Origin of the sequence: Reinekea marina (assembly GCF_030409715.1) — a bacterium.
Taxonomy (GTDB): Bacteria; Pseudomonadota; Gammaproteobacteria; order Pseudomonadales; family Natronospirillaceae; genus Reinekea; species Reinekea marina.
In genome coordinates, this window is sequence record NZ_JAUFQI010000001.1 from 1,537,584 (window position 1) to 1,594,660 (window position 57,077).

The 57,077-nt window shown below is 44.6% G+C and carries 60 protein-coding genes (2 of these 60 cut by a window edge); 44 read left to right on the forward strand and 16 right to left on the reverse strand.

Annotated features, from left to right (window positions below):
- Positions 1–1,006, forward strand: partial view of an ABC transporter substrate-binding protein gene (locus QWZ13_RS08120; RefSeq protein ID WP_215999040.1) — the 3' portion only. 188 nt of this gene lie to the left of the window's left edge; the window shows 1,006 of its 1,194 coding nt (coding positions 189–1,194); the start codon falls outside the window, past its left edge; the stop codon is at positions 1,004–1,006.
- A gap of 52 nt (positions 1,007–1,058) precedes the next feature.
- Here QWZ13_RS08120 and QWZ13_RS08125 read toward each other — a convergent pair whose 3' ends face one another.
- The 6 genes from QWZ13_RS08125 to QWZ13_RS08150 all read right to left on the reverse strand — a co-directional run bounded on the left by QWZ13_RS08125 (position 1,059) and on the right by QWZ13_RS08150 (position 6,178).
- Positions 1,059–1,883 (reverse strand): type 2 periplasmic-binding domain-containing protein, encoded by an 825-nt coding sequence (locus tag QWZ13_RS08125; protein ID WP_290281338.1) that lies wholly within the window; start codon positions 1,881–1,883, stop codon positions 1,059–1,061.
- A gap of 197 nt (positions 1,884–2,080) precedes the next feature.
- Positions 2,081–2,350, reverse strand: a complete 270-nt coding sequence (locus tag QWZ13_RS08130; RefSeq protein WP_290281339.1) for a hypothetical protein — start codon at positions 2,348–2,350, stop codon at positions 2,081–2,083.
- Positions 2,351–2,406: 56 nt separating this feature from the next.
- Entirely contained in the window at positions 2,407–3,675 is a 1,269-nt protein-coding gene (locus QWZ13_RS08135; RefSeq protein WP_290281340.1) for a branched-chain amino acid ABC transporter permease, read from the reverse strand.
- On the reverse strand, positions 3,675–4,673 hold the full coding sequence (locus QWZ13_RS08140) for a branched-chain amino acid ABC transporter permease (RefSeq protein WP_290281341.1): 999 nt from the start codon (positions 4,671–4,673) through the stop codon (positions 3,675–3,677). Before QWZ13_RS08140 ends, QWZ13_RS08135 begins: the two co-directional genes overlap by 1 nt.
- Before the next feature lie 14 nt (positions 4,674–4,687).
- Entirely contained in the window at positions 4,688–5,395 is a 708-nt protein-coding gene (locus tag QWZ13_RS08145; protein ID WP_215999045.1) for an ABC transporter ATP-binding protein, read from the reverse strand.
- A 12-nt stretch (positions 5,396–5,407) separates the two neighbouring features.
- Entirely contained in the window at positions 5,408–6,178 is a 771-nt protein-coding gene (locus QWZ13_RS08150; protein ID WP_215999046.1) for an ABC transporter ATP-binding protein, read from the reverse strand.
- Positions 6,179–6,237: 59 nt separating this feature from the next.
- On the opposite strand from QWZ13_RS08150, the gene QWZ13_RS08155 reads away from it, so the two are divergent.
- Positions 6,238–6,441 carry a hypothetical protein gene (locus QWZ13_RS08155; protein ID WP_290281342.1) on the forward strand — a complete coding sequence of 68 codons (204 nt, stop codon included), beginning with the start codon at positions 6,238–6,240 and terminating at the stop codon, positions 6,439–6,441.
- Between the two features lie 6 nt (positions 6,442–6,447).
- Here QWZ13_RS08155 and lnt read toward each other — a convergent pair whose 3' ends face one another.
- A complete protein-coding gene (gene lnt / locus QWZ13_RS08160) occupies positions 6,448–7,914 on the reverse strand; it encodes an apolipoprotein N-acyltransferase (RefSeq protein ID WP_290281343.1) in 1,467 nt (488 codons plus the stop codon).
- On the reverse strand, positions 7,835–8,077 hold the full coding sequence (locus QWZ13_RS08165) for a hypothetical protein (protein ID WP_290281344.1): 243 nt from the start codon (positions 8,075–8,077) through the stop codon (positions 7,835–7,837). The genes lnt and QWZ13_RS08165 overlap by 80 nt, the downstream gene beginning before the upstream one ends.
- A 32-nt stretch (positions 8,078–8,109) precedes the next feature.
- Here QWZ13_RS08165 and QWZ13_RS08170 point away from each other — a divergent pair, with 32 nt between their 5' ends.
- Complete coding sequence (locus tag QWZ13_RS08170) at positions 8,110–8,502, forward strand: hypothetical protein (protein WP_290281345.1); 393 nt, start codon at positions 8,110–8,112, stop codon at positions 8,500–8,502.
- A gap of 14 nt (positions 8,503–8,516) precedes the next feature.
- Positions 8,517–9,803, forward strand: a complete 1,287-nt coding sequence (locus QWZ13_RS08175; protein ID WP_290281346.1) for an acyltransferase family protein — start codon at positions 8,517–8,519, stop codon at positions 9,801–9,803.
- Here QWZ13_RS08175 and QWZ13_RS08180 read toward each other — a convergent pair whose 3' ends face one another.
- On the reverse strand, positions 9,804–10,985 hold the full coding sequence (locus QWZ13_RS08180; RefSeq protein WP_290281347.1) for a lipid-transfer protein: 1,182 nt from the start codon (positions 10,983–10,985) through the stop codon (positions 9,804–9,806).
- A gap of 187 nt (positions 10,986–11,172) precedes the next feature.
- Between QWZ13_RS08180 and QWZ13_RS08185 the strand changes: the two genes are divergently transcribed.
- Genes QWZ13_RS08185 through QWZ13_RS08205 form a run of 5 tightly spaced genes read left to right on the forward strand, consistent with a single transcriptional unit; the run spans position 11,173 to position 16,279 of the window.
- Positions 11,173–11,958: an outer membrane lipoprotein-sorting protein gene (locus QWZ13_RS08185; protein ID WP_290281348.1), complete on the forward strand. Its 786-nt coding sequence runs from the start codon at positions 11,173–11,175 to the stop codon at positions 11,956–11,958.
- Between the two features lie 13 nt (positions 11,959–11,971).
- Positions 11,972–13,207 carry an ABC transporter permease gene (locus tag QWZ13_RS08190; RefSeq protein WP_290281349.1) on the forward strand — a complete coding sequence of 412 codons (1,236 nt, stop codon included), beginning with the start codon at positions 11,972–11,974 and terminating at the stop codon, positions 13,205–13,207.
- Positions 13,208–14,437 (forward strand): ABC transporter permease, encoded by a 1,230-nt coding sequence (locus QWZ13_RS08195; RefSeq protein WP_290281350.1) that lies wholly within the window; start codon positions 13,208–13,210, stop codon positions 14,435–14,437. It begins immediately after the preceding gene.
- A gap of 11 nt (positions 14,438–14,448) precedes the next feature.
- Positions 14,449–15,135 (forward strand): ABC transporter ATP-binding protein, encoded by a 687-nt coding sequence (locus tag QWZ13_RS08200; RefSeq protein ID WP_290281351.1) that lies wholly within the window; start codon positions 14,449–14,451, stop codon positions 15,133–15,135.
- Positions 15,122–16,279: a hypothetical protein gene (locus QWZ13_RS08205; RefSeq protein ID WP_290281352.1), complete on the forward strand. Its 1,158-nt coding sequence runs from the start codon at positions 15,122–15,124 to the stop codon at positions 16,277–16,279. The genes QWZ13_RS08200 and QWZ13_RS08205 overlap by 14 nt, the downstream gene beginning before the upstream one ends.
- Here the strand turns inward: QWZ13_RS08205 and QWZ13_RS08210 are convergent.
- Positions 16,276–16,632, reverse strand: a complete 357-nt coding sequence (locus QWZ13_RS08210; protein ID WP_290281353.1) for an EscU/YscU/HrcU family type III secretion system export apparatus switch protein — start codon at positions 16,630–16,632, stop codon at positions 16,276–16,278. The genes QWZ13_RS08205 and QWZ13_RS08210 overlap by 4 nt on opposite strands.
- Positions 16,629–18,647 (reverse strand): hypothetical protein, encoded by a 2,019-nt coding sequence (locus QWZ13_RS08215; RefSeq protein WP_290281354.1) that lies wholly within the window; start codon positions 18,645–18,647, stop codon positions 16,629–16,631. Before QWZ13_RS08215 ends, QWZ13_RS08210 begins: the two co-directional genes overlap by 4 nt.
- On the opposite strand from QWZ13_RS08215, the gene ccmA reads away from it, so the two are divergent.
- The 12 genes from ccmA to ligA all read left to right on the forward strand — a co-directional run bounded on the left by ccmA (position 18,636) and on the right by ligA (position 32,539).
- Complete coding sequence (ccmA, locus tag QWZ13_RS08220; RefSeq protein ID WP_290281355.1) at positions 18,636–19,379, forward strand: cytochrome c biogenesis heme-transporting ATPase CcmA; 744 nt, start codon at positions 18,636–18,638, stop codon at positions 19,377–19,379. The two genes, QWZ13_RS08215 and ccmA, sit on opposite strands and share 12 nt — an antisense overlap.
- On the forward strand, positions 19,376–20,047 hold the full coding sequence (ccmB, locus tag QWZ13_RS08225) for a heme exporter protein CcmB (protein ID WP_290281356.1): 672 nt from the start codon (positions 19,376–19,378) through the stop codon (positions 20,045–20,047). Before ccmA ends, ccmB begins: the two co-directional genes overlap by 4 nt.
- 2 nt (positions 20,048–20,049) lie before the next feature.
- Positions 20,050–20,841 (forward strand): heme ABC transporter permease CcmC, encoded by a 792-nt coding sequence (ccmC, locus tag QWZ13_RS08230; protein ID WP_290283314.1) that lies wholly within the window; start codon positions 20,050–20,052, stop codon positions 20,839–20,841.
- Complete coding sequence (ccmD, locus tag QWZ13_RS08235) at positions 20,831–21,004, forward strand: heme exporter protein CcmD (RefSeq protein ID WP_290281357.1); 174 nt, start codon at positions 20,831–20,833, stop codon at positions 21,002–21,004. The genes ccmC and ccmD overlap by 11 nt, the downstream gene beginning before the upstream one ends.
- Positions 21,001–21,447 carry a cytochrome c maturation protein CcmE gene (gene ccmE / locus QWZ13_RS08240; protein ID WP_290281358.1) on the forward strand — a complete coding sequence of 149 codons (447 nt, stop codon included), beginning with the start codon at positions 21,001–21,003 and terminating at the stop codon, positions 21,445–21,447. The genes ccmD and ccmE overlap by 4 nt, the downstream gene beginning before the upstream one ends.
- Positions 21,448–21,458: 11 nt before the next feature.
- On the forward strand, positions 21,459–23,417 hold the full coding sequence (locus QWZ13_RS08245; RefSeq protein WP_290281359.1) for a heme lyase CcmF/NrfE family subunit: 1,959 nt from the start codon (positions 21,459–21,461) through the stop codon (positions 23,415–23,417).
- Positions 23,410–23,940 (forward strand): DsbE family thiol:disulfide interchange protein, encoded by a 531-nt coding sequence (locus tag QWZ13_RS08250; protein ID WP_290281360.1) that lies wholly within the window; start codon positions 23,410–23,412, stop codon positions 23,938–23,940. Before QWZ13_RS08245 ends, QWZ13_RS08250 begins: the two co-directional genes overlap by 8 nt.
- Positions 23,924–24,394: a cytochrome c-type biogenesis protein gene (locus QWZ13_RS08255; protein WP_290281361.1), complete on the forward strand. Its 471-nt coding sequence runs from the start codon at positions 23,924–23,926 to the stop codon at positions 24,392–24,394. The genes QWZ13_RS08250 and QWZ13_RS08255 overlap by 17 nt, the downstream gene beginning before the upstream one ends.
- Positions 24,395–25,606 (forward strand): c-type cytochrome biogenesis protein CcmI, encoded by a 1,212-nt coding sequence (gene ccmI / locus QWZ13_RS08260; protein WP_290281362.1) that lies wholly within the window; start codon positions 24,395–24,397, stop codon positions 25,604–25,606. It abuts the gene before it with no gap.
- A gap of 252 nt (positions 25,607–25,858) precedes the next feature.
- Positions 25,859–29,362, forward strand: coding sequence for a chromosome segregation protein SMC (gene smc, locus QWZ13_RS08265; RefSeq protein WP_290283315.1), 3,504 nt, complete (start codon positions 25,859–25,861; stop codon positions 29,360–29,362).
- 17 nt (positions 29,363–29,379) lie between these two features.
- Entirely contained in the window at positions 29,380–30,501 is a 1,122-nt protein-coding gene (zipA, locus tag QWZ13_RS08270) for a cell division protein ZipA (protein ID WP_290281363.1), read from the forward strand.
- A gap of 13 nt (positions 30,502–30,514) precedes the next feature.
- The gene (ligA, locus tag QWZ13_RS08275; protein WP_290281364.1) at positions 30,515–32,539 is read left to right on the forward strand and encodes an NAD-dependent DNA ligase LigA; all 2,025 of its coding nucleotides are present in this window, start codon (positions 30,515–30,517) and stop codon (positions 32,537–32,539) included.
- Here the strand turns inward: ligA and QWZ13_RS08280 are convergent.
- The gene (locus tag QWZ13_RS08280) at positions 32,510–32,659 is read right to left on the reverse strand and encodes a hypothetical protein (protein ID WP_290281365.1); all 150 of its coding nucleotides are present in this window, start codon (positions 32,657–32,659) and stop codon (positions 32,510–32,512) included. The two genes, ligA and QWZ13_RS08280, sit on opposite strands and share 30 nt — an antisense overlap.
- On the opposite strand from QWZ13_RS08280, the gene QWZ13_RS08285 reads away from it, so the two are divergent.
- The 6 genes from QWZ13_RS08285 to QWZ13_RS08310 all read left to right on the forward strand — a co-directional run bounded on the left by QWZ13_RS08285 (position 32,651) and on the right by QWZ13_RS08310 (position 35,668).
- The gene (locus QWZ13_RS08285) at positions 32,651–33,085 is read left to right on the forward strand and encodes a hypothetical protein (protein WP_215999396.1); all 435 of its coding nucleotides are present in this window, start codon (positions 32,651–32,653) and stop codon (positions 33,083–33,085) included. The two genes, QWZ13_RS08280 and QWZ13_RS08285, sit on opposite strands and share 9 nt — an antisense overlap.
- Positions 33,086–33,088: 3 nt before the next feature.
- Positions 33,089–33,346, forward strand: coding sequence for a YheU family protein (locus QWZ13_RS08290; protein ID WP_290281366.1), 258 nt, complete (start codon positions 33,089–33,091; stop codon positions 33,344–33,346).
- Positions 33,339–33,797 carry a DUF2489 domain-containing protein gene (locus QWZ13_RS08295; RefSeq protein WP_290281367.1) on the forward strand — a complete coding sequence of 153 codons (459 nt, stop codon included), beginning with the start codon at positions 33,339–33,341 and terminating at the stop codon, positions 33,795–33,797. The genes QWZ13_RS08290 and QWZ13_RS08295 overlap by 8 nt, the downstream gene beginning before the upstream one ends.
- Before the next feature lie 86 nt (positions 33,798–33,883).
- Positions 33,884–34,603, forward strand: a complete 720-nt coding sequence (locus tag QWZ13_RS08300; RefSeq protein ID WP_290281368.1) for an SDR family NAD(P)-dependent oxidoreductase — start codon at positions 33,884–33,886, stop codon at positions 34,601–34,603.
- Positions 34,604–34,625: 22 nt separating this feature from the next.
- Positions 34,626–35,138, forward strand: coding sequence for a chalcone isomerase family protein (locus QWZ13_RS08305; protein WP_290281369.1), 513 nt, complete (start codon positions 34,626–34,628; stop codon positions 35,136–35,138).
- Positions 35,135–35,668, forward strand: coding sequence for a DUF3833 domain-containing protein (locus tag QWZ13_RS08310; protein ID WP_290281370.1), 534 nt, complete (start codon positions 35,135–35,137; stop codon positions 35,666–35,668). Before QWZ13_RS08305 ends, QWZ13_RS08310 begins: the two co-directional genes overlap by 4 nt.
- A gap of 11 nt (positions 35,669–35,679) precedes the next feature.
- Here the strand turns inward: QWZ13_RS08310 and QWZ13_RS08315 are convergent, their stop codons facing one another.
- The 3 genes from QWZ13_RS08315 to QWZ13_RS08325 form a co-directional block, all read right to left on the reverse strand.
- Positions 35,680–36,414, reverse strand: coding sequence for a hypothetical protein (locus tag QWZ13_RS08315; protein WP_290281371.1), 735 nt, complete (start codon positions 36,412–36,414; stop codon positions 35,680–35,682).
- A gap of 71 nt (positions 36,415–36,485) precedes the next feature.
- A complete protein-coding gene (locus QWZ13_RS08320; RefSeq protein ID WP_290281372.1) occupies positions 36,486–37,382 on the reverse strand; it encodes a recombination-associated protein RdgC in 897 nt (298 codons plus the stop codon).
- On the reverse strand, positions 37,331–37,486 hold the full coding sequence (locus QWZ13_RS08325; RefSeq protein ID WP_290281373.1) for a hypothetical protein: 156 nt from the start codon (positions 37,484–37,486) through the stop codon (positions 37,331–37,333). Before QWZ13_RS08325 ends, QWZ13_RS08320 begins: the two co-directional genes overlap by 52 nt.
- A gap of 22 nt (positions 37,487–37,508) precedes the next feature.
- Between QWZ13_RS08325 and rrtA the strand changes: the two genes are divergently transcribed.
- Complete coding sequence (gene rrtA, locus QWZ13_RS08330; protein WP_290281374.1) at positions 37,509–38,120, forward strand: rhombosortase; 612 nt, start codon at positions 37,509–37,511, stop codon at positions 38,118–38,120.
- Here rrtA and QWZ13_RS08335 read toward each other — a convergent pair.
- On the reverse strand, positions 38,056–38,946 hold the full coding sequence (locus QWZ13_RS08335; RefSeq protein WP_290281375.1) for a LysR family transcriptional regulator: 891 nt from the start codon (positions 38,944–38,946) through the stop codon (positions 38,056–38,058). The two genes, rrtA and QWZ13_RS08335, sit on opposite strands and share 65 nt — an antisense overlap.
- A 119-nt stretch (positions 38,947–39,065) precedes the next feature.
- Between QWZ13_RS08335 and leuC the strand changes: the two genes are divergently transcribed.
- From leuC to QWZ13_RS08415, 16 genes are all read left to right on the forward strand, one after another.
- On the forward strand, positions 39,066–40,484 hold the full coding sequence (gene leuC, locus QWZ13_RS08340; RefSeq protein WP_290283316.1) for a 3-isopropylmalate dehydratase large subunit: 1,419 nt from the start codon (positions 39,066–39,068) through the stop codon (positions 40,482–40,484).
- 10 nt (positions 40,485–40,494) lie between these two features.
- Positions 40,495–41,142: a 3-isopropylmalate dehydratase small subunit gene (gene leuD / locus QWZ13_RS08345; RefSeq protein ID WP_290281376.1), complete on the forward strand. Its 648-nt coding sequence runs from the start codon at positions 40,495–40,497 to the stop codon at positions 41,140–41,142.
- 10 nt (positions 41,143–41,152) lie between these two features.
- Positions 41,153–42,226 (forward strand): 3-isopropylmalate dehydrogenase, encoded by a 1,074-nt coding sequence (leuB, locus tag QWZ13_RS08350; RefSeq protein ID WP_290281377.1) that lies wholly within the window; start codon positions 41,153–41,155, stop codon positions 42,224–42,226.
- Between the two features lie 21 nt (positions 42,227–42,247).
- Positions 42,248–43,363 (forward strand): aspartate-semialdehyde dehydrogenase, encoded by a 1,116-nt coding sequence (asd, locus tag QWZ13_RS08355; RefSeq protein WP_290281378.1) that lies wholly within the window; start codon positions 42,248–42,250, stop codon positions 43,361–43,363.
- Between the two features lie 378 nt (positions 43,364–43,741).
- Complete coding sequence (locus tag QWZ13_RS08360) at positions 43,742–46,549, forward strand: FimV/HubP family polar landmark protein (protein WP_290281379.1); 2,808 nt, start codon at positions 43,742–43,744, stop codon at positions 46,547–46,549.
- Positions 46,550–46,610: 61 nt separating this feature from the next.
- Complete coding sequence (gene truA / locus QWZ13_RS08365; protein WP_290281380.1) at positions 46,611–47,471, forward strand: tRNA pseudouridine(38-40) synthase TruA; 861 nt, start codon at positions 46,611–46,613, stop codon at positions 47,469–47,471.
- Between the two features lie 14 nt (positions 47,472–47,485).
- Positions 47,486–48,109, forward strand: a complete 624-nt coding sequence (locus QWZ13_RS08370; RefSeq protein ID WP_290281381.1) for a phosphoribosylanthranilate isomerase — start codon at positions 47,486–47,488, stop codon at positions 48,107–48,109.
- Positions 48,110–48,195: 86 nt separating this feature from the next.
- The gene (gene accD, locus QWZ13_RS08375; protein ID WP_215999083.1) at positions 48,196–49,059 is read left to right on the forward strand and encodes an acetyl-CoA carboxylase, carboxyltransferase subunit beta; all 864 of its coding nucleotides are present in this window, start codon (positions 48,196–48,198) and stop codon (positions 49,057–49,059) included.
- Positions 49,043–50,263, forward strand: a complete 1,221-nt coding sequence (locus QWZ13_RS08380; protein ID WP_290281382.1) for a bifunctional folylpolyglutamate synthase/dihydrofolate synthase — start codon at positions 49,043–49,045, stop codon at positions 50,261–50,263. The genes accD and QWZ13_RS08380 overlap by 17 nt, the downstream gene beginning before the upstream one ends.
- On the forward strand, positions 50,264–50,782 hold the full coding sequence (locus QWZ13_RS08385; RefSeq protein WP_290281383.1) for an SPOR domain-containing protein: 519 nt from the start codon (positions 50,264–50,266) through the stop codon (positions 50,780–50,782).
- 95 nt (positions 50,783–50,877) lie between these two features.
- On the forward strand, positions 50,878–51,372 hold the full coding sequence (locus tag QWZ13_RS08390; protein ID WP_215999086.1) for a CvpA family protein: 495 nt from the start codon (positions 50,878–50,880) through the stop codon (positions 51,370–51,372).
- Positions 51,373–52,896 (forward strand): amidophosphoribosyltransferase, encoded by a 1,524-nt coding sequence (purF, locus tag QWZ13_RS08395; RefSeq protein ID WP_290281384.1) that lies wholly within the window; start codon positions 51,373–51,375, stop codon positions 52,894–52,896.
- A gap of 144 nt (positions 52,897–53,040) precedes the next feature.
- On the forward strand, positions 53,041–53,913 hold the full coding sequence (locus tag QWZ13_RS08400; protein WP_290283317.1) for an AAA family ATPase: 873 nt from the start codon (positions 53,041–53,043) through the stop codon (positions 53,911–53,913).
- 2 nt (positions 53,914–53,915) lie between these two features.
- A complete protein-coding gene (locus QWZ13_RS08405; RefSeq protein WP_290281385.1) occupies positions 53,916–54,884 on the forward strand; it encodes a DUF58 domain-containing protein in 969 nt (322 codons plus the stop codon).
- Positions 54,877–56,868 carry a transglutaminase TgpA family protein gene (locus QWZ13_RS08410; protein WP_290281386.1) on the forward strand — a complete coding sequence of 664 codons (1,992 nt, stop codon included), beginning with the start codon at positions 54,877–54,879 and terminating at the stop codon, positions 56,866–56,868. The genes QWZ13_RS08405 and QWZ13_RS08410 overlap by 8 nt, the downstream gene beginning before the upstream one ends.
- A gap of 90 nt (positions 56,869–56,958) precedes the next feature.
- Positions 56,959–57,077: the beginning of a GGDEF domain-containing response regulator gene (locus QWZ13_RS08415; protein WP_290281387.1), read on the forward strand. 1,483 nt of this gene lie beyond the right edge of the window; 119 of the gene's 1,602 nt are visible here — the first part of the coding sequence; it begins with the start codon at positions 56,959–56,961; its stop codon lies beyond the right edge, outside the window.

Consider the following 57,077-nt stretch of genomic DNA (forward strand, 5'->3'; position numbering starts at 1 on the left):
CGGTGAAATTTTAGAAATGCCAAGTGCAGACACAACTTGTGTTGATGCTTCGGCGGCTTCTAACGGTGCCGACCGTCTAATAAACTCTGATGGCGTTATTGCTATTGTTGGTGCGCTTTGCTCAGGCTCAACGATTGCCGCTTCTAACAATGTCGCTGTGCCTGCTGGCGTTCCGATGATTTCACCTGCGTCTACATCGCCTGCTGTAACGGGTCTCGACGATAACGACCTAGTTTTCCGTACGGCACCTTCAGATGCTTACCAAGGTGAAATGCTGGCCAAGCTTCTTGAAGCTAAAGGTATTGACGATATCGCAATCACCTACGTAAACAACGATTATGGTAAAGGCTTAGCCGATGCTCTAGTGGGTGCCTTTAACGGCAACGTAGCAGCAAATGAAGCCCATGAAGATGGTAAAGCCGATTACCGTGCTGAGCTTGGTTCTTTAGCATCAACGGGTGCAGAGACATTAGTTGTACTTGCATACGCAGACGGATCGGGTCAGACGATATTACGCCAAGCTTATGAAAGCGGTGATTTCGGACGCTTTGTGGGTGGTGATGGCATGGTTGGTCAAAACCTAATCGATGCTGTAGGTGCAGACGTGTTAGACGGTATGATCGCGACTAAACCTGGCATACCTGAAATTGCAGGCCAGTCTGTATACGCTGATGCCATGACGTCATTGGGTCAAGATCCAAGTGCTGTATTCGCAGGTCAAGCCTATGATGCAGCATTTATCTTAGCCTTAGCAATAGAGTCTAAAGGCTCAACCGATACGGAAGGTTTATCTGAAGCCATTCGAATGGTATCTACGGCACCAGGTGAAGTTATTCTTCCAGGTGAGTGGGCTAAAGCGAAAGCTGCGCTTGCTGCAGGTAAAGATATCAATTACGAAGGCGCATCAGGTAACCATGAGTTCGATGCCAATGGCGACGTACCAGGTATGATCGTTGAAATGGTCGTTGAAAACGGTGCATTCGTTCAAAAGTCTATACTTAAGTAATTAGATTTTAGAGATAAAAACGCGGCCTAGCCGCGTTTTTTTTTTGCCTCGGTTAAAGTGGCACGGCCACCAGTTTAACGACCGATTGTTTCTTAAGATAGGCATCTAGGGCTTCGGCGAGAGGGTGCTTTTTATTGACATAGAAACTTAGCATTGAAAAAGAAGATAAGGCCGCTGTATCGGCTATAATCTCGTTTTCGATGCCCAGCTCTTTTGCAACCTCGATTATGCTTAGGTCTATGCCAACAATAAAATCAAGACGTTCCGCCATGAGCATTTTTAATCCTGACGTAAAATTCGGAATGATCGTTACATCAGCGCCAGCTTCATTAAATGCGTCTAAATAGGCGCTACCTGAGTTCAAATTTAAGTAACCAATAGACTTCGACTTTAAATCTTTCCAATTAAATTGGGCGGGACTGCGTTGAAACAGTTTGTAGTGCAATGACTTTTCTAGCTCTTCATAACGTACATGATCTGAGTGATTCTCAACGGGTGGTAAAAAGGTAATTAAATGCTGGCCTTCAGATGCGCGAATTTGTGCCCGGGCCGGAGGAGCAATGTAAAAGTGAAAGGGCTGTTGAAAACCAGACAATATTTTTATAATTAAACTAGATGAGTAGCCCTTTTCTGTATTGTCGGCATAGACGAAGGGTGGGTAGGGCATAGCGATGATCTCGAATGCTTTATCATTTGCCGTTTCCTCCGCGGAAGCAAATGACAGCAGGCCTAACAGAAGTACAAAAGCTCCCATATTAGCTTTTTGTTTCAAAAAGGTCGTCGAAAGATAACTTAAAGTATAAAGGTAAATTCTCAATCCGTTCTCCAGGGTTCGCATCTCTACAAAAAGGCATCGGCCTTGTGCATCGTTCGGCACGGTATGTGTCTATTCTTAGAAGAGTGCAGTTAGAAATTGCAATCAGTATAGTTCATATTGATCGGGATACTAGGACGATATGTAAAGAGGTAGGACGTATTAATTGGATACAGTGAGCAGTGTTGAAATTGGCCAACTCGTTGTATGCCAATTTCAACAGAGCAGTAGGGCTAACATTGTTAATGTAGCGAAATCTGTTATTTTGATTTTCCTAATATAACCCAGCCAACAATAAGATCTGCAAGCCCAACTGCGGCTAAAATAAGACCCAGAGTATAACTAGATCGAACTTCAGTTCCGACCATATTGCTAAGGCTACTTACTATGCCCCCTAGAGATTCATCGACATTTTTAACGGACTGATTGTAATCATAAACCTGATACAAGTCGTAACCGCCATAGGCCAAGATGGCTAGCCCAGTTAAACATAAAATACTGCCAATAAGTTTTTTTTGAGCGTTGTTCATAGAATCTCCTGATAAGAAAAAAGCGGCTGACTCGCCGCTTTAACGTGTTAAATGTTTTATTGGTGGTGGGCTATTCGTTCAGGAATAATGCCCTTTGGCGCGTACCTTAGCACCAAGGTAATGGTTAGTCCGATCACAAATACCCGAGCTTGCAAGGCTCGACTGTCTAGATCTGATGGTGCTTCCCAATTGAACCAAAGTTCGCCAAGCTGTCGAATAACATCAAATGCATAGAGTGCAACTGGCTCAGACATCGTCCAAATAATATAAACGAAGACGGCACCAAATAAAGTTCCTAAATTGTTGCCCGCACCCCCTAGTATAACCATCACCCAAATTAAAAAAGTATGGTTAAGCGGTATGTAACCAGAGGGATCGAATATGCCATTAAAAGTGGTCAGTACCGCGCCACCAACACCCATTAAAAATGAGCCAATTACAAAGACTTCCAAGCGACGTTTATTTACATCTTTACCCATCGCAAGAGATGAGGTTTCGTTGTCACGAATCGCTCGTAACATACGTCCCCATGGTGCATTGTAAGCCCGTGTGAGCAAGAAGAAAATGCCAGCAATCATTAAGGCTGTAACCGATAAGTAAGCGGCTCGAGCAAGTTCAAACCCTAAATCAGCCGGACCCGGCACTGGCCACTTCATGGGTGAAACGGTTAAGGTTCCGTGCGTGAGCCAGTCTGCATTCTTTAGAAATGCTTTAATGATTTCAGCAATACCTAAGGTCGCAATTGCCAAGTAGTCACTGCGTAGGCCTAAGCATATATGACCCACGAAATAGGCAATCAAACCTGCGACAGCACCGCCCGCTACCCATCCAAACCAAACCGGTAAACCAAAGCCACCTATAAAGCCATGTTCTTTTTCAATAGCTGAGGCCACTGGATCTAACTGTGCCATGAAAATGATGTACACAATAGCAATTAATAAAATGGTTATAAATCGTTGCCATTTTTGCGTGACGCCGAATTTTCCTAGCTTAACGGAAGCAACAATCAGAGCAATGCCGATCAGCAATTTGAAAAACACAGAGCCTAAATCGCCCGGTAAATCGGATGCCCAAAATTCTTCGTTCGCAGGAAAAGAAAACAGCATGGTCATGAATCCGCCCATGGCTAAAAAACCCATGATTCCGGCGTTAAATAAACCTGCGTAACCCCACTGTATGGTTAAGCCTAATGCAATGATGGCATAGCAAGATGCTTCTACAAGCATACGTAAGCTGTAGGCGGTGCCCATAAATGCCATGATGGTTAAAATAATAACGAGCAGACCTGAAAACAGAACGGCTTCTTTTTTATAATTCGCTAACATTAGATCACCTTCCCTTTCAAGATACCGGTCGGCTTAAGTACCAAAATGGCGATGAGGATAAAAAATGGCACCGTAATTTTATATTCTGTTGGCACTAAGGCTAAGTTATTGGGTAAATCCCAGCCCATCGCGTTTTCTAATGGGCGTAACAAAATCGCCCAATTGAATACGGCCAGCGTTTCCGACATGCCCACTACAAACCCACCAATGACCGCACCATAAGGATGGCCTACACCACCGACGATAGCCGCCGCGAAGATGGGTAATAGCAAAATAAAGCTTAAATCAGGCTTCAAAGAAACATCCAACGATAATAGCGTACCTGCCGCGGTGGCTAATGAACCGGCAATTACCCACGTAACGACGACAACCATATTTACGTTTATGCCTGAAATTCGAGCAAGGTCAGCGTTATCTGACATGGCTCGCATCGCTTTTCCTAAACGTGATTTCGTTAAGAAAAAGTGCAACGCCACAACGGCTGCAATGGTGAAGACAAATAATAGAATTTGAGGTTCTGTAATGACCAATTTGCGTGATGCAAGTTCCCAAGGGAGTTCTAGACGAAAAATTTCTTTGCGATCATCAATAAACATATTGCGTGAATTGGTGCCAAAGAATAATCGGATTACGCCTTGTAACATTAAGGTCACGCCGATAGATGCCATCACAAGTACAATGGGTTTAACGTTGTTTTCACGCAGTGGCTTATAAAACGCTTTATCCATACCTATGGCGAGAACACTGGTGATAACCATAGCCACAGGCAGCATGACAAAGGCTGTTGGTAGTCCAATGGCTTGGCCAGCGGCTGGGAAAAGTGCCGTTAGGAAAAAAGTAATAAATGCCCCTAAGGTCATTAAATCACCGTGTGCGAAATGGGCAAAGCGAAGAATACTGAAAATCAGTGTAATACCGATTGCGCCCATAGCATAAATAGAGCCAATTACCGCTCCAGAAATAACTACTTTATTAATAAAAAAGACGAGTTCGTTCACAATTACACTCCAGTTTAGTGGCCGCCAAGGAAGCTTTTGGCTACTTCCGGATCATTTAACAAATTTTCACCTGTGTCGGTGAAGCTGTTTCGGCCTGCGGCCAGTACAAAACCTTTGTGCGCGATTCGTAGCGCTTGTTTTGCATTTTGTTCAACCATAAGAATGCCAACGCCTTCTTTATTGATTGCTTCGACGCGATCAAAAATTTCATTCATATAAAGAGGGGATAAGCCAGCGGTCGGCTCATCTAACAGTAAAACTTTAGGCTCGATCATCAATGCACGACCCATGGCCACCATTTGACGTTGACCACCTGAAAGTTCGCCCGCAGGTTGGTTGCGTTTGTCTTTCAAATCTGGGAAGTAATGGTAAACCGATTCCAAGGTGTTTCGAAAATTCCCTTTGCGTAAGTAAGCACCCATTTCTAAGTTTTCTTCAACGGTCATGCTTACAAAGACGTTTTTTTCTTGAGGTACAAACGACATTCCGTGGCTGACTAATACATGCGGCTCAGCATTGGTGATATCGACGCCGTTTAACTCAATTGAACCTTCGGTGACATTAAGTAAGCCGAAAATTGCCTTCAGAGAGGTCGATTTTCCGGCACCGTTAGGGCCGATAATGACCCCAATTTCATTAGCATCAACCGACATATTGACACCGTTTAAAATATTCATGCCGCCGTAGCCACCATGAATGTTTTTTGTTTCTAAAATAGCCATGATTTCTCCAAATTAAGCGGCGTCGTTACCAAAGTAAGCTTCGACAACTTTTTGATTGTTACGAATATCTTCAATAGCGCCTTCAACCATGACGCTGCCTTGTGCAAGTACAATTACGGGGTCGCACAGCTTGGCAATCATGTCCATATCGTGTTCGATAACCAAAAAGGTAATGCCTAATTCGCGATTCATGCGCAAAATATTATCTGTTAAATCTTTAAGTAGAGTACGGTTGACACCCGCGGCCACTTCATCGAGAAGAACGACTTTGGCGTCTGTCATCATGGTTCGACCGAGTTCTAATAACTTTTTTTGCCCGCCAGATAAGTTGCCTGCCAGTTCATTCTTTACATGGTCCAAGCCAATGTATTGAATAACCTCTTGTGCTTTTTGGCGAACTTCGAGCTCTTGCGCCATGACCTGCTTAGGTTTTAGCCACGTATTAAAGATGTTTTCACCCAATTGGTTGGGCGGCACCATCATCAAATTCTCTAGAGCCGTCATTTGCGAAAACTCATGCGCAATTTGAAACGTTCTGAGTAAACCTTGATTAAAAAGCTGGTTGGCTGTGAGTGAAGAGACATCTTCACCGTCTAATAGAATTTGTCCAGAATCTAACGGAATGGTACCGGCAATGATATTAAAAATTGTCGATTTACCTGCCCCGTTTGGACCGATCATGCCCGTTATTGACCCTTTTTCGATGTCAAAACTGCAATCATTAATTACTTTCAGGTGCCCGAACGATTTCTCGACGTGCTTAACCTCGATCATGGATGACATTGACTTCTCCAGTGTGGCTTTTAGCCTTTCTCTTTTTATAAGCACATCAGCATCAAGGATTGCCTGTTGTCTGTGTGCTTTTGTTATTGCGTTGTGGACGGGTTAAAAACAATCAAACTGCTAAGAGCGCTAAAAAGTCGATGATTCTTAGTAGCGCGAACTCACTGCTTTCAGGCGTCACACCCGCTTATATTGATAACGGCGTAGTTTACCTATTCTTGGCGGCTAGGTCAGCCGCTATGAGCGATATTCAACACGGATAGGTCGCATTATTGGTATTTTTTTGTATATCTGTAATGCCGCAGCAGTAAAATGACCAATATAATAGTTGCAATAATGGGCAGTGTAGCGCTTGGGTAACGTTGAAACGGCGTTAGCCCAGATCGCAGCGTTAACTCACCTATTAGCTGTGCTTCTGTAAATTGCTCTGAAACTTTTAGAAGCTTACCTTGGGCATTCATTAGCGCAGAAAGACCATTTTGAGTGGCACGTGCCATATCTCGGCCATTTTCAATTGAGCGCATTCGAGTTATTTGTAGATGTTGATGAGGTGCAATGGAATCTCCAAACCATGCATCATTACTAACTGTTGTGAGTAATTGTGATTCTTTGGCTAATTTACGAACAATATCTGGATAAGCGGCTTCATAACAAATTACCGGTGCAAGAAAAATTGGCTCGCCTTTTAAGCTAGTGACCAGTGGTGTTTGCGGTTTTAGCGCGGGTGACATACCCGAAATTGAAATGTTGAAAAAGCCGATTAGATTACGCAGGTGTGGATCAAAAGGAACATACTCTCCAAATGGTACTAAGTGTTGTTTACGGTACTCTTCACCTTGTGCCATACCATGGCCCTGAACGGCATTAAAATAGCGCGGTCCTTCTTTCGTAACCACGCCCGTTAATAACGTCTGGTCTCTTTGACTCATAATAGATTGTACTTGTGCCATGAAATTAGGGATTTGATCAGCACGCCGAGTCATAGCGGCTTCTGGCCACAACATAATATCGACATCGGGTAAGGTTTCTATTTGCTCGCCATAAAACTGTAAAGTTGCTAGCTGTTGAGATGATTTCCATTTGTCTTGTTGAGCAATGTTACTTTGAATTGCGGCAACTTTGACTGTTGATTGCGCTTGCGTCCAATAATCTGCGGGCAACCACAATCCTGCAATGTTTAACGACAGTAGTACAAGCAAAGATCCGGCTAGGGGCCGAACCGCCGATTGGAACCCTGTTTGCTGCCAACGTAAAACAGCCAATAGCAGCAGTGCACTTATAAAGGCTAGAATTAAAGAAAGTCCGTACACCCCTATTATTGCAGCAAGTTGTGCCATGGGTAGATCGATGACAGCATAACCTGTAAATAACCAGGGCATGCCCGTCAAAAACCATTCGCGGAGCCATTCAAAAAATAGCCAGCTCAATGGGCTAGCCAGCAATAAGCTCAGCTTCAGCTTTTGGAGAAAGCGAACATGAAACCACAGCTGTATAGCTGTTAAAAACGCCAGCGCTCCGCAAAATGCGGCCGTGAGTAAGAATGAAAGAGCGACAGGGGTGTCTACCGTGCGCATACTGCCATAGACCCAAGATACCCCGAGTCCAAAAAAGCCAATGCCAACTACCCAGCCTAGCCAAAAGGCGACTTTAGGTTGGTCAATGACTGATTGCAGCCAGAAAAACCCAGCGATACCGACCAACGCCAGTGGCCAAATATTGAAAGGGGCTAAAGACAAAGGGATGCAAAGACCAATAGCAAAGGCAACTACTATTTTTACGGCGAGCGGTTTTGAGGTGAACATATAAATAAGAGGATCCTTCAAGAAGTCTGCTGCACTTTAACCTGTCGCTCATAGGTCGACAAGCATTGGCCTTATTGACTAACGGTGGCAAGCGCATCAGACTAAGTCAAAACCATTGAGTGAAACAGCATGGAAATACAGGAAGATCGTGAATATCAAGCAAAGGCCATTAAGTTACTAGATCAAGAGCTTAAAAATTGTGCTTGGGATTCAAAAATTGATAAAAAACGCATCATGGCACTGTACGCCGAAGCCAGCTTAATTGTCCAAAATAGCAGTAGCCATAAAAAGCTCATGGCTCTAGCTCAAACTTTGATCGATTCGCTGGCGCGTATCGTTCGTTGCGTAGCTATTGAAGAGGAAGCCGCAAAGCGTACCCTTATTAAAGGGCGGGAAGTAGAGTTAGAAGCAGAAGTGCTGTTTTACAACACAGACAATGAAGTTAAGGAAATGCGAAAATTTGCCGGAAAAATGAAACGGCATAACGCCAAACCTCGGGCCGATAATCGGTTTAAGCGTTAAATTAAAGCCTAAACATGACTTTCAAAACAATAACAAAAATAGTACCTGTTCAAAGTCTAAAATCATTGCTTCAACCTCATCCAAAAGAGGACACCTTAGTTGATGGATTACGTGGGCTGTCAGCGATAATGATCGTGATTTTTCACGCCATGTTCGCTGTATACTTTCTGTTTAAAAACCGGCCGGAACTCTTTCAACTCTATATAGAACAATTTGATTTCCCGTTACGATTTCTTTTTGGCTTCGATAAAGCGGTTGATATTTTCTTCATGATCAGCGCTTATTTGCTGGGGAAGCAATTAATTGGGCAAGCTCGGAGTAAGGGCATACAAGCTCGACGCTTTTACCTAAATCGTCTATTTCGCATTTACCCGTTATTTATAATCGCGCTTATCTTATATAGCCTAGGCAGTTGGCATCTATTTGAGCGCGATTTTTGGTTTAATTTAATCTTTATCGATAACTTTATGCACAATACGATCATCCCTGTCGGATGGTCACTTTCGGTAGAGATGCAATGCTATTTAGTGTTGCCGCTCGTTATTTACTTGTCTGAAAAATCGAAATACCCGGTTTGTTTTATAGCCGTGTTGCTATTGCTCTCTGTCGGCTTACGAGGGTGGGTGGCGCTCACGCATCCGGAAGTCTATCAAGTACCTTTTCATTCGATTTTTATGAATCCAAGCATTGATTATCAATATATGGGTCAAATGTACTACGCAACCCCAAGCCGGCTAAGTAGTTTTATCGTTGGCTTGCTGTGGGCTGCAATTGTGATGCATGAGAAGTTTCAACATTATTATAATCGCATTTCTCAAAATAGGTGGTTCGCAAGACCACTCATTCTATTTTGTGCCATGCTGATGTTCGTCAGTTTATTTTTCCCAATTTACGATGCCAAGCTTTGGCAGCATTGGCCTGTTCTCGAATCGATAAATCTTTATTTAGTTGTTTTACACCGTGTTGCGTTTGCAATGGCACTTTTGATTATTATTTTATTGGTTCGAAAGCCCACAAGCCTATTCGTGCGATTGCTATCTTGGCGCGTGCTGCGCGTTTATTCCAAGTTAGCCTTCCCTGTGTACTTGTTTCATTTCCCTGTGCTGGCGATTTCGTGGCTGCTGGTCATGCAAACGACTAACTTAAAATCGATAGAGGTTGTTACGCCGCTGCAAACTGCTGCGGCGGCACTTATAGCCTTAATTTTAGTGGCCTGGGTCGCGCTGCCATTACACTTTTTAATTGAACACAAAGGAATACGATTCGGGCAGCGACTGAACCAAAAGCTGTCCGGTCAATAGTCACGACCGCTTCTGTTTTTGGTAAAGGGTCACCACGGCTGCACCACCTAACCCTAGGTTATGTTGCAAGCCAATCTTTGCATCTTGAACTTGGCGAGCGCCTGCGTTTCCACGTAGCTGTTGAGTGAGCTCAAAACATTGAGCCAACCCAGTAGCGCCCACAGGGTGGCCTTTTGACATAAGCCCGCCGGATGGATTCACGACTGTTTGGCCACCATAGGTGTTGTCTTTGTTTTCTACAAACTCGGTAGCGCCACCGGCAGGGCACAGCCTCAAGCCTTCATAGCTAATTACTTCGTTAGGGACAAAACAATCGTGTAATTCGACAACATCTATATCCAGTGGGTTTACGCCGGTTTGCTGATAAACTTGGTCTGCCGCTCTTTGGGTCATGTCTGCGCCTACAAGATTTCTGGCATTATCCCAAGAGCTTGGCGTATCAGTCGTCATCGCCTGCCCAGTAATGGCGACACTGGCGTCTATACCGTGTTTTTTAGCAAAAGCCTCACTGCAAATAACGGTCGCTGCAGCACCACAGGTGGGCGGGCAGCACATAAAGCGGGTGAGGTAATTCATGTATACGATTGGAGAATCTAAAACATCAGCTTCAGTTAAAGGCGTGTTGAGTAAAGCAAATGAATTGTTTAACGCATGGGTTCTGGTTTTTACCGCCACTTTTGCATACAAAGACGGATCTGCATCATAGGTGCATAGATAATCGTGGCCTGCAGCGCCGAAAGCTCTCAGTGCAATAGGCCCTTCGGGGTAGCCCATTTGATCTAGCTTGGTGTGGAAAATGTCAAAGGGTGATTCGCGGTCTTGCCAGTGTGACCCTAACGCACCTTTCTGCATTTCCTCGAAGCCAAACGCTAAGACACAATCTACAGCACCACTGGCGACGGCTTGTCGTGCTAAGAATATGGCTGTAGAGCCAGAGGAGCAGTTATTGTTTACGTTGATAAACGGGATTCCGGTCATAAAGGCATCGTAAAGTGCGTGCTGACCGCAGGTTGAATCGCCATAGATATAGCTGCCATACGCTTGTTGAATCGCCTTTGGTTCAAGCCCCGCATCGGCGAGAGCGCCCTGAATTGCTTGAGCGGCCATTATGCGAAAGGGCTGTTGTTGGCCAGGCTTGCTAAATTTAATCATGCTAACGCCAGCAACGATAACTTTATTCATATGGACACCCAAAAGTTGTATTTAGGCGATTGAGTTTATCGGCTCTTAATAGCTATGTCATGGTTCAATAGTTGGAGAGCCATTCCATTTATGCACATTTGATTTAAATCAAGGCCGTTATCAAATAATCAAACAGCCACCATTTTGTGACTCTAAGCAGTTTTAAATCACTATTTAAAGGTGTAAAGTGAAGTTAATCCTTCCTGCATATCTGGGTGAAACGATGCGAAAAACACTTCGGTCATTTTTATTCAATACGAGCTTAATAATTACGGTCTCCTTTTCATGGTCAAACGAAGTGCCTTCGGCGACCGAGTTACTTAATAAAGTCGACAAACTTTATCAGCAAGATAACGCCTACGCTAAATTAACGATGGAGATTCAAACCCCCGATTATCAGCGGTCTATGAGTATGGAGTCATGGTCCATTGGGTTGGATTATTCGCTCATGCGTGTATTGACGCCCAAAAAAGAGCAAGGCGTCGCAACACTGAAGCGAGAAAACGAAATGTGGAACTATTTACCTAAAATTCGTAAAACCATCAAAGTACCGCCTTCTATGATGATGGGTAGCTGGATGGGCTCAGACTTTACTAACGATGATTTAATGAGAGAAGGCTCTTGGGTTGAAGAGTTTGAAGTCGATCTAAGGGCCGAGAATGGCCAGTATATTCTTGATCTTGTCTCCAAAGAAAACACCGTCACCGTTTGGGGGGCCATGCAAATTATCATTGATCAAGAGACATTGTTGCCGATTAAACAAATATACCTAGACGAAGACGGTTCCGCCGTCCGAGAGATGGTTTTTAGTGATATAAAAACTTTTGATGGCGTTACCTTACCCTCAGTAATGACATTAACACCCTTAACCAAAGATGGGCATTTAACCCGCGTCACTTACGATGATCTTAGCTTTAATGTTGAGATAGGCAGTGATTTTTTTACTGTGCAAAATTTACAACGACGCCGATAAGTAGGGTGACACAATGTTAATGTTTAAGCTGGCGTTTCGAAATATTTTAAGGAATAAGCGCCGTACCATACTGACGATGCTCAGTATGTTTGGCGGATACACCTTGTTGGTGTTATCGATATCCGTTCAAAGCGGCTCTTACGATCAGGTGATCGACTTTTTTACCCAAGACTCGACAGGCCATGCCCAGGTTATTTCACCGGGGTACTTAGAAAAACCGACGCTCTATAAAACGGTTCCTGCGACAGAAGAATTTTACCTGCAAATTAAGAGCTTAAACCGAGTAACTCACGCCGTGCCCCGAATTGTGAGTGGCGCATTAGCCTATGGTGAAACAAAAAGCTTTCCGGTACAGGTTGTTGGGGTCGATGCGGTCAAAGAGCGTGACATGTCTTTTTTGGAAGACAAGGTTAAGCAAGGGCACTATTTTACGGATCTGCCCACTGAAGACGGCCTATACGATGCCATGATCGGTGCCGCCGTTGCGCGTCAATTATCTTTAGCCGTCGGTGATGAGCTTATTCTCATTTCGCAAGCAAGCGACGGGTCTTTAGCGAACGACATCTACAATGTGGGAGCCATTATTGGTGACCAAAAAGGAGCCGAAGCTCGGACTGTTTATTTGCCAATTGTAGCAGCGCAGTCATTCTACGTTATGGAATCGCAAGCACACTATTGGGCCGTGCTTTCAGACGATGTCGGTTACAGCGATAAACTGGCCGCGGATTTAAATAGCTGGTTGCAGGAAAGTGACTATTCAAATTTACAATCGAAAAGTTGGAAGCTGGTAGCAAAAGACTTTTATGCTGCCATGACGGCTGATATAGAAGGTGGTTACATCTCCTACTATATCATTGTGCTATTAATTGGCATTGGCGTATTGAATACAGTGCTGATGTCAGTATTGGAACGCACTGGAGAATTCGGAGTTCTAAAAGCCATCGGCACGTCACCAAAACGTTTGTTCTCGTTGATTGTGCTTGAAACGCTAATGTTGGCCGTATTGAGTTGCTTGTTTGGGTTTTTAGTGTCCTTGCCTATCAACTATTTTTTAGCGCATGTGGGCATAAGCTTACCCGATCCAGTGGAGTTCTCCGGTGTGACGATGTCGCATATGCAGGGTTTATGGAACGTATCGGTGTTTGCAGAGCCAGCCTTGATAATTATATCCGCTGCGGCGTTAATATCTCTGTTTCCAGCAAGAAGGGCTGCAAGAATAGTCCCTGTTGAGGCTATGAGGAGCTTATGAATGAGTATTAATTGGACGCTCGCCTTACGCAATATTATGCGTAATAAACGACGCACCTTATTAACGTTGTTATTGATCAGCGCCACGCTCAGTGTCCTTATTTTTACGGATGGTTTTATGCGTGGAATGACTGATGTCATGATTCGCTCTGCCACTCGACTGTATCCAGGTGACGGTCAAATTCACCACTCAGAATATCTCGCCGATCGTGATGGGGCAAAATTTATTGTCAATATTTCTGAAACAGTCGAGAGCATCAAAAAGCAGCCGTTGATAGAAAGCTATACGTTGCGCGCGAATGATTTTGGAATGGTTTCAAGTACAGCCAATAATTTACCAGTACAAGTTGCGGGGATAGATGCCGAGCTGGAAGCAACGGTATCTAAACTCAAGCTCAGCATGATACGAGGAAATTATTTAGACAATAACGGTGTGAATTCGCAAATACTGATTGGGGAACCTTTGGCTGAATTACTTGAGGTGGGCCTGGGTGATCGTTTGGTAGTATCTGTGAACAACTATCAAACAGAATCGATAGAGCAGCGATTGTTTCGAGTCAGTGGCGTTTTTAAGATGAACTCAAAATTTTTTGACGAAGGGCTGGTATTTATTCAACTGCCGTTGGCGCAAGAAATGATGGGCATTGGTAGTGGTGTGCATGAGATAGCGTTCAATTTCTACGATGAATCACAGTCCAGTAATACAGAACTTGAACTTTGGAGTGATTTATCATCAAGTTCTATAAAAGCGCAAGGCTGGGTGCAATTGATGCCCGACCTTGCCGCCATAATAGGCATGATGGATTACAGTATGTTTGTTATTGGAAGTATTTTGTTCATGGTTGCAATTTTAGGTGTCGTAAACGCCATGTTCATGTCTATTTATGAACGTACCTATGAGTTTGGTGTTATTTTGGCGATTGGTACTCGCCGCAGCCAAGTATTTCGCTTAATTTTAATTGAAGGCTTGGTGCTCAGTCTTGTCTCAATTGTTGTTGGCTCGCTACTGGGTGCGATCTTAAACTTCACCGTAGGGCGCATCGGAATTGACTACAGTTCGATGGATATTTCTGGAGTGGCTTTGGCCGAAGTTATCAGAACCGATTTGAATTGGAATCAGTTTACGGTATTACCGATGTCGGTATTGGCCATGGTGATCATTGCAAGCCTTTATCCAGCGATACACGCCGCCAGAATTATTCCAGCGAAAGCATTGCATAAAAGTTTATAGGAAAGATTACTATGAAAGCAGTAATAGAAACCCGAGGGCTAAGCCGACATTATGGTGAGGGCGACACCTTAGTGAAAGCCTTAGATTCTGTTGATGTCACTATTGAAGCTGGAGAGTTTACGGCCATTGTCGGCCCGTCGGGTTCTGGTAAGTCTACTTTGTTACAGCTCATGGGTGGTTTAGATAATCCAAGTGAGGGTGAGGTATTTCTTGCACAAAACAATATTTTCAGTATGGCCAGTCAGACGTTATCGGATTTTAGACGCGATCACATCGGTTTTATATTTCAGGCGTACAATTTGATTCCGGTTTTGAATGCTGCAGAAAACTGCGAATACATTATGTTGTTGCAAGGCGTTCCAGAGGCTGAACGAAAAGAGCGCGTATACAATATATTAAAACGTGTTGGCTTAGGTGGAAAAGAAACACGCTTGCCAAGTGAACTTTCTGGTGGACAACAGCAGCGGGTAGCCGTAGCTCGTGCGATGGCCAGTAACCCTGATATCATTTTGGCCGATGAGCCAACGGCGAATTTGGATTCAAAAACAGGCACTGAATTATTGGACATGATGCATGAACTTAATAAAAGTGAAGGCATGACCTTTGTATTTTCCACTCATGATCCAAAGATAATGGAGCGCGCTAGTCGGCTTGTCCACATTGAAGATGGCAGGATAATAAACGATGAACGCCGTTAATTGTTGTTTGTGTTTTGGTTTATTCGCGGTCTGTTCTAATACCGCAATGGCCGATGATTTTGATGCAAATGTCGACTTGAATCTAGCCGCTTCTGTTTTCCAATTGCCAGATACTAACGAGTGGCAACCATTCTCAACTATTTCTACCAAATTGAATGCTTGGCTTTACCCCAGTGAAAATACTGAAGTTTCTATTCGCTATGGACTTTCAGCCAATGGTGCCGAGTCTGAAAGTTTTCTACAACAAATGACGCTCAGCAGCGACAGCCGAGCTGACTATTTAATCGGTGACAACAGTTCAGTACTGTGGCAAAACAGCCGCCAAACACTGTCATTATCGCACCAGCTCGAACAATTGCTAGCAACATTCTGGTTTGAGGATGTCAGTCTTAACGTCGGTCGACAGGCCATCAGCTTGGGCACCTCAAAAGTATTTTCTCCTGCCGATGTGATTGCACCTTCCAGTTTTGATTTTAGCTTTTCAGGGTATCGTATGGGGGTCGATGCAGTTCGACTGACCTGGTACGTTGGCCCGACCAGCGAGCTCGATGCCGGTCTCATTAAAGGTCAAGACAGCGCAGTATTTGCACGATTTAAAACCAATGCCCATGCATTCGATGTGGATGTCACCGCTATACAATTAGATGAGAGTTTAGGGTTGCTTTCAATCGGGCTCATTGGGGGTATGGGTACCATTGGTTTGTGGCAAGAAAGTGCGCTTTACAGCGAAGAGGGTGATTGGTCTGTCAGAAGTTCTCTCGGCGCAGATACGACTGTATTCGCTGATTTGTATGTTATGGCAGAGTATCACTTCAATGGGCTTGGAAAGCCATCGGGTGAATATTACCAGCGATTCGAGTCTCAATTTTACCGCCAAGGGTCGATACAACCTGCAGGTCGCCATTACCTTTCGATGATAGCGACTAAACCGATAAATGCATTGTTGACCGGTCAAGTAAACTGGGTGACTAGTATTGAAGATTTATCGGGTGTAGCACTTTTGGGTGGTAACTTAAGTGTTAGTGATAACGCTACCGCCGCTCTCAACGCATCGATACCCTACAGCAAAAGCAATGATGCCAACACATTTGAATATGGTGCTTTTCCATTAGGAATAAACGCCAGCCTGAATTGGGTGTTTTAAATATCGGTGTAGGCTTTACGCACTTTATCGTAAGCTGTTTTTGTTTCCGTCGGGGAAAAACCTTCAGGCACTTCATTGCGCGCAAAAAAAGCGAAAGCTAACACACTGGCAACCCATTCAAAGAGCTCTGGAGGTACAGCCTGGCCTACATCGAGCTGGGCTAATACATTCACAAGGTTCTCATCTTCATAAACCGGTATTCGGTGTTCTTTTGCGAGTTTTATGATCGCTTCGGCTTGTTCATTATGACCAAATGCGGAAACAATAGGCGTTTGCCGGCCTTTGTATTTTAATGTCGCCGCCTGTGTATTGGTTTGTTGCGACTGTTCATTCGTACGGCTGTGATCGCTCATGTTTTAATGTCCACTAAGTGGTGATTGGTTCGCTGCAATTGTTGTTTGCTGACTCTTTTCGGCATGCCGTGCCGAGTTTGTATCACACTTTCATTACTGAGCCCTTGAGTCCAACTGGTCAATGTGGGTATAAGTTGATTGAGGTGCGATAACGTTGCGGCATCTTCTGACCAAAAAATAAGCTGGGTGTCATTGCTGTGCCAATCAATATCGGCACAAAATTCTGAAAGCGGGTCTATGTTTAGGTAGATTCGCATGCGCCAGCGGCGATCTCTTTCTTCTTTTTCTTGGCTGGCTTGATTCTTCTTTTTCTCTTGCCACCATTCTATATCGGCCCAGGACGTTAATCCCAACCAAATGAGTGGCAGTTGAAGCTGTTGTACAGGCGGCAATTCGGGTAACTGCCATTGTGTTGCTGCAGACTGAACCGCCTGATGAAAAACCTTTGCCTGAGCCGATTCTAACCAACTTCTCAACTGGCTTAATGGATCGTCTTTAGTAGATTGTGACTGTAGCAGCTTTGGGTCAATTTGAATTTTTTCTGCGGCACTTTGACCTTCGTTAATTAAAGCCGACGCTTTAGATTTTAACAGCTGGGAAAGGTCGGCTTGAGTTTTAGTTTGTGTTTGCTCAATCAGCCCAATCCATTGGCTTAATTTCACCTCAATTAATTCAGTAACGGGCTTTGGCAAGATCGATTGAGAAGGTTTTAGCGAGTGAGCTTGCGTTGAAAGAAGGCCACTCGACATCTGTTTAAAGACTGCAAAAGCAGAGCTCCTTATATTAGTCTGTTGGGTTGGGCTTGGCAAGCTTGCTGTTAAAGCCTGAGCGCTATTGCCTAAATTTTCATTAACTCCCTTGGGTGTACCAGGCGCTTGCGTGGCTTGCTGCGTAAAGGTTGCCACGCTGGTTGTTTTAGGCGTTAGCAGTAATTGAGCTATATTTGTGGGCATGGCTTTTGCGCTAAGACCAATCATCGGCGTAAGTTGTTTGGCTCGAATTGCCGCCGATTGTATGGATTCGTTGCGATGCAATAACGGGGTTTCTTGTGAACTTGTAATTGTTGGCGCAATGTTTTTTGCGGCTGTATCGGCATGAGCTCCAAAAGGTATTTTCCCAATCAACGTCAATGTTGGGTGTTTTTCCGAGGGTTGTTGTATTTGCCCAGTGAAAGGACTGGCAGTTGTTAACGGCTGTAGTGGCGCATTGCTATGAACGCCTGTCGTGACGGGTTGTGTAGGTCGCGCTGGCTGAAATAAATTCGACCCTAAAAAACTGTTGGGTGATTTGACGGTGCTGGAATGAGGGGCAGAGCCACTAGCACCAGAGGCTGCTACGTTAAATGCTTTACCGGAGCGAACCGAAGTATTTTCTCTAAGCGAACTCAAAGGGCTGAATTCTTGCAGCCATTTTTGAATTTGCTGGCCCGTCAACTGGCTGGGTCTTTGGGTGAGCCATTGAACCAGTGGTTTGAGTTCAGGGTAGTTTTTTGCCAATACCTCTAATGCTTGACTACTGGGGAGTGTAGGTGAGGTTTTTACCGCAGCTTTTGGATAGAGGTGTGCCTGCCAAAACTCTAACTCCAATGTGACCAGCTTTGTGATTTGCGCTTGGGTTAAACGATCGGCCGGTTGGTACTGGCCATTTTCATCGAGCTCAAGAAGCAGTGGGGTACCTGGCTTTATATTTGAATCGGCGACAACTTTAATCGGCGGTTCACTTTTTGGGTCGTTTTGTAGAATGAGTTGAAACAACCCGCCTTTTTGCCCATCGATTATGGGTTTCGATTGCAACACGATGGTCGCTAAAGGGTTGGGTGGCGGACGATCGTATGAGTTAACCGGTCGTTGAGTCGATTCCAAAGGGGCTGAAGCATTCCGACGCACCCCTTGGCTGGCTACGGTAGTGTCACTGGGCAATTTTATGCCGTCTGGAGCCATATCGCTTCTGCCTTTAAATGACTGAACCTGAGTTAAGTTTACGTCTAATTTGCCTACTTTATAGTGTATCGGCAAACTTTACCGAAACTTGATGAAACAGTCATCGCTAATATTTGCCTTTACCCCATGGAGCGCCGTTATAATAGGCACCTATTTTTAGATGGAAGTTTTATGGGCCAGTTGCTCAGTGCGAAAGGGTTGTATTGTGAGCGCGACGAACGCGTGTTGTTTCAAGACCTTGAGTTTACTGTAAACCAAGGCGATATTTTGCACATAAAAGGCCCAAATGGTTCTGGTAAAACTACGCTACTTAGACGAATCGTCGGCTTAAGCGCTGTTGTTGAAGGTGAGATGCATTGGCCAGAACCACTAAGCCAGCAAAGTGGGCGCTTGAGTGCCGAATTATGCTGGTATTTAGCGCATCGTCCTGCCGTTACTTTATTGCAAACCCCGCTTGAAAACCTAGCGTTTAGTTTAGCCTTGCATAACGTCATCCCTAAGCAAGAAGAGCTGTGGCACGCCTTGGAGACAGTTGGCTTGAGAGGGTATGAAGATGTTCCAGCGGGCAGTTTATCCGCAGGTCAGCAAAGACGAGTCGCTCTTTCGAAGCTGTATGTTAATGTCCCCAGTATTCAACTTTGGGTGCTAGATGAGCCTTTTACAGCGTTAGATGTGCAGGCTGTAGCTCAATTAGAAGCCCGAATAGAGCAATTTGCTGAGGCCGGTGGTACGGTTATTATGACCAGTCACCATGGTTTAAAGCATACTGCGGTGAAGTGGTTAGAGTTAGGAGGTAAGCAAGCGTGATCTCCGTATTAAGGCAGACTTTTAAGCGCGAGCTTTTATTAGCGTTTCGACGCAGGGCCGATCTAGCCAACCCATTGTTTTTCTTTTTGATCGTGGTTGCGTTGTTTCCTATTGGTGTGACACCTAATTTAGAGGTGCTAGCAGGCATGGCACCTGGTGTACTTTGGGTGGCCGCACTATTAGCTGCGTTGTTATCCCTCGATTTAATGTTTAAGCTCGATTACGAAGACGGAACCTTAGAGCAATTGCTGATCTCGTCAGTTCCGCCTCAATTGTTAGTGTTGTGCAAAATTGTCTGTCATTGGTTAGTAACTGGGTTACCTTTAGCGCTGATATCACCTTTATTATCAATAATGCTGGCATTGCCAAGCCAAGCCATACCGATTTTAGTGGTCTCGTTGTGCATAGGTACCTTTACTTTGAGTTTAATAGGCAGTGTTGGTGCCGCTTTAACCGTCAGTTTACGAAAAGGTGGCCTTTTATTGACAGTGCTCATAATGCCGATGTTTGTGCCGGTTATTATTTTTGGTACGGCCGCGGTGCAGGGCATGGCGGCGGGTGAACAATGGAGTGCTCAGCTAGCGTTGTTAGCCGCCATTTGTGCCGGTGCATTTGCATTTGTACCCTGGCTTACAGTTGCGGCATTGCAAATAGCCGTGGGTGATTAAGAATTCTTTTACGTTGGAGTGATTTTATGTGGCAATGGTTCGTAAGGTGGTTTCATAAATGGAGCTCGCCGAAGTGGTTTTACCAGTTGTCAAAACGCTGGAGCTTGATTTTAGGAATCTTAGCAGCAGTGTTAGTGAGCGTGTCTTTAATTTGGGGGTTAGGCTTTGCTCCTGTTGAGCGCCTTCAAGGCAACAGCTACCGAATAATCTTTTTACACGTTCCTTCGGCATTTATGTCGCAAGCTATTTACGTTGCCATCGCATTTACAGGCGCAGTAGGCTTAATTTGGCGTATAAAATTAGCGTTTTACGTCGCTAAACAGTGTATTCCCATTGGCGCGAGTATGGCGGTATTAGCGCTATTGACGGGCGCAATTTGGGGTAAGCCGACCTGGGGCGCATGGTGGGTTTGGGACGCTCGCCTCACCTCTATGTTGATCTTGTTACTGCTTTATTTAGGGCTTTGGGCATTACAAAGTGCCATGGAACGAGAAGAGAGTGGCGATAAAGCCGCCGCAATTTTAGCGTTGGTAGGTGTCGTAAATATCCCGATCATTAAGTTTTCAGTAAATTGGTGGAATACGCTCCATCAACCTGCCACGCTTAAAATCACCGAAGCACCTCCAATGCATATTTCAATGTTATTGCCGTTGCTGGGTTCCATCTTAGGGTTCTATCTAGCGTTTATTGCCTTAGTGTTTATTCGTACTCGGTTAGAAATATTACACCGAGAGCGAAAGGCAGCTTGGGTGAAAGAAGAGTTAAACCGTCTTGGAGGTCACAATGGCGTTTGAATCTTTAAGTGAATTTATCAATATGGGCGGTCATGGTCTTTATGTGTGGGCGGCCTATGCCATCGGCGGCGCGGTAATTACTTTTAACTTACTTAGCCCAAGGTTATACCGCAAAAAATTAATCAAAGATCATCAACGCAGACAGCGTCGGGAGCAGTTATGAATCCAAAACGAAAACAACGGTTAATGCTAATTTTATTGGGGGTTGCGGGCGTATCAGCGGCTGTCTTATTGGTGTTGTTTGCGATGGGGAAAAACGTTAACTATTTCTACACACCTTCTGAATTAAGTGCGGGTAATGTTACTCCTGGTGCAACGGTTCGTGCTGGTGGGATGGTTTCAGTTGGGTCTGTGGTGCGCTCGAATGAATCGTTAAAAGTTCAATTTAAAATTAACGATACCGCCAAAGAAGTGGGCGTAGAATATGAAGGTATTTTACCCGATTTATTCCGCGAAGGTGATGGCGTTGTTGTTGTCGGTCAAATGAATAAAGACAATGTACTCGTAGCACAGGAAGTGCTTGCTAAGCATGACGAAACCTATATGCCGCCAGAAGTAACAGAGGCAATAGAGCAAGCCCATCAAAATTCGACCAACAATAATTAGCGGAGCCCTAGATGTTACCTGAATTTGGATTATTCTCACTGATCCTAGCCATGTGCTTATCATTGCTGTTGGCAGTCTTCCCTTTATACGGGCTAAAAACAGGCAGTGCTGGATTAATGCGTATGGCATCTCCTTTAACATGGGGTGTGTTCTTTTTTCTCGTAGTCGCCTTTGCGATTTTAGTGCGTGCGTTTGTGCTCGACGATTTCTCCGTGACTATTGTGAGTCAAAACTCTAATTCCGCCTTACCGTGGTACTACAAATTTTCAGCCACTTGGGGCAATCACGAAGGCTCCATGGCCCTTTGGATCTTGTTACTCAGTGCGTGGGCGTGCGCGGTTAGTGTCTTTGCTCGTTCTTTAACGTTGGAGTTAAAAAGTTCCGTTTTAGCGGTGCTTGGCATTATTGCCTTCTGTTTTTTAGCCTTTCTTATATTTACTTCAAACCCATTTGATCGGCTATTGCCAATCCCGCCAACCGATGGCACCGACTTAAACCCGTTGCTGCAAGACATTGGCTTAATTTTGCACCCTCCTATGCTTTACATGGGGTATGTGGGGTTCTCAGTTGCCTTTGCATTCGCAGTGGCGGCGTTGTTGACAGGACGTTTTGATGCCGGCTGGGTGCAGTGGTCGCGCCCTTGGACCAATGTTGCGTGGGCTTTTTTAACCGTTGGAATCGCTCTTGGCAGCTGGTGGGCTTATTATGAATTAGGTTGGGGTGGCTGGTGGTTCTGGGACCCTGTTGAAAATGCCTCATTTATGCCATGGTTAATTGGCACGGCACTTATTCACTCCCAGGCCGTTACTGAAAAGCGCGGTCTGTTTAAAGGCTGGTCACTGCTGCTGGCAATTATGGCCTTTTCTTTCAGTCTTTTAGGTACATTTTTAGTTCGCTCTGGTGTACTGACCAGTGTGCATGCCTTCGCCTCTGATCCTGAGCGAGGAATTTTTATATTAGCGATTTTAATGCTGACCATTGGTGGCAGCTTGGTGCTCTACGCGCTCAATGTTTCGAAGATAAAATCAGTCGGGCAATTTAAGGGAGTCTCTCGTGAGTCCTTTTTATTAATGAATAACATTATTCTGGTCGTGATCACGTTTGCGGTTTTATTCGGAACACTTTTACCGTTGATTGCCGATGCGTTCTCGCTGCGGAAAATGTCTGTTGGTGCCCCGTTTTTTAATCTCATTTTTAATTTGTTGATGGTTATATTGTTGAGTTTGCTGGGTATTGGTCAGCTGTTGCGTTGGAAGCAAAATAACCTTAAAACTTGGAAGTCTTTTTTTGTTGTAGCCATTCCCGCTGCTATCGGTATCGCGCTGTTACTGCCCATTGCGCTCACAGGAAAGTTCCATTGGCAAGTATGGTTAGGGCTAGCATTGGTATTTTGGACAGCTGCCGGGCTTATTCGCATGTTATTGGAGCGTACTAAAAATAGTTCAACGCCTTTCAAAACTTTACGTCGTGCCGGTGTTGGCTTTTGGGGAATGTGGACAGCACACCTTGGCTTAATTGTTTGCGCAACGGGAGTCGTGTTAGTGTCGAATTACGACATAGAACGTGATTTTAGAATGAGCGCGGGTGAAAGCGTCACCATGAATAATTACCGTTTTGAATTACAGGAAATTGAACATCTCAATGGACCGAACTACATCACCGATCATGCGGTGATCAATGTATTTAAAAACGATCAATTTGTGACGGTCCTGAACCCTGAGAAACGGTTTTATCAAGTTGCTTCCAATGTAATGACTGAGGCCGGCATCTCTGGGAATTTAACTCGAGATTTATATGCCTCGTTAGCGGAGCCATTAGATGAAGAGCGTCAAACTTGGTCTATCAGACTGCAAGTTAAGCCATTTGTTCGTTGGCTTTGGATCGGTGCCTTGTTAATGGCGTTGGGCGCTATTTTAAGTATCACGGATAAGCGATATCGCAGTATTTCAAAGAGGAAGAGTCATGCCTAAAGCATTGATTATTGTGCCCTTAGTATTAGTGGCATTGTTATTTTCATTATTTGGTTACGCCTTAATGACGGGCGTTGACCCTAAAAATGTACCCTCGGCCTTAACTGGAAAAGAATTCCCCAGTTTTAAACTCACCGATGTTAATAATGAAGCCGAATTTTTGAGTCGGCAGGATGTTATTGGCGAGCCGATGTTAGTGAACGTTTGGGCGACCTGGTGTACTTCGTGTAAATATGAGCACCCCTTTTTAAACAGTTTGGCCGCCTCTGGTGTGAAAATTGTTGGTATTAATTACAAAGATGATCGTGAGTTAGCTTTGAAATGGCTAGCGGATTACGCCGACCCTTATGTTGTGGATTTGTACGATCCTAATGGTGATCTCGGTTTTGATCTTGGCGTTACGGGAGCACCGGAAACGTTTTTTGTGAATTCAGCCGGGGAGATCGTTCATCGTTTCCAAGGCCCCATAAATGATAAACTTTGGCAAGATAAGTTAAAGGTCATCTATGATGAAATGGTATAGCGTGCGTACATTTTTAGGTTTACTCAGTGGCTTGTTTGTTGCAATGTCGATATTTGCAGCCGGTGAGCTCCTTCCCTTCGATAATGAGTCACTAAGAGAGCGTTACACCGAGTTAACTTTTCAGTTGCGTTGCCCGAAATGTCTGAACCAAAATGTTGCTGATTCCAATGCGCCGATTTCAGAAGATATTCGGCAAAAAACCTACGAAATGCTGCATCAGGGTTATACCGATCAAGAGATCATCGATTATATGGTCGATCGCTACACTGAATTTGTAATCTACAAACCGCAAATGTCTTTTTTAACCGTTTGGCTATGGGTGCTGCCTTTTGGGTTGTTGATCTCTGGTTTCTTGGTGGTTCGTTATTTAGTGGCTAATTCGAACAAAGCCGAACCCGAACAAATTTCAGAAGAAGATAACGAGCGCTTGAAAAAATTATTAGAGGAGCAGTAAATGCTAATCCTGAGTATTTGGTTGATCCCCATAGCGATCTTCATGCTCTTTGCCGTTAGGCACCAAAGTGGTTCCCAAACTGAAGTAGACTCTGTTGAAGCGGCCATGGTAATTCACAAAGATCGCTTAGCCGCACTTCAGCAGCAATTCGAGGCGAACAGCATTTCTCAATCAGAATTCGACAGTCTTAGATTGGAAGTTGAGAAATCGATTTTAGCGGACACAGAAAAGCAACGAAGCACGCTGAAAACAACCGAGAAACTTCCTTGGTTGTGGGTGCAGTCATTGTCCTTAATAGTTTTTGCAACGGCGTTTTGGCTCTATCAAAGTGTAGGTGCTTCAGATGCGGTCGATGTCCGCACTCAATTTCGACAGCTGGCGGGTCAAACTCAGTTAGATGAAGCATCCGTGACCAATACGCTTCAGAGTTATCAAAAGCTTCTCGAAAAAGAACCTGAAAACATTGAAGGTTGGTTTCGCTTAGCGCGCATGCAGTTGGATATGGGCAGTTTTGAGCATGCTTTAATTTCCTTTAATAACGTATTAACACAATTAAGGGCCGTTGAAAGAAATGCTGAAGACGAGGCGGCAATTTTGGCTTACTTGGGCCAAACCTATCTTTCGTTAAACCGACCCGAAGCTGCGCTCGCCTCGTTTGAGGAAGCTCTAGAGTATTCCGCGGTGAATACCATGGCTCTGGGTATGGCCGGAAGAATTCGTTTTGAACTTGGCGACTACAAAGAAGCGATCGATCATTGGACTACGTTAAAGTTACAAAACCTAAACCCAGAAAATGCCGTCGTGATCGATAGTTATATTGATCAGGCAAAAGCGGCATTGGCCGACATGGGAATTGATTATGAAGCTGAGCAACCTCTTCGAATATTTGTGAAAATTGAGCTTCCAGCTGCTTGGGAAGGCTTGCCTGAGCAGGCCAGCTTGTTTATTTACGCTCGCCCGATTGGCCAAAGAATGCCAATAGCAGCGAAGCGCGTGCGAGTGACCGACCAGTCAATGGTAACGATCTTAAGCGACGCAGATGCTATGGGCCCAGCGGGTGTGTTAACCAATTACGAGCAAGTTGAAATTACGGCGCGTGTTTCCATGAACGGTACAGCCAATACCTCGCCAGGCGACTGGCCAGGCGATGTTCGTATTGTTGAGTTGAACAGCAAAGAAATCAGTGTTGATATCGATGTGCGCTTACCTTAAGGCGATCGGTTGATTTATTAGAAAGGGTCGCTGCTAATGTAGGAGCGACCCTTTCTTGCTTATGGCTGAACTAATTCTTGCTCTGATTTTGCCACTTCAAATGGATCGTTTTTTGGCTGCTCGCTCAGTTTTTTTGTAAATTGTGATTAAGTTGTTGAATTTATAAGGAAAATTGCTTTGGTTTAGGTGTTTCACCCGAGCCTGAATGACGATAGAATCAAAGCTAATTACGAAAATCTAAGAACGGTCACTATGCGTTTGAAAAGCATTAAATTAGCGGGTTTTAAATCTTTTGTTGACCCCACTAAAATACCCTTTCCGACCAATTTATCAGCAATTGTCGGTCCCAACGGCTGTGGTAAGTCAAATACCATTGATGCCGTACGGTGGGTTATGGGCGAATCAAACGCCAAGCATCTTCGGGGCGAGTCTAAAACAGACGTAATTTTTAATGGCAGTAACTCACGTAAACCTATCAGCCAAGCCAGCGTTGAATTGGTGTTCGATAATTCAGATCACACCTTAAGAGGTGAGTTTGCAGCGTACAACGAAATATCTATACGCCGAAAAGTAACTCGAGATGGCGATTCCAGCTATTATTTGAACGGCACAAAATGTCGCCGTAAAGATGTTACCGATATTTTCTTAGGCACAGGGTTAGGTCCGCGCAGTTACGCCATTATCGAACAGGGTATGATCTCTAGGCTTATTGAATCAAAGCCAGAAGAGCTGCGTGTTTATATTGAGGAAGCTGCGGGCATTTCACGTTATAAAGAAAGGCGTCGAGAAACCGAAAATCGAATGCGCCGTACACGTGAAAACCTAGAGCGGTTAACTGATTTACGAGAAGAGTTAGAGCGTCAATTGGCTCATCTGCACCGCCAAGCTCAATCTGCAGAAAAGTATAAGACTTATAAGGCCGAAGAACGGCAAACAAAAGCTCAGCTCTCAGCATTAAAGTGGCAGCGTTTAAATAGCGAAGTAGCCGCGCAAGAACTCACCATCGCTGAGTTAGAGACCAAATATGAGGGTTTTGTTGCGCAACAGCGTTTCATTGACGCTGAATTAGAAACATTACGCCAGCAGCATCATGAATCAACCGACGCGTTCAATCGCGTTCAAGAGCAGTTTTATCAGTTAGGTAATGAAATCGCTCGCTTTGAACAATCGATGCAACATCAGCAAGAGCAAAGTGCTCAAATTCTACAAGACATTCAAGAAGCTGAGCGCCAATTACAAGAGGCCATCAACGAAGCTGAAACCGATACCGACCGTGTTGAAGAAAAGCGTGAAACGCTGGAAATGCTAGAGCCAGAAATAGAAGCCGCCAGTGAAAAGGTTGAAATGGCTGCTGAGAAGCTCGAAGGTTTAGAAGAACGTCAACGTGGCTGGCAGAGTAAATGGGACGCCTTTAACCAAAATGCCCAAGGTCCAAAACGTCAAGCAGAAGTGGCTCAGTCTCGCATTCAGCATTTAGAAAAAGTGATCGAGCAGCACCACCAACGGCAAGAAACGTTGCATGCCGAACTTCGCGAAATTGCCGATAATCCCGAAGCTGAAAATTTAGCCATGCTCATGGAGCAAAGTGACACCTTAGAAATGAAAGGTGAAGAATTTGATCAGCGCTTAGAACAGTTATCGGAACGTTTTCAAAACCACCGAGAATTGGTGGAGCAAAAACGTTCAGGATTAGAAACCGCACGGCATTCGTTACAACAGAAATTAGCCCGCCAAGCCACAGTGAAAGCGTTAATTAAGGCCTCAAAAGGCGATGAATCGGAAGGGGTTCAGAATTGGTTGGCCAGTCATCAAATGAGAGAGGCCAAGCGATTAGCCGATGACATTCAAGTTGAAGCTGGCTGGGAGTCTGCGGTTGAAACCGTTTTAGGCGATTCATTGCAGGCGATCTCTGTAGAAAGCATTGAAACTATGTTGGAACCGTTAGAGCGATTTAAAGACGGTGCTATGACATTGGTATCAGCCCAAGCTGAATCGTTCCAAGGTGATGTAAGTGGGACCTTACTCGCCAAAGTGTCCAGTTCAACCGCGTTACAGAGTTGGTTAGCCCCCGTTAAAACGGTTGAAACATTAGTAGAAGCGCTCGCGCTTAGAGGCACATTGAAGCCAGGCGAAAGCTGCATTACAAAAGACGGAGTGTGGGTTGGGGCGAACTGGGTTCGATTGCGACGTGGAGAAGACAGCGCGCAAGGCATCTTAAGTTTGCAACATGAGCTCGAGTCGTTAGCCGAAGAAATCGACGAACTTGAAGTAACCGAAGAAGATTTAGCGGTCAGTATGGAGTCGGCTCAATTACAGCTAAAATCCATTGAAGAAGAGCGTGAACAACTGCAAGTTGAAAATCAGCAGCTTGCTCGTCAATTGGCTCAAGTAAATGCTGAGCTTAGCGGCAAAAAGGTTGAGGCTGAAAAGCTTAAAGAACGTCGGTCTCGTTTAGAGCACGACATTCAAGAAGTGGAAGCTTTGATGGCCGAAGAGCGTGAAACTCTTGCCTTTAGCCGCGAAGAGTTACAAGAATCGTTAGATGCGATGGAAGAAGATGTTGATGAGCGCGAAGGTTTGCTCGCTGAAAGAGAGGAAATGCGCATTACCATTGATGAAATGCGCGATCAAGTTCGAGTACTTAGAGATCAGCAACATCAGCTTCAATTAAAGCGCCAACAATTGCAGGCAGAAGTCGATTCTTTCCAAACCGCATTTGAACGAGCTCAAGCTCAAAAGCAAAGAGCCACTGAGCGGTTAGAAAAATTGAAAGAAAAATTAGGCGAACGCGAAGAACCCTCCGATGATGTGAAACTAGAGCTCGAAGATCGACTTGAGCGGCGCATGATTTTAGAAGAAACATTGGCCGAAAAGCGTACCTTAGTGGAAGCCGCTGACGTAAAAATGCGCGAGTTCGAAAAAGAGCGATTAGCCCTTGAACAAAATGCAACCGCTACCCGAAGTGACCTTGAACAAAACCGAATGGCGGCTCAATCGGTTATGACGCGGCGGTCAACACTTCAAGAGCAGCTTGCAGAACAGCAGTTCGACTTGGAAACCGTTTTAGCCAATTTGCCAGAAGATGCAAATGAAGAGCAATGGACAGAGTCGTTAGAGCGCCTAGCCGCTCGTATTCAAAGGTTAGGGCCGATCAACTTAGCGGCCATCGAAGAATATCAGACGCAATCAGAAAGAAAGCGATATCTTGATGAACAAAATGAAGACCTTGAACGGGCACTCGAAGTACTCGATAACGCGATTCGTAAAATTGATAAAGAAACCCGGACTCGGTTTAAAGAAACCTTTGATCGAGTGAATTCTGGCTTGCAAGAGCTGTTTCCAAAAGTATTTGGCGGTGGCCATGCTTATTTAGAATTAACCAGTGAAGAGCTATTAGATACCGGCGTATCAATTATGGCTCGGCCGCCGGGTAAAAAGAACAGTACAATTCATTTGTTGTCCGGTGGTGAAAAAGCCCTAACCGCGATTGCATTAGTGTTTTCAATTTTTAGATTGAATCCAGCACCATTTTGTATGCTAGATGAAGTTGATGCACCATTGGATGACGCCAACGTAGGTCGTTACGCCAAACTGGTCGAAGCGATGTCTGAGCATGTACAATTTATTTATATAACCCACAATAAAGGTGCGATGGAAATGGCGCATCAATTGATGGGGGTTACCATGAACGAGCCAGGTGTTTCTCGCTTAGTTACCGTAAATGTGGAAGAAGCAGCCGAATTGGCGGCGATGTAATATACAAGGGCGTTAGAATGGAATTTCGCGAAATTATCATTGTATTTGGATTGGTTGCGATTATCGTTATTCTTTGGGATGGCTTCCGGCGCATGAAAATGAAGCCTAAAAAGCCCAAAGCGAGAGTTGAGCCAGCTGAAGATTGGGTAGACCCAGATGAAGCCGCTAAAAAAGCGCAGATTGCGCGCGAGTTACCTAATGGTGGCGCTCGAACGCGCGAAATGACCGAAGAAGAAAAGCAAGAAATTAGCAGTAAGTTTAAATTAAATTTGCGAGAGCGCGTGCCCATGTTAATGGAGCGCGTGGTTGTTGAAGGCGAAGAGTCTGATGCCGAGCGCCTAGAAAGTGAAGCGGAGACTACTGAAAAAGAAGAAGTTGAAAGCGCGGTTCAGTCTGAACTTGATTTTTCGATAGACCAGGCCGAAAAAGACCAAGTTGAAGCAGACCCAGATGTCGACAATCAGCGCTCAGTAGAACAGACGGATACTTCAGAAGATGCCATAGACGTTGGGCAAGAAAAAGACGATTTGTCATTCTCGGCCACCCAAGAAGATCAACTTGTAGACCATGTAACTGAGCCCAAAGTTGAAGAGATTCCAGTTGAGCAAGAATCAATTTCTAAAGCCGACGTAGAACCTGCGAGTTTAATTGATTCTGAAGATACAACTGAAGACGAATCAATCCAAGCGCAAGAACCTGAGCCGGAGCCACCGATGCCCGTAGAAGACCTCATTGTTGTCCATGTGATGGCAAAAGACGGTGGGGAGATTAATGGGCAGGCCCTGTTAGAGCTACTGGTTCATTCTGGGTTACGCCATGGTCCAATGGATATTTTTCATTACCGAAATCCTAATGGCAAGACTGAGTTCTCTTTGGCAAATTGTGTACAGCCTGGCACATTTAACCCAGATGCGATGGCCGATGTTAATACGCCAGGGGTTACATTATTTTTGCAATTGCCGTGTACCGCAGATGCGATGGAATCTTTTGAACACATGATTGAGATGGCTCGTTTTATGGCAAGCCACTTGGGGGCTGAGCTATTAGATGAAGACCATAACGGTGTCACGCCTCAAGTAGTAGAGTACTATCGAGAAAAATTGCGCGCCTTTACGCGAAAACAACTGATACCATCTTGATATTGAGAGTTATATGACTAAATCACAGCAACATTATCAAGAATTGATCGATAAAATTACTCAGCTCGATTACGAATACTATGTTAAAAACGAATCGTCAGTTCCCGATGCTCAGTACGATCGGTACATGGCGGAACTACGTGACATAGAATCTGAAAATCCTGATTGGGTCAGTCCGAGCTCGCCAAGCCAGCGTGTAGCTGGGCAAGCTGAATCTGCATTTAAATCAGTTCCACACAAAGTGCCCATGTTATCGCTTGATAACGCCTTTAATGATGATGACATGGCCAGTTTTGTTAAGCGCTTGCAAGACCGCTTGAATATTTCAGAATCCATTGATTTTGCTTGCGAACCTAAATTAGATGGCATTGCGGTTAGCTTACTGTACGAGAAAGGAAAGTTGGTGCGGGGTGCCACGCGCGGAGATGGAACAACCGGTGAAGATATCACCGCAAATGTACGCACCATTCGAAGTATTCCACTGGCACTTAAAGGCGATCGCATTCCTGATGTTTTAGAGGTGCGCGGTGAGATTTACATGCCCAAAAAAGGTTTTGAGCAATTGAATGAAGCTGCCCGTCAAAAAGGGGAGAAAACATTTGTTAATCCTCGAAATGCGGCCTCAGGCAGCCTAAGGCAGCTCGATCCTAGATTAACCGCAAAGCGACCATTAGAAATGTGTTGTTATTCTGTGGGTTTTTTTGAAGGTGGAGAGCTACCGTCAAATCAAGCCGAGTTGATGGCGCAATTTGGCCGTTGGGGGCTTAAAATTAATGACGAAATGGCCGTGGTCAGTGGTGTCTCAGGTATCAATGCGTACTTTGAGTCATTAGAGCAGAAACGTAACGCACTGCCTTATGATATAGACGGCATCGTATTTAAGGTAAATGAATTTAGCCTACAACAACGTCTAGGCTTTGTTTCGCGAGCACCACGCTGGGCCATTGCACGTAAGTTTCCAGCACAAGAAGAAATGACTCAGCTCATTGATGTAGAGTTTCAAGTAGGGCGGACAGGCGCTATAACCCCCGTTGCACGGTTGAAGCCCGTTTTTGTAGGCGGTGTTACTGTCAGTAATGCGACCTTGCATAATATGGATGAAGTGGAACGCTTAGACGTTCGAATTGGCGATACAGTCATTATTCGCCGCGCCGGAGATGTTATTCCGCAAGTGGTACAAGCCGTTTTAGCCGAACGACCAAGCAATGCCAGCGTTATTCATCTGCCGACCGAATGCCCAATATGCGATTCAGCCATCGAGCGGGTTGAGGGCGAGGCGGTTGCAAGATGCACCGGAGGATTGTTTTGTGGCGCTCAGCGACGTGAAGGCTTAAAACACTTTGTCTCTCGTAAGGCGATGGACATCGATGGTTTTGGCGAAAAACTAATCGACGCCTTGTTAGCGACCCAAAAAATACACGCCGCTAGTGATTTATACGAGCTTACGCTTGAAACATTAAGCAGTTTAGAGCGAATGGGTGAGAAATCTGCACAAAATGTCTTGAACGCGCTCGAAGCCAGTAAAAATACTACACTGGCCAAGTTTTTGTTCGCTCTGGGTATTCGCGAAGTAGGGGAAACGACGGCACGCAACCTAGCAACCAATTTCAAAACCATTGAAGCCATCATGTCGGCGACCACTGAACAATTGCTTGAGTTAGACGATGTTGGCCCGAAAGTGGCGGCACATGTCGTGAATTACTTTGCCGAAGAGCAAAACCGAATGGAAGTCGCTCGACTCATTGCTCTCGGTGTGCATTGGGACGACATAGAAGATTCAGAAGAAAGCGCTCTCTTAGACGGGCAAACTTGGGTTGTCACGGGTAAAATATCGGCTATGAGTCGAGATGAGGCCAAAGATTATTTGATACGATTGGGCGCAAAAGTTGCGGGCAGTGTTTCCGCCAAAACGACTCAAGTTGTCGCAGGTCCAGGAGCGGGAAGTAAGCTTAAAAAAGCGACAGAACTTGATATTCCCATTATGGATGAAGAGCAATTTTTAACTTGGCTAACAGAACAAGGTTTGTGGCAAAGCTAACCTTGTAGGATCAAAAAGCTGAGAAGCAGCGCACGGGATCGTTAATGAAAGCGAGTATACTGCGCGTATAAAATAAAAAATAAGGGAAGTGGCGACTTTATGGCCCAACCAATGGATCAAGAAACAATTGTCTACGGCATAATTAAAGATGTGCCCTCTAACGATCAGCAATTGCTTATTCGCAGTCGTTTGACCAATTGTGATGCCATTTTAGAGCTAAACGAAATCGATAGCTTTCCATACATGACCAGCAGTATGTTTTCGATACCTTCGGAAGATTTAGAGCAAGGCACCTATCAAACTCAGGTGATTCATTTTGCTGCTTCGTATCAGGCCGTTGAGTATCACTGGGAAGAGTGGATGGCTAAGTTTGAAGCCTTATTAAAGCAAATGTATTGGGTGTCGGCGACGGTGCACCTAGAAACAGAACTTTCAGGCAAGCATACTTTTATCTGGGAAAGTGCAGGAAGTTATCATTCACCCAGTGAAGAGCTCAGCGTACGTTGCGAGTGGGAGCAAGAAGTTGCATTTAAGGTTAATCGTTAAAATATGATCATTCCGCCAAAAAAACTCAATCCTGAGACACTGAATGCATTGATTGAAGATTGGTTGTCTCGTCAAGAGCAATCTTGGGCGTTTGACATGGAAAACCATGAACAATTGGTCGAGCGCGTTATTCAAAAACTCAATGAAAACGAGTTGCTTATCACTTGGGATGAAGAAGGCCAATCGCTTAATATTCTCGATAAAGCACGTTACGATCTCTATTTTTCTGAGCAACAAATGAATCAAGGTATTTATGATTAATTGGATATTAATTTCAATCGCATTGGCGGTAATTGCCTTACTTTCTGTAGTGGCCATTCGTATGACCCTGAAGGTGAGGGCGGTTGAAGCGGAGCGTAAGCGGGTGCTTCAAGAGCGAGCCGATAAAGAGCAAGCGCAAAGAAAATACTTAGTTGAGAGTTTAAATGTAATATCAGCGACGTTTCTTAAGGGTGAGCTGAATGCATCTGAGGCTGTTATTCGCTGCAAAGTGTTACTCGATGGATTGGTCTTAAACGAGCAAGAAAGGGCCCCATATCAAATCATTGAAACGGTGTATCAATTAGTAAAAGAGTTTGATACTCATGCCGCGCGCAAAGCGCTCCCAGCAAACCAAAGAATGAAGCAAGATCTGCAACGAGAGCAAATTGAACATGACTATCATGACCGCCTCACACCGGCTTTTGAGCAATTAAAAGACGCTAAATTTTAGTAAGCCACTAAATTATCACGCCAAAATGAATCTGTTTTGCGCTGATTGTTGTATTAGTTGTTATATAACTCAATCAGGTAAGACAGATGACACAAACAATACTCATAACTGGCGCTAGCTCAGGCATAGGTTTGCAGTTAGCTAAAGACTACGCAAATCAAGGCCATAAAGTTATTGCCTGTGGCCGAGATAAGCAAAAGCTCGAAACCGCTTTAGACGATAACCGAATCGATGCTGTTGTGTTTGATATTCAAGACGGCGCGTCGATAGAATCTGCTTTAAGCGCTTATGACAGCTTAGATCTGGTCATTTTAAACGCGGGCACTTGCGAATATATTGACGACGCAAAGAAATTTGACGCTCAGCTGTTTAAGCGCGTAATCGATACCAATGTATTGGGTACAGGGTATTGCTTGTCGGCCGTGCTTCCCAAGCTGCAGCGAGGCAGTCACTTAGCCATCGTCAGCTCGACAGTTACCTTTCTTCCGTTAACGCGTTCCGAAGCCTACGGAGCCTCTAAGGCCGCCTTAGATTACTTAGCTCGTACACTCGCCATTGATCTTGCTGAATTTGGAATCGACGTGTCTTTAGTGCGCCCAGGCTTTGTTGAAACTCCGTTGACGGATAAAAATACTTTTAAAATGCCAGGTCGGATCAGCGTTCAACGTGCCAGTGAGATGATTCGACAAGGGTTGCACAAGCGAAAAAAGATCATCAACTTTCCATTCGTTTTCCAAGCCATAATGCGCCTATTAGCACTATTGCCAAACGCTGTTTGGCATCGAATCGCTGTCCGAATGAACTGAGCCCAACGGCTACGAGGTGATAATGCCAAAGTTAAACTCGAACCATTGCATAGCCATTGCTTTTTTAATCTTAGCCAGTTTATTTTTCAGCTCCGTTGCTCTGGCCGCTTCAGAAAGACTCGTGGTGGGGCAGGGTGCAATGAAGAAGTTTGGCTTTCACCTATACGATATAAGTCTCTACACCGAAACCGGGCAGTATTTACCGGAAGCGCCGCTCGACTTAGAGATTGTCTATAAAATCAATATAGCCCAAGAAAAGCTTGTAGAGATTAGTGCTTCCGAAGTAGCTCGAACGGGCGGTATCTGGCTTGATAGTTGGTCAGAGCAATTAACTCGCATTTGGCCCGATATACGTAAAGGTGATCAGCTTACATTAACCATTCAAGATTCTGGCGAAAGTGTATTTGTGTATAACGGAAAAGAAATCGGCCGCATCGTGGACACGCGTTTTGGCGTGGCGTTTTCAGCAATTTGGCTTTCCCCCGACACTCGCGAACCAAAGTTAAGAGCAAAATTAATAGGATTGAAAAAATGAAACTGAAGCAAGGATTAATGTGGGTAATATTAGTGTTGGCGGTCCTTGTGTCCTCTTGCGCTACAAAAATAACGGCCTACGAAGCAACAACACCAGAGATTAAACTAGAAGAGTTTTTTGACGGCGAACTGTTTGCTTATGGCATTGTTCAAAATAGGTTTGGAAAGGTTCAAAAGCGATTTACCGTCGATATGGTGGCTAACTGGGAGGGCAATGTTGGCTTATTGGAAGAGGATTTTTATTACGCAGACGGTACGACAGATCGACGGGTTTGGCGGTTAGTGAAAGAAGGTAATGGTGTATATTCAGGTACCGCGAGTGATGTATCCAGCGATGCAATCGGGGCTACGCAGGGCTTTGCTTTTCAGTGGGGTTATACTCTTGATGTGCCTATTGATGGAAAAACTTGGTCTTTCAAGTTAAATGATTGGATGTATCTGGTCGATAAGAAAAGGCTCGTTAACCGGGCTGAGATGAAAAAATTTGGCTTTGTTGTTGGCGAAATAACACTCGTTATAGAAAAACTATAACGAGTATAGCGTCACTCTTTAATTTTAATTTGATAGCTGAGTCGAAGGGTGTCATTAATACCTAAAGAAAAGATCTGCCATTTAATATAGCGTATGTCTTTTGCTTCAATTTCAGTATCTGGCGGAAAATAAGTCTCGCCAGTCACGGAGATGCTGTAAAACCCTCGTTCAGAATCTAAGGTGACCGAATCTTTTAAAAATTCAACAGGGCCCGTAGGGAGGGTATTCACCATTTCAACTTCTTTGACCGACTCATCACTCTTATTCGTCGCAGTCACCTCTATCTCGATTAAATCACCAGGATTAGCTTCTTGTGTGATAGATTTTAGATAGGCATTTGAGGCCGCATCGAACTCCAGTAGGTAGTATCGTTCGGTGACTTCAATGACATTCACCTTCACTGTGTCGGGGTCATCTGTTGGAGGCGTTTGTTCCGTGGGCACTATTTCTTCGGTATTGAATTTAAAAACATCAGGAAGAGCCGCCTCTGGCATGTTTGGAACAGCCATCCCCGTATTGGTATTGGCAGAAGTATCTGACTTGGATTGTACGGATACATCATCAAGATCATCTAATTCTAAAACTTCACCATCAATCTCTAAAATTTCAATCACGTCACCGTCGTCGGCCTGAGCAGGCATACAAACAACAGCGGCTATAAAAAATAGCGTTGAAAGTGCGCTCATGCGTTTGTTTGAGGGCAGAGCCATATTATTTAATAATAATTTTAGATTAAAAGTTTTCAAAAAAGCGTCTCTCTAACTTGTATCCAAACAGTATGGAGCCTAAACACCCACATTACCAAATCAAATTGAGTTTATACAATAGTTTGTTCGCCTTCATTGAGCTGCTTTTCAAGTTCAAGTAGCCATTGAGAAATGCTGTCTGACATGATTAGCGCATCGGTTCTTGGGTCATCTGAATCCCCCGCTTGCTCGACTAGTTTCTCTTGAAACTTAAGGCGCTTCATTTGGAACTTCTCATTGATGACAAATTGAAACTGATCTTCGAATGCGAGTGCCATTTGAATAATGCGCATTCCGCTGTCTAAAGAATGCTTAATTTCAGGTGCCTCTAGATCAAGGTTCTTATAGCGAGCTTTGACTGTCGAATCGGCTGCCATGGCCAATTCTAATTCGGCTTCCAGTTCGGTTCCGTTAGGGCGGTTATCGAGGTCTAAAAACCAATCCGTCAGCAAATCTGCGCCTGAGGTGTTTTTTCCTAAGGGTGTTACCAGTAAGGTGCCTAATGCTTCTCGCAATTGCGCGGTGAAATCGTCGGCTGTTTTTTCGCTCGCTGAATTAATAACCAGCCACTTTCGTTTAACATCTATCCAGGCGCTGATTCTTTTAGTTTTATGAAATGCCTTAGGGAGTAGGACGGCTCTGAGATCTTCCTTTAACTGCTCACGTTCCTTTTTGCCAGGTCGACGCCCTTCAGCTTCTTCGATGGCGTCCAGTTTATCCGTTAATTGTTCATTTAATACGCTGGCAGGTAGTATTTTTTCTTGAATCTGCGCGCAAAAAAACAGTCGGCCACCAATGGGCTCTGCATATATTTCACTGTCTTTATAGGGCGGTACCCAACCAAATGTGGACTCTTGCATTTGGCTTAATGGGTTAAAGGGCTTGCTCGCAAGGGCATCATCGAGCTGATCGGCATTTAAATTAACTGATTCTGTGAATCGATAAACTTGTACATTTTTAAACCACATAACGGATGTCTCAAACCTAAAATAAAGTGGGTGCATCTTACTGGAATCTCGATTGCTTGCCTAATATTGTCTAACTCCGTTACTGTTAGACATTCTTTGAACACACCCTAAAAGCGAATTGGTGTAATGCAAACATCCATATCATTAGCAAACTTTAGATCCACCAAAGTCATTTGGTGTTTGGCATTGGCCTTTTTCAGCCTGATCGCAACCTTATTTTCATGGTCTGACCTTTTGTATTATGACGCTGAAAAGCTTGCCATAGGCGAGTATTGGCGTCCTTTTACGGCATGGATTGTACAGGCCAATATCTCGCACTGGGCCTTAAATCTATGGGGTTTGGTGATTATGGGTATTGTTTTACCTAACCAGCCAGGCCGCAAAACCTTTTTAGCTTTTGCCGGCGTTTGGATATTCGCCAGTCTGTGCTTAATGTTCTCGGATTATGCTGCTTACGTAGGGTTATCGGGGGTTCTCTACGGCTGGTTGTTTTGGTCAATTGCGATGTCACCGTTTTATCGGCCAACTTTAAAGGTTATCGTGCTGGGCTTAATCTCGGCAAAAGTAGTCATTGAAAATAGCCCGCTGCCGTGGTTAAAAGACAGCGCCGTGTCCACTTGGGTTGGTCACGATATCGCCTATGAATCGCACCTATGGGGGCTGTTAGGTGGGGTCATGACGTTGGCTTTATACTGTTTGTTTCGGCGATTTCAATCAAATGCCGCACACCACGGCTAGGCGTCCGTTTACGGTGGTAAATGATCCCCAGTTGACGGTTTAGCGCAACCTTATCGATGTTTAAGATACACAATTCATCGTGCCCAATAAGGCTAGTTGGTAATAAGCTCCAACCTAAACCGTGAGTGACCAGCTCCTTGATTGTTTCTAAATAGTTGACCGTCAACACTCGGTTCAAAGGAATATGATGGTTTTGAAACGTCTGCTCAATGATCTGAAATGTTGTTGTTTGCTTATCTGGTAAAATTGCGCGCACAGAAGCCAGTTGGTTGAGTCGCAATTTCCCCTTTCTCTGGGCTAATGGGTGGTCTTTGGCAACAACAAAATGCAATGTATCTGTCCACAAAGTTTTTCCAATTAACGCTTTATTTAACGGGCTAGGAATAGTCGTGAGCGCCAGTTCAATGTCTCGCTTTAAGAGTGCATCGATAGCCTGTTCAGACTCAAGAAAATGAACGTCCAGCTGCGCATCGGGGTGTGCGGCGGCAAATTGCTTGAGAATTGGACCTAAATAATGAAGCCCAATATGGTGGCTGCTGGCCATAGAAAGCTCAGTTACATGGTCTTCATTTAACTGAACAACCGTTTGTTGGGCATCTTTTATATCATTTACGATTCGCGTTGCGCGAGTTTGGAGCAGTTTGCCGGCCTCGGTTAAGTAAACATCACGGCCAATTCGATCGAACAGAGGGGTAGCCAGTTGTTGCTCTAAATTGCTTACGCGCTTAGATATGGCGGGTTGAGTTAAAAATAACTTTTCACCTGCACGGCTAAACGAGCCTGTTTCCGCTACGGCTAAAAAGGCTTCCAAACTGTGTAAATCCATTATGTATTCCTATTTGGAATGGAATTAATAAAAATAATAAATTTGTATTATTGATCGCTATAATTACAATCGCAACTATAGATTTACTTTGTTATTGGCCCTTTGCACAGGACGTTCAGATCATGGCGAAAACGCTTTACGATAAATTATGGGATGCTCATCTTGTTACTGAGCGTGAAGATGGCACAGCATTAATATATATAGATCGCCAACTCTTACACGAAGTGACCTCTCCACAGGCTTTTGAAGGCCTGCGTATTGCAGGTCGTCAGCCTTGGCGCCTAGATACCAATCTAGCAACTCCAGATCATAATGTCCCGACAACCAAAAACGAGCGCTTGTCAGGTATAGAGGGAATTGCAGATGAAGTTTCACGTATTCAAGTAAAAACATTGAATGAAAACTGCAATAGCTTCGGCATTCGTGAATTCAATATGGACGATATTAACCAAGGGATTGTCCATGTGGTAGGCCCGGAGCAAGGAGCTACATTACCGGGCATGACTATTGTGTGTGGCGATTCCCATACCTCTACTCATGGTGCGATGGGGGCGTTGGCTTTTGGCATTGGTACCTCAGAAGTTGAGCATGTATTGGCCACGCAATGTTTGATACAAAGAAAGATGAAAAACATGCGGGTGCGCGTAGAAGGCCAGGTTAAACCTGGGGTGACAGCCAAGGATATTGTGTTGTACATCATCGGTAAAATTGGTACCGCAGGTGGTACAGGCTATGCCATTGAGTTTGCAGGCAGTGCCATAGCATCGCTTTCTATGGAAGGCCGTATGACTGTGTGCAATATGGCTATTGAAGCGGGCGCGCGTGCTGGCATGGTTGCAGTGGATCAAACCACCATAGATTATTTTAAAGGGCGACCTTTTGCACCGACAGGTGACGTTTGGGATCAAGCCGAAACCGCATGGCGAGACTTAGTTACAGATGACGGAGCGCAGTTCGATCAAGACATAGAATTGCGAGCTGAAGATATTGAACCGCAAGTGACTTGGGGTACATCGCCAGAAATGGTGCTTGGGGTGAATGATCTGGTGCCGAATCCGTCTGACGCGGCGAATGAGCAAGAAAAATCGGCTATTGAGCGTGCAATCGCCTACATGGGCTTAACGCCGTCTCAAAAGATTGCAGATATTAAGCTAGATCGTGTCTTTATTGGCTCTTGTACAAATTCCCGAATCGAAGATTTACGTGCGGCTGCTGAAGTAGCAAAAGGCAAACAAGTGGCCGCCAGTTTGAAGCAAGCCTTGGTTGTACCTGGCAGCGGTTTGGTAAAGCAGCAGGCAGAAGCCGAAGGTTTGCATGAAATTTTTCAAGCCGCAGGGTTTGAATGGCGCGAACCTGGTTGCTCCATGTGCTTGGCAATGAATGCCGATAAGCTGGGGCAGGGGGAACATTGTGCCTCAACGTCAAATAGAAACTTTGAAGGCCGGCAAGGTTTTGGTGGTAGAACCCATTTGGTTAGCCCTGCAATGGCCGCGGCGGCTGCCATTGCGGGCCATTTTGTCGACGTAAGTCACGCATAAGGAGTAGATTATGAAAGCATTAACTCGAGTGACCGGTGTTGTTGCACCAATGGATAGAGCCAACGTCGATACCGATATGATTATTCCAAAGCAGTTTTTAAAGTCGATTAAGCGCAGTGGATTTGGTCCCAACTTATTTGATGAGCTGCGTTATTTAGACGAAGGTCAGCCCGGAATGGATAACAGCCGTCGCCCACTGAACCCTGATTTCCCGTTAAATCAACCGCGTTATAAAGGAGCCAGTATATTATTAAGTCGGGCAAATTTTGGTTGCGGTTCAAGCCGAGAGCATGCGCCTTGGGCGCTCGAGGATTATGGATTTCGTGTCGTTATCGCCAGTAGTTTTGCTGACATTTTTTATAACAACTGCTTCAAAAATGGTGTTTTACCGATTGTTGTAGAGGAATCTCAACTAGATGTCTGGTTTGAGGCAATGGCAAAAACGGAAGGCTTTTCATTAACTGTAGATTTAGAGCAGCAAACCATTACCGATGCACAAGGGCAATCGGTTGCCTTTGAAGTGAATGAATTTCGCAAGCATTGCTTGTTAAATGGTTTAGATGATATCGGTCTAACATTGCAAGACGCCGAAGCCATTAAAACGTTTGAAAAGAAACGATTACAGCAAGCCCCTTGGGTGTTTGGGCATATTAATTAAGAGAGTTCTCATGACTAAAAATGTTTTAATTTTACCGGGCGATGGAATCGGTCCAGAAATTGTGGCGCAGGCTGAACGCGTATTAAATGCGGTGAACGATAAGTTTGGCCTACAAATTGAAACGATCCATGGTTTAATTGGTGGCAGCGCTATCGATGACAGTGGCGTACCATTTCCAGATGAAACGTTAGCCAAGGCGAAATCGGCTGACGCAATTTTGCTAGGCGCAGTAGGTGGTCCTAAATGGGATGCACTCGATATGGCCATTCGACCTGAAAAAGGGTTGTTAGCGATTCGTTCACAACTCAATTTATTTGCAAACCTTCGGCCCGCAATTTTATACCCCCAGTTGGCCGATGCCAGTTCGTTAAAACCCGAACTTGTGTCTGGGCTAGATCTATTGATTGTTCGTGAATTGACAGGGGGTATTTACTTTGGTCAGCCGCGCGGTATTCGCCAAACTGAATCCGGCGAGCGCGAAGGATTTAATACCTATGTATACAGTGAGTCAGAAATTCGCCGAATCGCACATCAGGCGTTTCAAGCGGCACAAAAGCGCGGCAAAAAGCTGTGCTCGGTTGATAAGGCCAATGTTTTAGAGGCAACCGTATTGTGGCGTGAAGTTATAACCGAAGTCGGTAAAGACTACCCCGATGTAGAGTTAAGCCACATGTACGTAGATAATGCCGCCATGCAGTTAGTAAAAGCGCCTAAGCAATTCGATGTCATGGTCACCGGTAACATGTTTGGTGATATTTTGTCTGATTGCGCGGCTATGTTAACGGGATCAATCGGTATGTTGCCTTCGGCTTCTTTAGATGAAAATGGCAAAGGAATGTATGAACCAATTCATGGTTCTGCTCCTGATATAGCAGGGCAAAGCGTGGCTAACCCGCTGGCCACCATTTTGTCGGTTGCAATGATGTTACGCTACTCGCTCAATGCGCCCGACGCCGCTATGTCGATAGAAAAAGCAGTAGGTTCAGTGCTTGATCAAGGTTTACGAACGGCCGATATAAAATCTGACGGATGTCAGGTTGTCTCCACTCAAGCCATGGGTGATGCGGTTCTTGCGGCACTGTAAATTTTAAAAAAAGGTTTAATTATGAGTTTAACAGTAGGTTTTGTAGGTTGGCGTGGCATGGTGGGCTCTGTTCTCATGCAGCGCATGCGTGAAGAAAATGATTTTAACGGAATAACACCAATATTTTTTACGACCAGTCAAGCTGGGCAACTAGCACCAGATGTAGGGCAGGGTGCCTCTACCTTGCAAGATGCGAATGATATCGAAGCACTTTCACAGTGTGATGTGATCGTGACATGTCAAGGTGGTGATTATACCACGGCCGTATATTCGTCTTTGCGTGCAACGGGCTGGAGCGGATACTGGATCGACGCGGCATCAACACTACGTATGGCGGAAGAATCCATCATTGTTCTGGATCCAGTTAATAGAGCTAACATAGACAATGCTTTAAACGCTGGTGGTAAAACATTTGTAGGCGGCAACTGCACGGTCAGCCTAATGTTGATGGGCTTACACGGGTTATTTGCTGAAGATTTAGTGGAGTGGGTTTCCCCAATGACCTACCAAGCGGCTTCCGGTTCGGGTGCTCGTCACATGCGAGAATTGATTTCTCAAATGGGGTCAATTCATCAGGTATCTAAGCCGTATTTGGATGACCCAGCCAGTGCGATTTTAGAACTCGATAAAACCGTTGCAGATCATATTCGCTCTAACGAATACCCAAGCGATCAATTCGGCGTGCCCTTGGCAGGCAGTTTAATTCCTTGGATCGATAAGGCTGTAGACAATGGCCAAAGTAAAGAAGAGTGGAAAGCACAGGTAGAAGCCAACAAAATACTAGGTACTTCTCAACCGATTCCAATCGATGGATTATGTGTTCGGGTGGGGGCGATGCGTTGCCACTCTCAAGCTATGACCATTAAGTTGAAAAAAGACATTTCGGTATCGAGTATTGAATCAATAATCGATAATGCGAACCAATGGGCTTCGTTGGTGCCGAATGATCGAGAGGTTACCATGAGAGACCTTTCTCCTGCCGCGGTGACCGGTACTATGAACATTCCAGTAGGGCGAGTTAGAAAGCTAGCAATGGGTGATCAGTACTTAGGTGCCTTTACGGTCGGTGACCAATTACTTTGGGGTGCTGCTGAGCCACTGCGTAGAATGTTGGCAATTTTAAAGAAAGATTTATAAAAATTTGAAATAAATTTAAATTACGAAAAAGTGCTTGATTCAAAGCACTATTTTCCTGATTTTTCTTTGTATTTCATAAACTTGTCTCATCAGACGACCTTAATTGGTCGTCTTTTTGTATGGGTTGTCACAAAAAAAGCTCAGAAATAAGACTTGAGTTCCAACCCTTGTATTGCTAAAAGTCCTTTTATACATAATACTTAGGCGTAGTTTTGAATGTTCTTTCTACGTTTTATTTGCATACATTTGAACGAACGATCAATAAGTGAGAACTGGTTCTCATTTATAAATCTGGAGTTCTACAAAAGAGAGATTCCTCTTCAATAATTGCTTTTCAAGCTTCCGTTTGGGAAGGGTTGAAGAAAGGGAAAAAGGATTATGGTGAAAAAACAGGCGCTGGCAGTACTCATTTTATTAATGGCATTTGCAGGATCAAGCTTCGGCTTAGGATTGGGTGACATTAAAGTTAATTCGAATCTGAACGATCCACTCGATGCTGAAATTAAAATCATTCAGTTGCAGGGTCTAACTTCAGGTGAAATTCTTCCTACACTCGCAAGTAATGATGACTTTCGACGTGCCGGTGTTGAACGAAGTTTTTTCTTATCGAATATCCAATTTAGGGTAAAGGAAAACGCAGCTGGTGAAGTGTTTATCACACTGACCACCAAGCAAGTCGTTCGTGAGCCGTTTTTGAATTTCTTAGTCGAAATTAATTGGCCTGGCGGACGCTTATTAAAAGAATACACCATTTTACTGGACCCTCCTGTATTTGATACCGGGTTGGCCGTTGACGCACTTGTGGTCGAAGGCAGTAATCAAGCCACTGAATTGGTTACCACCACGGTAATAGAAACGGCACCAACAGAAGAAACCGTTTCGGTAGCTACGCCAGTTGAGCCCCGTGATGATACCTTAGCTGCAGGTGAATATCGTGTTCAACGAAATGACACCTTGTGGGAAATTGCTATGAAAGTGCCTGCGCGCCAAGGCTACTCTCCACAGCAAGTCATGTTAGCGATTCAGGATTTAAATTCTGAAGCCTTTCTAAATAACAACATTAACCGAGTGAAAGCCGGTAGTGTGTTAAAGCTTCCAGATGAATCTCAGATTGCATTACGCAGCTTCCAAGAAGCGATTGATGAAGTAAGAGCTCAAAATTCAGGAGCTGCACCAAACTTACGTGCACCGACTTCGGCCAATAGTGAAGCTCAATTATCTGCGACTGATACAACAGGGTCTGCACTTGAAGGTGCAGGTGATGAGAAAAACCCAGATGGTTATTTAGAGCTATCAGCTGATAGTAACTCGGGAATCAGCGGTGCCGGTGAAACCAGTGAAGACGTTCAACAGCTACTAGGGCAATTATCTATTGCGGAAGAGTTGAACGATCAATACGCTCGTGAACGCGATGATTTATCGGAAAAAGTAGCGGAGCTTGAAGCGCAAATTGAAATTATGGAACGTTTATTAGACGTTCAAAACACCGATATGGCTCAGGTTCAACAAGCGCTTGAACAATCTGGGGAAGCTCAAACAGAAGCGGCTCCAGAAGCTGACGCATCAGAACAAGCTCCTGCGACGGAGACCACAACGCCAGAAGCAGCAGCGGCTACACCAACAACACCGGTTAAAGCAACGCCTCCTGCGCCGATTAAGCAAGACTTCATGTGGTATGTAAATGAGTATACCGGCACTATTTCTAACTGGGTTATGGCGAGTGTTACAAACATGGCCATTGTTGGCGGCGGATTACTGTTAATTTTGCTCATTCCATTCTACCTAAGAAGTAAACGATCAGGCAGCGATCAAGTACTAAGTGAAATGACTGAGTCTTCTAATTCTTTTGCTGAAGAAACAGATGACATCAGCGCTGACCTAGATGAAGACCTATTAAGTGATGTAGAAGATGATTCTTTTGAAGAAGTTGAAGAAGAGTCTGAACAGATCGATGCTGTAATGGAAGCCGAAATGTATATGGCATACCAGAAGTACGATCAAGCAGAGGAAAAACTTAAAGAAGCATTTGCTGATTACCCTGGCCGAGCTGATATTGGTTTAAAATTAATGGAAGTATTTGCTGAGACAGGTAATGCTTCTGGGTTTAACGATATAGAAAGCCGAATTTCGATGACGCCTGCACAGCAAGAAGAAGCTGAAGCTCTTCGAGCGAAATTACCTATCGATCAGCTTGATTCAGATAGCAGCAATATGTTGTCTGCTGATAGTAACGACGATTTTGATCTGGATTTAAGTGACACCCTGACGGAAGGTGATGATTCTTCCGATCTCGGCTTTGAACTGGATTTAGGCGAAGACGATTCTGCCGAACCTATGTTGACTGAAAGCAGTGAGTCTGAAGATTTATCGTTTGATTTGAATCTTGACAGTGAAGAAACTGAATCAGAACCATTACTAGACAATAGCCAAGCTGAGGCTGAATCTGAAGAGTTATCTACAGATTTAGATTTCAGCTTAGATCTGGGTGATTTAGATGTAGATCTATCCAGTGATGAAGGTGATACCTTAGACTTCTCATTAGATGAAGAAACTACTAGTACAGAGAGTGACGAAGCTGAACCCACATCTGAGTTAGACTTCTCGTTAGATTTCAGTGAAGAAGAAACCAGTACGGATGACTCTGCATTTGACCTTAATTTAGAAAGCGAAGTAGATGCGCCATTAGAGCTCAATGAAGAATTGGTCGAGAGTGATGAGGCTGACGGCCTTGATCTAGATCTTGGTGAGGCCGAGGAAAGTGTTCCTGAGCTAGATATGGAAGACGAACTACCATCATTAGAAATAGAAGAGACACTGTCATTAGATGACGCAGAAGACTTTTCTTTAAATCTAGATGAAGAAACAAATACCGAAGTTGAAACACCTGTCAGCGCCGGTGATGACGACTTTGATATCGATTTCTCTGAAGGTGAAACTTCGGATGATGCACCTAATGAAGATCCGCTACAGCAATTGGCTGATTCTTTAGACAGTGATGCTGATTTAGACGACGATGAGTTTGACTTCCTTTCAGGTAGTGATGAGATAAGCACCAAGTTAGATCTCGCTCGTGCTTACATTGAAATGGAAGATAAAGACGGTGCTCGTGATATTCTGGACGAAGTCGTTCAAGAAGGTAATGACGAACAAAAATCTCAGGCAGAAGCGTTGATACAACAATTGTAATAGCCAATGATAAGTCTTAAATAGTAAAATAGCCGTTCTAATTAGAGCGGCTTTTTTTTGCATGACCGAAATATTTCCATTTGAAGATCCATCTAAGACAAAACGAATTGTGATGGCCGTTGAATATAAAGGTAGGAACTACCGAGGCTGGCAGATTCAGCGAACAGGAGTTTCAACCATTCAAGCAACGCTTGAAAAGGCTTTGTCCAAAATAGCGAATCAGGAAATCAGTACCATTGTTGCAGGTCGAACGGATGCGGGTGTTCATGCGACGAATCAAATTATTCATTTTGATACATCGGCACAGCGCAGTATGTATGGCTGGACAATGGGCGTTAATGGCGCGTTACCCAACGATATTAGTATTAAGTGGGCGCATGAAGTAGATGAAACATTCCACGCGCGTTTTACGGCAAAAGAGCGAGCCTACCGCTTTGTTATACATAATAATTGGGTTCGCAGCGCAGCTTTAGAAGGATTAGTCACCTGGGAGCAATACGAGTTAGATGTAGATTTGATGCAAGAAGCTGCGAACTTGTTATTAGGCACGCACGATTTTAGCTCTTTCCGAGCGTCTGAATGTCAGGCTCACTCCCCTGTGAAAACCTTGCGAGAATTAACCCTTAAGCGTTATGGTGAGTTTATTGTTATTCAAACACGTGCCGATGGGTATTTGCACCACATGGTTCGAAATCTTGTCGGTGTCTTGTTACCAATAGGTCGGGGTCGAAAACCGATAAGCTATGCTACTCAAGTTTTGGAAGCAAAAAATAGGAATAAGGGTGGTGTAACGGCCAAGGGCGATGGTTTGTATTTCGTCAGGGCTCAATATGAGCGTGATGATTTGCCCTGCGAAAAAGCAGGTCCCGTTTTTATTCAGCCGCTTATAGACAGTGATGGCGCAGTCTTTTCACCTATTTAAGGATTTAGATCGCAATGAGAACTCGGATTAAAATGTGCGGAATGACGCGCATTGAAGACATACAATGTGCTGCAAGTTTGGGGGTCGATGCGATAGGGCTGGTTTTTTATCCTCCTAGTCCGCGTGCCGTGTCACTTGAGCAGGCATCTACGTTAGCTAAAGCTTGCCCTGTGCTTGTTGATAAGGTGGCTTTGTTCGTTAACCCAGAAAAGAGCTTGGTAAAAGAGGTTATTGACGCAACCGGCGCTACTTTATTGCAGTTTCACGGCGATGAAACGCCTGAGTTTTGCCAGCAGTTTGGCATGCCGTATTTAAAAGCACTTCGTGTGTCAGATAAACATCGTTTAACGACCGCACTTAAGGAGCATCACGAAGCGCCTGCAATATTGCTCGATGCCTATGTTGCAGGCACACCCGGCGGCACAGGCCAGCAATTTGACTGGTCACTAATTCCTAAGGGTTTAATGCAGCGGCTCTTTTTAGCGGGAGGCATTAATGCCACTAACGTGGCTGATGCAATAAGCAGTGCGAACCCTTATGCAGTAGACGTAAGTGGTGGAATTGAGTCTGCCAAGGGAATTAAGTCGGCGCAAAAAATGACCGATTTTGTTGCAGCGGTCCGTGAAATTTCTTCATAACTGTGTCCGTTAGTGAACCATTAAAAAGCCCATTTTTATAGTTCATAATAGGATGATATTCATAAATTTATTAGTGTGGGGTTAACATGAGCAGTTGGTTGGAAAAAATCGTACCGTCAATCGTTAGGTCCGATTCGAAGAACCGGGCTAACGTCCCTGAAGGCCTATGGAAGAAGTGCCCTAAATGTGCGGCCGTTCTGTATCGACCTGAGCTAGAAAAGAATATGGATGTTTGTCCTAAGTGCGACCATCACATGCGAGTAGGCGCTCGTCGGCGTATCGATCTTTTCTTAGACCAAGAAGGCCGAGTTGAAATCGCAACAGATGTACGCCCAGTAGATCGACTAAAGTTTAAAGACGGGAAGCGATACAAAGACCGTATAGTGGCAGCCCAAAAGCAAACCGGTGAAAACGATGCCTTCGTTGCAATGGAAGGTACGGTAGAAGGTCAGCCTGTCGTCGTAGGTGCTTTTGACTTTAACTTCATGGGCGGCTCCATGGGCTCTGTGGTTGGTGAGAAATTCGTACAAGCTGCAAATCTCGCGATGGAAAAGAACATCCCTTACGTATGTTTTGCAACCTCTGGCGGCGCTCGTATGCAAGAAGCGTTGTTTTCGTTAATGCAAATGGCAAAAACCAGTGCAGCATTAGAAAAAATGCGCTTACAAGGTGTTCCGTACATCTCAGTGATGATTGATCCTTGTTTTGGCGGCGTTTCAGCTTCGTTGGCATTGTTAGGCGACCTAAATATTGCTGAGCCCCATGCGTTAATCGGCTTCGCTGGACCACGCGTTATTGAGCAAACGGTGCGTGAAAAGCTTCCGGAAGGCTTTCAGCGCAGCGAGTTTTTACTTGAAAAGGGCGCAGTAGATATGATTATTCGACGCCAGGATATGCGCTCTAAATTAGCTGGAGTTCTGAAAAAGTTGATGCATGCACCCGTCAATTAATGATGCGTTAGAGGATTGGTTGGCCTATATTGAGTCAATCCATCCCTCAGAAATAGAATTGGGTCTACAGCGTGTCAGTGCGGTGGCCCAAAAGCTACTTTCCAAAAATGAATACAAACCGACCGTTTTTACTGTGGCAGGTACTAATGGTAAAGGTACTACTACAGCTGCACTCAGTGCTCTAGCGTGTGAAGCAGGCTTAGAAACTGGGTGGTATTCCTCCCCTCATTTATTTGAATTTAACGAACGTATCCGTATTAACGGCAAACCGGTGTCTAATCAGCGCATTGTTGAAGCGTTGTATGCTATTGAAATAGGGCGGGGCGACATCAGTCTTTCCTATTTTGAATATACGACTCTGGCGGCTCTTTGGTTGTTTGATCAGGCAAAACTTAAGGTTTGGGTGCTTGAAGTTGGCTTAGGTGGCCGGTTAGATGCGGTAAACATAGTTGATGCCGACGTTGCAGTCATTACAACAATTGGAATCGATCATGAGGCATTTCTTGGCTCGGATATCAATGTGATTGGTTACGAAAAAGCCGGTATCTGCCGCCCAGAAAAGCCTGTTGTACTGGGTAGCGCAAACCTTCCGCAAGGCTTGCATGACGAAGTAGCAAGTCGATCTGCGATTGAGTATCGGTTTGGTGATCAACACGGTGTAAAAGAGGCAATTGTATTTTGGCAAGGGGGGCAAATTGATGCTGGCCAAATCAGAATTCCTCATGATAATGCTGCCAGTGCCTGTCAGGCCTTTTATTTGTCGGGAATTCAGTTAAGTACAGATGCCATACAACATGCGTTGGAGGGTATTCAAATGCCCGGGCGAATGCAGAAAGTGAACTGGCAAGGGCACGAAATTATTGTCGATGTTGGGCATAACCCTCATGCTGGTGCTTATATCGCCAAGCAATTGGGTAGCCAAAAAGTTAACGTGCTGCTTGGTATGCTGGCAGACAAAGACGTCCATGGGTTCGTTCAGGCGTTAGCCCCTGTTTCAAAGCAAATGCACGCTGTCTCCTTGGCCGTTCCTCGAGGGCTTAGCGCTCAAGAGTTAGTCGCTCGAACCGATTACCCGTTTGAATCGACGTTTGACTCCATGGCTCAGGCCATTCGTGAGCTTATTCAAACAATGCCTGACACCCCCTTGTTTATTGGTGGGTCTTTCTATACCGTTTGCGACGCGTTGACCTTTTTGGAGAAGTAAGTGGACCGTGCATTACAACAAAGATTAGTGGGTATCTTAGTGTTAACAGCCGTCATTCTGTTAATTGCACCTGTATTGTTTGATGCTCAAGGTCGTATTCCGGAAAAAATCACTAATATTCCACCTCAGCCTAAACTGCCAGATTTATCTCACATCGAATTTAAAATGCCAAATACCGATAACTTGCCTGCGGAAGTTGATCCTGAAGCTGTGGTTGAGCAACCAACAGGCTTCGCGGCAATTTCACAGCCCAATGTAGTGCCCACGGCGACCGCTTCGGGTATCTGGAGTGTTCAAGTGGCCAGTTTCAAAGACTCAGCCAAAGCACTGTCGTTAATTGATACATTGAAACAAGACGATTTCGAAGTCTACAGCCGTGAAAAAGTGTTATCCGACGGAACTCTATTTACCCAAGTGTTTGTGGGGCCGGTTGCTAAAAAAGAACAGGCAGAAGAACAGAAAGCAAACATTAAAAAACAGTATAACTTGCAGGGATTGGTCGTTAAGTTCTCGAAATAGTTCGATAAAATTGACCATCTGGTCTAATTGAGAATAACGATTCACAAAACTGATTTCTCTGTTAGAATGCCCGCGATTTCCACAGTGAGTGAACTATGACCTTTATTGATTGGACAATAATTACCATTCTCGTTGTTTCAGCGTTAATTAGCATTAAGCGAGGTTTCACTAAAGAAGCTATGTCTTTAGTTTCCTGGTTAGCGGCGCTGTTTGTTGCTCGATTGTTTAGCGCTAATTTAGCGACGCTGATGACTTCTATGATCGAAAATGAGGCGTATCGTTATACCGCCGCCTTTGCGATTCTATTTATTGTGACGTTAATTGTTGGTTCCCTCGTTAATCATTTATTAGGTGAATTTATTCGCATGACCGGGCTGACCGGCACCGACAGAGTGTTAGGTGTTGTCTTTGGTCTACTGCGTGGCTTGGTGATCGTTGTGGCCATTCTCGCAATGGGACGATTATTTGCACTCGACCAATTTTGGCAAGACTCGGTACTTGTACCGTACTTTGAACCTGTTATTCGATGGACAGGGGATTCTATTCATAAAGCATCCGGTGCAATATTGTCGGTCGGGGGAGAAAATTAAATGTGCGGTGTAGTAGGTATTTTTGGCAGCTCTCCAGTAAATCAACAACTCTATGATGCGTTAACCGTACTTCAGCACCGAGGCCAAGATGCCGCTGGTATCGTTACTGAAGAAAACGAAAAGTTTTTTCTTCGTAAAAGTAATGGCTTAGTGAGAGACGTATTCCATACGCGTCACATGCAATCATTGCGAGGCAATATTGGAATAGGGCATGTGCGCTACCCAACGGCCGGTACGAGCAGTAATGCAGAAAGCCAACCTTTTTACGTTAACTCTCCTTATGGCATTGTTTTAGCGCATAACGGAAATTTGACCAATGCCGCCGAGTTAAATAAATCGCTTTATCAATCCGATCTTAGGCATGTAAACACCACATCCGATTCAGAAGTTTTGCTGAATGTATTTGCCCATGAATTGCAGGTACAAGGCAAGCTCAAGCCAACCGCAGACGATATTTTTACGGCTGTGAAAGGTGTTCATAAGCGCTGTAAAGGTGCTTATGGTGTGGTGGCCCTTATCTCAGGTTATGGATTGGTGGCCTTTCGAGATCCGCACGGAATTCGTCCTTTAGTTTATGGCAAACGAATCGCTGAAAATGGCAATGCTGAATATATGGTGGCGTCTGAAAGTGTGGCACTTGACGTTCAAGGGTACGAGTTGATAGACGATGTTCAACCAGGGCAAGCAATCTTTGTTGATTATCAAGGTAAGCTGCACATTCAGCAATGTGCTGAAAACACCGTAAAAACGCCATGTATTTTCGAGTATGTATATTTCGCAAGACCCGATTCAATCATAGATGGCATTTCAGTTTATAAAGCCCGCCTTCGGATGGGCGATGTATTAGGCGATAAAATTTTAGCGGAACGCCCCAACCACGATATTGATGTGGTTATTCCGATTCCAGACACCAGTCGTACATCTGCTTTGCAACTGGCGAATCGAATCGGCGTAAACTTTCGTGAAGGGTTTATGAAAAATCGCTACATTGGCCGAACCTTTATTATGCCCGGCCAAAAGCAACGAAAAAAATCAGTTCGTCAAAAACTCAATGCCATCGGTTTGGAGTTTAAAGGTAAGAACGTTCTGTTAGTCGATGACTCGATTGTCCGTGGGACAACCTGCAATGAGATCATTGAAATGGCGCGTGATGCGGGTGCTAAAAAAGTATACTTTGCATCGGCGGCCCCAGAAGTCGTTTTTCCTAACGTTTATGGCATAGATATGCCGGCTGCTGAAGAGTTGATTGCGCATGGTCGTAGTAATGAAGAAATTAGGCAATCCATTGGTGCTGATTGGCTAATCTATCAAGATTTAGAAGATTTAAAAGAAGCGACTCGTATTCATAAGGACGATAAACAAGATTTTGACTGCTCTGTATTTAATGGTTGCTATGTCACAGGTGATGTTGATGAAGCTTATTTGCAGGCCTTAGAGGCTGCTCGAAGTGATGCCAAAAAAGTGACCAACAGTGTCACCGATTCTTCAATGATCGATCTTCATAATGATGAAGATGACGGTTAAACTTTTGGGGTTGTCGCTTATTTGAAAAGACGCTCCGCTAGCGTCTTTTTTTTGCTATAAATAAATGGCAAACAATCAAAAGGGGTTAACATGCAAAAGGCGGCCGCAACGTCAGCTCAACTTATTGAGCAAGCCAATCGTGTTATTGCAGGAAAAACGGATCAAATAAAACTTATTTGGGTGGCCATTCTTTGTAATGGTCATGTGCTACTAGAAGATTTACCTGGCGTTGGAAAAACAACCTTAGCTCAAACGCTCGCAACCCTACTCGGATTAAACTATCAACGCGTGCAATTTACCGCTGATTTATTGCCTTCTGATGTGATTGGAGCGCAAATCTATGATCGTGAGAAGCAATCCTTCTACTTTCATAAAGGCCCGGTTTTTACTCAGCTTTTGCTAGCCGATGAATTAAACAGAGCGACGCCTAAAGCACAATCTGCACTACTAGAAGCGATGGAGGAGCGGCAAGTCACGATTGACGGGGTTGCTCAAACATTGCCGAAGCCGTTTTTTGTTATTGCTACTCAAAACCCGCAGAACCAGTCGGGCACTTACCCTTTACCAGAATCTCAATTGGATCGTTTTTTCGTTCGCATTAGCTTAGGCTACCCCAGTGAAGAAGTAGAAAAGGAGCTGTTATTAGGCCATATCGGGCGAAGCAAAATTGACGATCTCAAAGCAATCGTCGATCCCACTCAATGGCAATCCATTCAAAATGAAGTCGAATCGGTTCGCATTGCAGCACCCGTGATTAACTACATCATGCGTTTGGTGAATCGAACCAGAGATGGCGAGCTGTGTGCGGTAGGGTTATCGCCAAGGGCGTCTCAGCAATTAGCGCAAGCATCAAAAGCCCATGCATTAATTGATCAAAGAGATTATGTGATCCCAGATGATGTTCAATCGGTATTCCCAGCGGTGGCGGGGCATCGCCTCAAAGCACTAAAAAACCAACATTCGGATTTGCTCGTACAGTCGATACTAAGTTCCGTTGCTGTCATTGAGGCTGCGTAGCCGTGTTGTCGGCGATTAAACAGCGTTTGCGCCTTAGATTTAACCGTTGGATACAAACTCGGTTGCCTGAGCAATCGTCGGTAACTCTCAACCAATCTCGAATATTCATAGTGCCAACGAAACAAGGGCTCATGCTATTGGTTGTGTCGATAGGCTTGCTGCTGCTGGCCATTAATTTTGAAGCTCCACTCAATTTTGCATTGGCATTTTGGCTGATTGCTGTGTTGTTTGTTGCGGTGCAGTTAACTTATCGAAATTTATCAGGGGTAAAATTAACGGCCTTGCCAGGCAGTTTAATAGAAGTCGGCGACTCTACCATTATTCCCATTCAATTGGAGTCTGAATCTAAGAGACCTCGAGGCAGTTTAGAGCTAATTCACCCCAGTTGGGGGGTCGTGCATGTGCATCTCGATAACGGGCGAGGTCATTGTGTTTTGCCTGTTGAAGCAAAAGCACGCGGTCCAGTAAAGTTACCAAGATTTCGAATAGAAAGCCGTTACCCTTTTGGGTTAGTTGTGGCTTGGTCTCATATTCAACTATCGGGGTGTGGATGGGCTTACCCCAATGGAATCGAAGCTCGACGAATTGTTGATAGTGGGCAAGGTAGCTCAGAAGATGATCACTTAGATGATCACCTTTTAATTGCCGGCAGCGAAGATTTTTATCAACTTCAAGAATATGCCCCCGGCGATGCCATCGGTAGGTTGCACTGGCCTTCCTTTTCTAAAGACCTGCTCGTGGTTAAAAAATTCACAAACTATCAACCGGCCGATGAATGGTTAGATTGGTCTCATTACCCCCACTTATCCAATGAAGACAAACTTAAGGCGTTAGCTTATTTAGCCGAGCGGTATGAAAAAGAACAACGAGCATTTGGATTAAAACTTCCCCATTTAGAACTTGAAGTGAACCAAGGTTTTGAGCAACTTCAAAGTGTTAGGCAGGCGTTAGCGGAGTTTGGTTATGAATAATCAAGCTTATATTGCGCCATCGATGCGGGCTTTATCGCGGCAGGCGTTGCAAATTCTGTTCGTCGTTCAATTTATCACCGTATTGCCGTTTTTAGCCGATTTACCGAAGTGGTTACTCTTAGTTCTTGCCTTAGTTGTTGGCTGGCGGTGGCAGGTCATGCACGGTCGTATGCAACGACCACCTAGATTATTAGTTTTAACGGCAATCGTGGCGGGTTTAGCGTCACTTTATTTATCGGGTCTCGATCAATACTCGCTAGATACCGCCGTGGCTTTATGCCTATTAGGATATTTACTTAAGTCTTTAGAAGTATTGCGACGCCGTGATGGCGTCTTTCAAATTTACTTAGGGCTTTTTTTAGCGGGCGTTTATTTCTTATATCACAGTAGCCCTTTATCAATGTTGCTTGTTACCCTGCTGTTGTTTGCAAATTTGTTAGCCTTACAAGCCGTAACTTGCCATGCCGATTTTTCTTGGCGATATGCCCTGCGTCAGTCCACAGTCATTGTTGTTGCAGCCATTCCTGTCATGGTTTTGGGGTATTTATTTTTTCCGCGTATTCCGCCTTTATGGAGCATACCTAATAATGAACGGGGCTCTGTGACCGGTATGACAGATTCGATAACACCTGGAGAAATAGCCGAGCTGGCTCGAAGCGAAAAACCGGCCTTTAGGGTTAATTTCGAGGGCGATGTTCCGCCTAAAAATCTCTGGTATTGGCGAGGCAATACCTTAAGCGAATTTGACGGACGCAGTTGGACGGCTAAATATCGAGCCGGATCTTGGTTAGGGTCAGTCGATAGCGAAACCAGTTTACCGCAAGCGCAAGAGAGTAGTTGGGATTATTCAATTATTATTGAGCCTACACGTCAGCAGTGGCTGTATTTTATGGACTGGCCAACCCAAGCCTCAGTTAATAATGGTGTACTGCTGCCCGATGCCAGATATGCCTTAACCGCACCGCTAACGCAGGCCATTCAATACAAGGCTAGCAGTGCTCAAGAAGTATCTTGGCCAGCCTTGAGTAATTTCGAACGACAAGAGTATGTGCGGTTGCCAAGCCAAGGAAACGAGGCTCTCAGGCGGTGGGCGCTGTCGTTTAGGGAAGGTAGGTCCGACAATGCCAAGTTTATGGTCGATTTGGCCGACTATATCCGTTCGAACCCTTATTTTTACAGTTTAACACCACCTCAGTATGTGGCATCGGATAGCTTGGCTGATTTCTGGTTGTTGGGTAAGCGTGGATTTTGCAGTCATTATGCGAGTGCGACGGCTTATATATTAAGGGCCGTTGGAATACCAACAAGGTTGGTAGGTGGGTATTTGGGTGGTGTCTACAACGAATCTGCAAACTATATCCAAGTAAGGCAGATGGAGGCGCATGTTTGGGTCGAAGTATGGCTCAATGGTGGGTGGGTTCGTTTTGATCCGACCGCGGCTGTGGCGCCTAATAGGGTTGAGCAATCTCTCGATGATTTGCTCGCTGAAGATCAAGCCAGCGAGCTGCCTATTTTTTCTCGTATGCGTAATCAATTGTCTATGTTGAAATCGGCTTCGCTTTGGTGGGACTCAGTTCAATATCAATGGCAAATAATGGTGCTAGACTATAAAAGCACACAGGCGATCGGGTGGTTTGAATCGCACTTCGGCCGGTTAACTCCGTGGAAGGCCGCCATGGCTATTATTATTTTTATGGCGTTGATTTCGTTACTGATGGCCTTCAGTTTGGGTTTATTGGTTATCCCTAGGCGTAGAGCGGAGCCGTATCGAAGCCTAGCCAAAATTGAAAAAATATTGGGTAAACGCGAGCCCGATGAGACCATACGTCAGTATTTTGACCGAATGTCGAAAAATAATGACAATTTAACCATTTTGATAAGTTTAGCTGGCCTATTTGAGCGATATCTATATAGTTCGAAACCGAAGAATTTAAAGCTAATTCGTCATTCAGTATTTAGCTTACAAAAACAAAAAAATCGATAAAAACCGTTCGGCTACACTTACAGGTGCACAAGCATTTTAAAGTCGAATCGTGCTTTATTAGCAAATTTTGAAAATACTATTAGAGATCAAATGAGTAGTAAATCTGAACAGTTGGCAAATTTAAAGAAGCACTTTGGTCGCCGTGTGCACGAGCAGGCTCGATCGATTGTGAACAGCTGGTCCATATTGGAAGAAGTTCACTGGAGTGA

Bases quoted from the DNA above. Each gene is read 5' to 3' on its own strand.
- QWZ13_RS08130 (WP_290281339.1), bottom strand. From the start codon at position 2,350: ATGAACAACGCTCAAAAAAAACTTATTGGCAGTATTTTATGTTTAACT.
- QWZ13_RS08135 (WP_290281340.1), bottom strand. From the start codon at position 3,675: ATGTTAGCGAATTATAAAAAAGAAGCCGTTCTGTTTTCAGGTCTGCTC.
- QWZ13_RS08145 (WP_215999045.1), bottom strand. From the start codon at position 5,395: ATGGCTATTTTAGAAACAAAAAACATTCATGGTGGCTACGGCGGCATG.
- QWZ13_RS08150 (WP_215999046.1), bottom strand. From the start codon at position 6,178: ATGTCATCCATGATCGAGGTTAAGCACGTCGAGAAATCGTTCGGGCAC.
- QWZ13_RS08165 (WP_290281344.1), bottom strand. From the start codon at position 8,077: ATGCGCTTGCCACCGTTAGTCAATAAGGCCAATGCTTGTCGACCTATG.
- QWZ13_RS08170 (WP_290281345.1), top strand. From the start codon at position 8,110: ATGGAAATACAGGAAGATCGTGAATATCAAGCAAAGGCCATTAAGTTA.
- QWZ13_RS08175 (WP_290281346.1), top strand. From the start codon at position 8,517: ATGACTTTCAAAACAATAACAAAAATAGTACCTGTTCAAAGTCTAAAA.
- QWZ13_RS08180 (WP_290281347.1), bottom strand. From the start codon at position 10,985: ATGAATAAAGTTATCGTTGCTGGCGTTAGCATGATTAAATTTAGCAAG.
- QWZ13_RS08190 (WP_290281349.1), top strand. From the start codon at position 11,972: ATGTTAATGTTTAAGCTGGCGTTTCGAAATATTTTAAGGAATAAGCGC.
- QWZ13_RS08195 (WP_290281350.1), top strand. From the start codon at position 13,208: ATGAGTATTAATTGGACGCTCGCCTTACGCAATATTATGCGTAATAAA.
- QWZ13_RS08200 (WP_290281351.1), top strand. From the start codon at position 14,449: ATGAAAGCAGTAATAGAAACCCGAGGGCTAAGCCGACATTATGGTGAG.
- QWZ13_RS08205 (WP_290281352.1), top strand. From the start codon at position 15,122: ATGAACGCCGTTAATTGTTGTTTGTGTTTTGGTTTATTCGCGGTCTGT.
- QWZ13_RS08210 (WP_290281353.1), bottom strand. From the start codon at position 16,632: ATGAGCGATCACAGCCGTACGAATGAACAGTCGCAACAAACCAATACA.
- ccmD (WP_290281357.1), top strand. From the start codon at position 20,831: ATGGCGTTTGAATCTTTAAGTGAATTTATCAATATGGGCGGTCATGGT.
- ccmE (WP_290281358.1), top strand. From the start codon at position 21,001: ATGAATCCAAAACGAAAACAACGGTTAATGCTAATTTTATTGGGGGTT.
- QWZ13_RS08245 (WP_290281359.1), top strand. From the start codon at position 21,459: ATGTTACCTGAATTTGGATTATTCTCACTGATCCTAGCCATGTGCTTA.
- QWZ13_RS08250 (WP_290281360.1), top strand. From the start codon at position 23,410: ATGCCTAAAGCATTGATTATTGTGCCCTTAGTATTAGTGGCATTGTTA.
- QWZ13_RS08255 (WP_290281361.1), top strand. From the start codon at position 23,924: ATGATGAAATGGTATAGCGTGCGTACATTTTTAGGTTTACTCAGTGGC.
- ccmI (WP_290281362.1), top strand. From the start codon at position 24,395: ATGCTAATCCTGAGTATTTGGTTGATCCCCATAGCGATCTTCATGCTC.
- smc (WP_290283315.1), top strand. From the start codon at position 25,859: ATGCGTTTGAAAAGCATTAAATTAGCGGGTTTTAAATCTTTTGTTGAC.
- zipA (WP_290281363.1), top strand. From the start codon at position 29,380: ATGGAATTTCGCGAAATTATCATTGTATTTGGATTGGTTGCGATTATC.
- ligA (WP_290281364.1), top strand. From the start codon at position 30,515: ATGACTAAATCACAGCAACATTATCAAGAATTGATCGATAAAATTACT.
- QWZ13_RS08285 (WP_215999396.1), top strand. From the start codon at position 32,651: ATGGATCAAGAAACAATTGTCTACGGCATAATTAAAGATGTGCCCTCT.
- QWZ13_RS08290 (WP_290281366.1), top strand. From the start codon at position 33,089: ATGATCATTCCGCCAAAAAAACTCAATCCTGAGACACTGAATGCATTG.
- QWZ13_RS08295 (WP_290281367.1), top strand. From the start codon at position 33,339: ATGATTAATTGGATATTAATTTCAATCGCATTGGCGGTAATTGCCTTA.
- QWZ13_RS08300 (WP_290281368.1), top strand. From the start codon at position 33,884: ATGACACAAACAATACTCATAACTGGCGCTAGCTCAGGCATAGGTTTG.
- QWZ13_RS08305 (WP_290281369.1), top strand. From the start codon at position 34,626: ATGCCAAAGTTAAACTCGAACCATTGCATAGCCATTGCTTTTTTAATC.
- QWZ13_RS08310 (WP_290281370.1), top strand. From the start codon at position 35,135: ATGAAACTGAAGCAAGGATTAATGTGGGTAATATTAGTGTTGGCGGTC.
- QWZ13_RS08320 (WP_290281372.1), bottom strand. From the start codon at position 37,382: ATGTGGTTTAAAAATGTACAAGTTTATCGATTCACAGAATCAGTTAAT.
- rrtA (WP_290281374.1), top strand. From the start codon at position 37,509: ATGCAAACATCCATATCATTAGCAAACTTTAGATCCACCAAAGTCATT.
- QWZ13_RS08335 (WP_290281375.1), bottom strand. From the start codon at position 38,946: ATGGATTTACACAGTTTGGAAGCCTTTTTAGCCGTAGCGGAAACAGGC.
- leuD (WP_290281376.1), top strand. From the start codon at position 40,495: ATGAAAGCATTAACTCGAGTGACCGGTGTTGTTGCACCAATGGATAGA.
- leuB (WP_290281377.1), top strand. From the start codon at position 41,153: ATGACTAAAAATGTTTTAATTTTACCGGGCGATGGAATCGGTCCAGAA.
- asd (WP_290281378.1), top strand. From the start codon at position 42,248: ATGAGTTTAACAGTAGGTTTTGTAGGTTGGCGTGGCATGGTGGGCTCT.
- QWZ13_RS08360 (WP_290281379.1), top strand. From the start codon at position 43,742: ATGGTGAAAAAACAGGCGCTGGCAGTACTCATTTTATTAATGGCATTT.
- truA (WP_290281380.1), top strand. From the start codon at position 46,611: ATGACCGAAATATTTCCATTTGAAGATCCATCTAAGACAAAACGAATT.
- QWZ13_RS08370 (WP_290281381.1), top strand. From the start codon at position 47,486: ATGAGAACTCGGATTAAAATGTGCGGAATGACGCGCATTGAAGACATA.
- accD (WP_215999083.1), top strand. From the start codon at position 48,196: ATGAGCAGTTGGTTGGAAAAAATCGTACCGTCAATCGTTAGGTCCGAT.
- QWZ13_RS08380 (WP_290281382.1), top strand. From the start codon at position 49,043: ATGCACCCGTCAATTAATGATGCGTTAGAGGATTGGTTGGCCTATATT.
- QWZ13_RS08390 (WP_215999086.1), top strand. From the start codon at position 50,878: ATGACCTTTATTGATTGGACAATAATTACCATTCTCGTTGTTTCAGCG.
- purF (WP_290281384.1), top strand. From the start codon at position 51,373: ATGTGCGGTGTAGTAGGTATTTTTGGCAGCTCTCCAGTAAATCAACAA.
- QWZ13_RS08410 (WP_290281386.1), top strand. From the start codon at position 54,877: ATGAATAATCAAGCTTATATTGCGCCATCGATGCGGGCTTTATCGCGG.